Annotated in this window: 41 protein-coding genes, 2 tRNA genes and 1 other annotated feature; of the genes, 28 read left to right on the forward strand and 15 right to left on the reverse strand. The window is 36.4% G+C overall.

The genetic code is table 11. The features are described from left to right. Positions 1–177 precede the first annotated feature (177 nt). Positions 178–250 (reverse strand) — tRNA-Arg (locus AAIB49_RS13705). A gap of 176 nt (positions 251–426) precedes the next feature. Between AAIB49_RS13705 and AAIB49_RS13710 the strand changes: the two genes are divergently transcribed. From AAIB49_RS13710 to AAIB49_RS13720, 3 genes are all read left to right on the forward strand, one after another. Next, positions 427–1,071: a deoxynucleoside kinase gene (locus AAIB49_RS13710; protein WP_343458344.1), complete on the forward strand. Its 645-nt coding sequence runs from the start codon at positions 427–429 to the stop codon at positions 1,069–1,071. A 33-nt stretch (positions 1,072–1,104) separates the two neighbouring features. Next, on the forward strand, positions 1,105–1,788 hold the full coding sequence (locus AAIB49_RS13715; RefSeq protein ID WP_186871076.1) for a deoxynucleoside kinase: 684 nt from the start codon (positions 1,105–1,107) through the stop codon (positions 1,786–1,788). 190 nt (positions 1,789–1,978) lie between these two features. Beyond that, positions 1,979–2,656, forward strand: coding sequence for a GTP pyrophosphokinase (locus AAIB49_RS13720; protein WP_343458364.1), 678 nt, complete (start codon positions 1,979–1,981; stop codon positions 2,654–2,656). A 72-nt stretch (positions 2,657–2,728) separates the two neighbouring features. On the opposite strand, the gene AAIB49_RS13725 is transcribed toward AAIB49_RS13720, so the two are convergent. The 4 genes from AAIB49_RS13725 to guaB form a co-directional block, all read right to left on the reverse strand. After that, positions 2,729–2,821: transfer RNA gene (locus tag AAIB49_RS13725), tRNA-Ser, on the reverse strand. Positions 2,822–3,078: 257 nt separating this feature from the next. After that, positions 3,079–4,353, reverse strand: coding sequence for a serine--tRNA ligase (gene serS / locus AAIB49_RS13730; protein ID WP_343458345.1), 1,275 nt, complete (start codon positions 4,351–4,353; stop codon positions 3,079–3,081). A gap of 46 nt (positions 4,354–4,399) precedes the next feature. Then, positions 4,400–4,616: a binding site (T-box leader), on the reverse strand. 153 nt (positions 4,617–4,769) lie between these two features. Then, positions 4,770–6,104, reverse strand: coding sequence for a D-alanyl-D-alanine carboxypeptidase family protein (locus AAIB49_RS13735; RefSeq protein ID WP_339217625.1), 1,335 nt, complete (start codon positions 6,102–6,104; stop codon positions 4,770–4,772). Between the two features lie 342 nt (positions 6,105–6,446). After that, positions 6,447–7,922, reverse strand: a complete 1,476-nt coding sequence (gene guaB, locus AAIB49_RS13740) for an IMP dehydrogenase (protein ID WP_343458346.1) — start codon at positions 7,920–7,922, stop codon at positions 6,447–6,449. A 189-nt stretch (positions 7,923–8,111) separates the two neighbouring features. Between guaB and AAIB49_RS13745 the strand changes: the two genes are divergently transcribed. Beyond that, on the forward strand, positions 8,112–9,068 hold the full coding sequence (locus tag AAIB49_RS13745; protein WP_343458347.1) for a YaaC family protein: 957 nt from the start codon (positions 8,112–8,114) through the stop codon (positions 9,066–9,068). Positions 9,069–9,078: 10 nt separating this feature from the next. On the opposite strand, the gene AAIB49_RS13750 is transcribed toward AAIB49_RS13745, so the two are convergent. From AAIB49_RS13750 to dnaA, 8 genes are all read right to left on the reverse strand, one after another. Next, entirely contained in the window at positions 9,079–10,167 is a 1,089-nt protein-coding gene (locus AAIB49_RS13750) for an HD-GYP domain-containing protein (protein ID WP_343458348.1), read from the reverse strand. Between the two features lie 70 nt (positions 10,168–10,237). Then, positions 10,238–12,739 carry a DNA gyrase subunit A gene (gyrA, locus tag AAIB49_RS13755; RefSeq protein WP_343458349.1) on the reverse strand — a complete coding sequence of 834 codons (2,502 nt, stop codon included), beginning with the start codon at positions 12,737–12,739 and terminating at the stop codon, positions 10,238–10,240. 106 nt (positions 12,740–12,845) lie between these two features. Further along, positions 12,846–14,765 (reverse strand): DNA topoisomerase (ATP-hydrolyzing) subunit B, encoded by a 1,920-nt coding sequence (gyrB, locus tag AAIB49_RS13760; protein ID WP_343458350.1) that lies wholly within the window; start codon positions 14,763–14,765, stop codon positions 12,846–12,848. A 23-nt stretch (positions 14,766–14,788) separates the two neighbouring features. Then, on the reverse strand, positions 14,789–15,067 hold the full coding sequence (gene remB / locus AAIB49_RS13765; RefSeq protein ID WP_343458351.1) for an extracellular matrix regulator RemB: 279 nt from the start codon (positions 15,065–15,067) through the stop codon (positions 14,789–14,791). A gap of 32 nt (positions 15,068–15,099) precedes the next feature. Next, positions 15,100–16,212, reverse strand: coding sequence for a DNA replication/repair protein RecF (gene recF / locus AAIB49_RS13770; RefSeq protein WP_339217639.1), 1,113 nt, complete (start codon positions 16,210–16,212; stop codon positions 15,100–15,102). Between the two features lie 20 nt (positions 16,213–16,232). Then, a complete protein-coding gene (gene yaaA / locus AAIB49_RS13775) occupies positions 16,233–16,454 on the reverse strand; it encodes a S4 domain-containing protein YaaA (RefSeq protein WP_339217641.1) in 222 nt (73 codons plus the stop codon). 441 nt (positions 16,455–16,895) lie between these two features. After that, a complete protein-coding gene (dnaN, locus tag AAIB49_RS13780; RefSeq protein ID WP_339217643.1) occupies positions 16,896–18,032 on the reverse strand; it encodes a DNA polymerase III subunit beta in 1,137 nt (378 codons plus the stop codon). A 190-nt stretch (positions 18,033–18,222) separates the two neighbouring features. After that, the gene (gene dnaA / locus AAIB49_RS13785) at positions 18,223–19,563 is read right to left on the reverse strand and encodes a chromosomal replication initiator protein DnaA (protein ID WP_339217644.1); all 1,341 of its coding nucleotides are present in this window, start codon (positions 19,561–19,563) and stop codon (positions 18,223–18,225) included. A gap of 785 nt (positions 19,564–20,348) precedes the next feature. On the opposite strand from dnaA, the gene rpmH reads away from it, so the two are divergent. The 7 genes from rpmH to AAIB49_RS13820 all read left to right on the forward strand — a co-directional run bounded on the left by rpmH (position 20,349) and on the right by AAIB49_RS13820 (position 24,207). Next, positions 20,349–20,483, forward strand: coding sequence for a 50S ribosomal protein L34 (gene rpmH, locus AAIB49_RS13790; RefSeq protein WP_010094630.1), 135 nt, complete (start codon positions 20,349–20,351; stop codon positions 20,481–20,483). Between the two features lie 178 nt (positions 20,484–20,661). After that, positions 20,662–21,006, forward strand: coding sequence for a ribonuclease P protein component (gene rnpA, locus AAIB49_RS13795; RefSeq protein ID WP_339217649.1), 345 nt, complete (start codon positions 20,662–20,664; stop codon positions 21,004–21,006). Between the two features lie 111 nt (positions 21,007–21,117). Then, positions 21,118–21,882, forward strand: coding sequence for a YidC family membrane integrase SpoIIIJ (gene spoIIIJ, locus AAIB49_RS13800; protein ID WP_343458352.1), 765 nt, complete (start codon positions 21,118–21,120; stop codon positions 21,880–21,882). After that, positions 21,879–22,493, forward strand: coding sequence for an RNA-binding cell elongation regulator Jag/EloR (jag, locus tag AAIB49_RS13805; RefSeq protein WP_339217653.1), 615 nt, complete (start codon positions 21,879–21,881; stop codon positions 22,491–22,493). Before spoIIIJ ends, jag begins: the two co-directional genes overlap by 4 nt. An 874-nt stretch (positions 22,494–23,367) precedes the next feature. Next, entirely contained in the window at positions 23,368–23,523 is a 156-nt protein-coding gene (locus AAIB49_RS13810) for a hypothetical protein (protein WP_343458353.1), read from the forward strand. A 183-nt stretch (positions 23,524–23,706) separates the two neighbouring features. Continuing rightward, a complete protein-coding gene (locus tag AAIB49_RS13815; protein ID WP_343458354.1) occupies positions 23,707–23,958 on the forward strand; it encodes a hypothetical protein in 252 nt (83 codons plus the stop codon). Positions 23,959–23,976: 18 nt separating this feature from the next. Beyond that, the gene (locus AAIB49_RS13820; RefSeq protein ID WP_339217657.1) at positions 23,977–24,207 is read left to right on the forward strand and encodes a YozQ family protein; all 231 of its coding nucleotides are present in this window, start codon (positions 23,977–23,979) and stop codon (positions 24,205–24,207) included. A gap of 52 nt (positions 24,208–24,259) precedes the next feature. Here the strand turns inward: AAIB49_RS13820 and AAIB49_RS13825 are convergent, their stop codons facing one another. Next, on the reverse strand, positions 24,260–24,559 hold the full coding sequence (locus AAIB49_RS13825) for a YfzA family protein (RefSeq protein WP_343458355.1): 300 nt from the start codon (positions 24,557–24,559) through the stop codon (positions 24,260–24,262). A 533-nt stretch (positions 24,560–25,092) separates the two neighbouring features. Here AAIB49_RS13825 and mnmE point away from each other — a divergent pair. The 7 genes from mnmE (at position 25,093) to AAIB49_RS13860 (ending at position 33,058) form a co-directional block, all read left to right on the forward strand. Continuing rightward, positions 25,093–26,472 (forward strand): tRNA uridine-5-carboxymethylaminomethyl(34) synthesis GTPase MnmE, encoded by a 1,380-nt coding sequence (gene mnmE, locus AAIB49_RS13830; RefSeq protein ID WP_343458356.1) that lies wholly within the window; start codon positions 25,093–25,095, stop codon positions 26,470–26,472. A 41-nt stretch (positions 26,473–26,513) separates the two neighbouring features. Next, entirely contained in the window at positions 26,514–28,400 is a 1,887-nt protein-coding gene (mnmG, locus tag AAIB49_RS13835; protein WP_343458357.1) for a tRNA uridine-5-carboxymethylaminomethyl(34) synthesis enzyme MnmG, read from the forward strand. A 136-nt stretch (positions 28,401–28,536) separates the two neighbouring features. Further along, positions 28,537–29,253, forward strand: a complete 717-nt coding sequence (gene rsmG, locus AAIB49_RS13840; RefSeq protein WP_343458358.1) for a 16S rRNA (guanine(527)-N(7))-methyltransferase RsmG — start codon at positions 28,537–28,539, stop codon at positions 29,251–29,253. Positions 29,254–29,519: 266 nt separating this feature from the next. Then, complete coding sequence (gene noc, locus AAIB49_RS13845) at positions 29,520–30,377, forward strand: nucleoid occlusion protein (RefSeq protein WP_211741189.1); 858 nt, start codon at positions 29,520–29,522, stop codon at positions 30,375–30,377. A 229-nt stretch (positions 30,378–30,606) separates the two neighbouring features. Beyond that, positions 30,607–31,380 (forward strand): ParA family protein, encoded by a 774-nt coding sequence (locus AAIB49_RS13850; RefSeq protein WP_186871220.1) that lies wholly within the window; start codon positions 30,607–30,609, stop codon positions 31,378–31,380. Further along, entirely contained in the window at positions 31,361–32,197 is an 837-nt protein-coding gene (locus AAIB49_RS13855; protein WP_343458359.1) for a ParB/RepB/Spo0J family partition protein, read from the forward strand. The genes AAIB49_RS13850 and AAIB49_RS13855 overlap by 20 nt, the downstream gene beginning before the upstream one ends. A 156-nt stretch (positions 32,198–32,353) precedes the next feature. Then, positions 32,354–33,058: a DUF554 domain-containing protein gene (locus tag AAIB49_RS13860; protein ID WP_343458360.1), complete on the forward strand. Its 705-nt coding sequence runs from the start codon at positions 32,354–32,356 to the stop codon at positions 33,056–33,058. Between the two features lie 93 nt (positions 33,059–33,151). Here AAIB49_RS13860 and yyaC read toward each other — a convergent pair whose 3' ends face one another. Continuing rightward, positions 33,152–33,769, reverse strand: coding sequence for a spore protease YyaC (yyaC, locus tag AAIB49_RS13865; protein ID WP_211740802.1), 618 nt, complete (start codon positions 33,767–33,769; stop codon positions 33,152–33,154). A 149-nt stretch (positions 33,770–33,918) separates the two neighbouring features. Between yyaC and AAIB49_RS13870 the strand changes: the two genes are divergently transcribed. The 10 genes from AAIB49_RS13870 (at position 33,919) to rpsR (ending at position 43,358) form a co-directional block, all read left to right on the forward strand. After that, positions 33,919–34,935 carry a YkvI family membrane protein gene (locus AAIB49_RS13870; RefSeq protein ID WP_211740803.1) on the forward strand — a complete coding sequence of 339 codons (1,017 nt, stop codon included), beginning with the start codon at positions 33,919–33,921 and terminating at the stop codon, positions 34,933–34,935. A gap of 40 nt (positions 34,936–34,975) precedes the next feature. Then, positions 34,976–35,173: a DUF951 domain-containing protein gene (locus AAIB49_RS13875; protein WP_211740804.1), complete on the forward strand. Its 198-nt coding sequence runs from the start codon at positions 34,976–34,978 to the stop codon at positions 35,171–35,173. Between the two features lie 211 nt (positions 35,174–35,384). Next, positions 35,385–36,485: a redox-regulated ATPase YchF gene (gene ychF / locus AAIB49_RS13880; protein WP_186871214.1), complete on the forward strand. Its 1,101-nt coding sequence runs from the start codon at positions 35,385–35,387 to the stop codon at positions 36,483–36,485. Positions 36,486–36,680: 195 nt separating this feature from the next. Continuing rightward, positions 36,681–36,968 carry a 30S ribosomal protein S6 gene (gene rpsF / locus AAIB49_RS13885; protein WP_211740805.1) on the forward strand — a complete coding sequence of 96 codons (288 nt, stop codon included), beginning with the start codon at positions 36,681–36,683 and terminating at the stop codon, positions 36,966–36,968. Between the two features lie 18 nt (positions 36,969–36,986). Then, positions 36,987–37,475: a single-stranded DNA-binding protein gene (ssb, locus tag AAIB49_RS13890; RefSeq protein ID WP_186871212.1), complete on the forward strand. Its 489-nt coding sequence runs from the start codon at positions 36,987–36,989 to the stop codon at positions 37,473–37,475. A 305-nt stretch (positions 37,476–37,780) separates the two neighbouring features. Continuing rightward, positions 37,781–38,797 carry a tyrosine-type recombinase/integrase gene (locus AAIB49_RS13895; protein ID WP_343458361.1) on the forward strand — a complete coding sequence of 339 codons (1,017 nt, stop codon included), beginning with the start codon at positions 37,781–37,783 and terminating at the stop codon, positions 38,795–38,797. A gap of 147 nt (positions 38,798–38,944) precedes the next feature. Further along, the gene (locus AAIB49_RS13900) at positions 38,945–39,616 is read left to right on the forward strand and encodes an ABC transporter ATP-binding protein (RefSeq protein ID WP_211740807.1); all 672 of its coding nucleotides are present in this window, start codon (positions 38,945–38,947) and stop codon (positions 39,614–39,616) included. After that, entirely contained in the window at positions 39,609–42,059 is a 2,451-nt protein-coding gene (locus AAIB49_RS13905; protein WP_343458362.1) for an FtsX-like permease family protein, read from the forward strand. Before AAIB49_RS13900 ends, AAIB49_RS13905 begins: the two co-directional genes overlap by 8 nt. A gap of 81 nt (positions 42,060–42,140) precedes the next feature. Continuing rightward, positions 42,141–42,605, forward strand: a complete 465-nt coding sequence (locus AAIB49_RS13910) for a VanZ family protein (protein ID WP_211740809.1) — start codon at positions 42,141–42,143, stop codon at positions 42,603–42,605. Between the two features lie 519 nt (positions 42,606–43,124). Next, the gene (gene rpsR, locus AAIB49_RS13915; protein ID WP_047980138.1) at positions 43,125–43,358 is read left to right on the forward strand and encodes a 30S ribosomal protein S18; all 234 of its coding nucleotides are present in this window, start codon (positions 43,125–43,127) and stop codon (positions 43,356–43,358) included. The last annotated feature ends 435 nt before the right edge of the window (positions 43,359–43,793 follow it).

The following is a 43,793-nucleotide window of genomic DNA, read 5'->3' on the forward strand; positions in this document are numbered from 1 at the left end:
TAAGAAGTACTCCTCCAGTCTTTTTATGGTTTGTGGTCAACTACCATTATACAAGATTTGGGGAGGTACTTCTTTTTTTATCTCTTAAACCCCTTGATACACAAGGGCTAAGAATTATGAAATTCATTCAATTATAGAAATAACAAAAAAAACCTTGCCACAGCAAGGTTTTCATGACGCCCCCGGCAGGATTCGAACCTGCGACACACGGTTTAGGAAACCGATGCTCTATCCCCTGAGCTACGAAGGCATATGGATAGGAACATTCCTTATTATACAAAACTCCGTAATAAATTCAAAGTGCCAAAACTTAACCATATACCAAATATTACTTTCTAATCCTTCAAATCGAGTATAGATAGCGCTTTTGTAGTATGATAAAATTAAAAGATATCTGTCTGATTTCATTTGATTGGGGGAACTAGAATGACAGAGGTCCCATTTATTGCAATAGAAGGACCAATTGGTATTGGTAAAACATCGTTAGCAAAACGACTATCAGATCATTTTAACTTCTATTTATTAAAAGAGATTGTAGAAGAGAATCCATTTCTAGGTAAATTTTACGACGACATCGATGAGTGGAGCTTTCAAACAGAAATGTTCTTTCTTTGCAATCGATTTAAACAACTAGAAGATATTGAAACAAAGTATTTGTCACAACGAAAATCAGTTGTTGCAGATTACCATATATCGAAGAATATGATTTTTGCTAAACGCACCTTACAAGCGGATAAATTTGAGAAGTACGAAAAAATTTATCATATCCTCACCGCAGACATGCCTGTTCCAAATATGATGATTTATTTACATGCAAGCTTGGATACCATCTTAAATAGAATCCAAATGCGCGGTAGAGAAATTGAGCAAAATATTAAGGCATCCTATTTAGCTCAGCTTGCAGAGGATTATGAAGCCTATATGAACGAATTTGAAGTGATGCATCCTGATATTCCAGTCATCCGTATCAATGGTGATGAAATGGATTTTGTTCAATACGAGGATGATTTAACGAAGATTATCGAGCAAGTACAAAAGCAATTGAAGTCTTTTGAAATAGTATCTAAATAATAACTTTTAACCTTTAATAAGAGGAGATTAACGATGAACTTACGCGAAAAATATCATATCCCAAATGATAGTATCATTACAATCGCTGGTACGGTTGGAGTAGGGAAGTCTACGATGACAAAAGCATTAGCCAATGCATTAAACTTTAAAACATCCTTTGAAAAAGTGGATACTAATCCATACTTGGAAAAGTTCTATGCAGACTTCGAACGATGGAGCTTCCATCTACAAATTTATTTCTTAGCAGAACGTTTTAAGGAACAGAAGAAGATATTTGAATATGGTGGGGGCTTCATCCAGGACCGTTCGATTTATGAAGATACTGGAATCTTCGCCAAAATGCATTATGAAAATGGCACGATGTCAAAAACAGACTATGAAACATACACTAGCCTATTTGAATCTATGGTGATGACACCATACTTTCCACACCCAGATTTACTCATTTATTTAGAAGGTTCTTTTGAAGAGGTTCTGAAACGAATTCAAGAGCGTGGGCGTGAAATGGAAAAAAGTACACCGATTTCTTACTGGGAAGAAATGTACAATCGCTATGAAAACTGGATCAATAACTTCAATGCTTGTCCTATCCTAAGAATTAACATATCGGACTATGATTTAATGGAAGATGATACTTCAATCGAACCAATTTTAGAGAAGATTGGCCATTTCATTCAGCAGTCAAGACGTTGGGAAACAAGAGAACTTATTAAATAAGCAAGACAAATGGTACATCCTAAGCGATGTATCATTTTTTTTGAAAAAATTCTTATCTACTTTAAAACGGTATTAACCTATGCTTTGCAGTATAATAAAACTATCATGTGGGAAAGGAAGAAATACCTTGCATACAGGAGAAAGTAATATTCAAAGCCTAAAAGAGATCCGTAAAGAATTAACTCGTTTCATGATGTCTTATAAATTTGGTCTTGATGAAATGGATACAAAAATACAAATTTTAAAAGAGGAATTTCAACATATACATGACTATAATCCAATTGAACATACGAAAACAAGATTAAAATCTCCAGAAAGTATTTTTAAGAAAATTACGAGGAAAAATATTGATTTTAATCTCGAATCTATTGAGAATACTATACGGGATATTGCGGGAATTCGGATTGTTTGTTCCTTTATTTCCGATATATATAAAATTAGTGATTTATTGCAGAATCAAAAGGACGTTACAGTTGTAGAATGTAAGGATTATATCAAAAATCCAAAGCCTAATGGGTATCAAAGTCTTCATTTAATCGTTAAGATACCGGTTTACCTATCTGATCAAATGAAAGAGGTTTATGTTGAAATACAAATTAGAACGGTTGCGATGGATTTCTGGGCTAGTCTAGAACATAAGATTTTTTATAAATACAGTAAGAATGTTCCAGAGGATTTAACGAAGGAATTAAAGTTTACCGCAACTGTAGCCTCTGAATTAGATTATCGGATGGAGAAGCTTCATAAAGAAATTAATAAGCTGAAGGAAAGCGAAGCGGATGAATTTGATTTACTACATTCGGAGCTTAATAACGAGAAATATCATATCCCAATTGCCTTATTAGAATCATTTCTGAAAAAAGAATAGTGCAAAAACGAAAAAAACCGCTACAATATAGCGGTTTTTAATATCTCCAATATTTATGCGCTTTGTTTAAAATGGAGGAGGTAGAGGGATTCGAACCCCCGCGCGGTTTGACCCGCCTGTCGGTTTTCAAGACCGATCCCTTCAGCCAGACTTGGGTATACCTCCGTTGCGACAAATATTAATATACAGGATTTGATTTTTAATGTCAACATGATTATTACGTTTTTTTAACGAAACCAAAATAAAAGACTTTTCCAACTTGAGCAACAATTATCAAACGCATTGTAAAGGAGTTATGGAGCTGTTTAGGCCGTTTATTCTAGGCATTTCCTCTCTAATAGAGGAAGGATATCTACTAACCAGTAGATATCGAAATCATCCTCCATTACTAGATTTTCCCAACCTAGACAGCTCCAATCCCTTTATTTAATAAATTCTACTCCACCCATATAAGGAACCAGTACTTCTGGCACTTTGACAGAACCGTCTTCTTGTTGGTAATTTTCTAAGATTGCTGCTATCGTACGGCCAATTGCAAGACCTGAACCGTTTAAGGTATGAACGAATTCTGGCTTACCATTTGCTTCTCTTCTGAAACGAATGCCAGCGCGTCTTGCTTGGAAATCTTCAAAATTAGAGCAAGAAGAAATTTCACGGTAGGTATCTTGGCTAGGAATCCAAACCTCAAGATCATATTTCTTCGCAGCGGTAAAGCCTAAGTCACCAGTACACATGCTCATGACACGATATGGTAATTGCAGAAGCTTGAGTACTTTTTCTGCATGTCCGGTTAGTTCCTCTAATGCTTCATAAGAGTCCTCTGGTTTAACAAATTGAACCAACTCTACTTTATTAAATTGGTGCTGACGGATTAAACCACGTGTATCACGACCAGCAGAACCCGCTTCAGAACGGAAGCTTCCACTAAACGCAACATATTTAGTCGGTAGGTCTTCTACACGAAGGATTTCTTCGCGATGATAGTTTGTCACCGGTACTTCAGCAGTTGGTACCATGAAATAATCCCAGCCTTCTAATTTAAACGCATCCTCTTCAAATTTAGGCAGCTGACCAGTTCCTGTCATGCTACTACGATTGACGATGGTTGGAGGGAGCATTTCGACATAACCATGCTCATCGGCATGTAAATCCATCATAAAGCTCCATAATGCACGCTCTAGTCTAGCTCCAAGACCTTTATAGAATACAAAGCGGCTTCCAGTTACTTTTCCAGCTCGTTCAAAATCAAGAATATCTAAATTTGTTGCAATATCCCAGTGTGGTTGTGCTTCAAATTGAAATGCTGGTACTTCTCCCCATTTACGAGCTTCTATATTATCATCTTCACTTTCACCAACTGGCACACTTTCATGTGGAATATTAGGAATAGATAGCATGATTGTTTGTAATGTTTCTTCAATCTCTCTTAATTCATCATCGTATTCTTTTATTTGGTCACCAACTTGACGCATTTCTTTAATTGCTTCATCAGCATCCTTTTTTTCCTTTTTCAGCTGTGAGATTTGCTTCGTTACTTCATTTCGTTGTGCCTTAAGTGCCTCAGTCTTGGTAATTAATTCACGACGACGTTCGTCTAGTTCACCAAAGCGGTCTAGCTCAGATAGGTCTTCACCGCGATGCTGCAGCTTTCCTTTTACTTCTTCAAAATTATTGCGTAAATACTTCATGTCTAACATGTGCATTTCCTCCTTTTATTAAATACAAAAAAACCCTCATCCCAAAAATAGGGACGAGAGTTTATATTCCCGCGTTGCCACCCTTGTTGAAGAGTAATCTCTTCCGGCTCTAGTCGTGTTAACGGTACGTAACCGGGTTTACTTACTATTATTTCGGTAAACCAGTTCAAGGATGGATTCACAGCAGATTTTCATCGATTCGCACCAACCATCGACTCTCTTTGGAAAATATTACTGTTACTATTTCCTATCATAACTTTTCTAAGTTCATTTTTTAGTTAATCATTATATTAGCTAATTTTTGTAAAAAGTGCAAGTTTTATTCTTAGACTGTTTTAGTTAACCATAATTCATTAAAAAAATTCACTCGCCATAGTTGATTATGACGAGTGAACATAATTACACATTATTCTTTCTTAAGAAAACCAGCCTTTAACCATATCGACAACAGAGGAGAAGATTCCGCTGAAGAAGTCGCCGACTGCACCTAGTGCTAGCATGAACCAGTTAGATTTCTCAACTGACTCGTCTGCGATTAAATCTACTGATAGATTAGTAGTATTCGTGATATAGCCATAATCATTATCACCAGTAAATACTAGTTGTGCTGTACCGATTTTATCGCCTTTTTCAACTGGTGCTACTAATTCGCCAGCTTCATTTAGCTTGCCTTCATCGATGTTGTATTCTAATTTATACAGCTCTTCGTCTCCTTTTTTAATTGGAAGGGAGATTCCTTCACCAATAGAGACTGCGACTTGATCTTCTTTCCCTTTTGCTACAGGAATTGTTTCTTTATCCTTCAGCTGATAGCCAGCAGCAAATAGTTCTTTATTTTCAAATTGGCCGAAACCATAATCCATTAATCTAGCAGTCTGCTCAAATCGAGCTTCCTTACTATCTGTACGCATGACAACAGTAATCAATCTTCTTCCGTCACGTTCTGCAGTACCAGTGAACGTATAACCTGCTAGGCCAGTGTAACCTGTCTTTAATCCATCGATTCCTTCATAGTGGAACTGCTTCAGGTATGTTGCTTCATGTGGCAGCATCCAGTTCAAGTTCTCTACTTTATATCCCTCAAATTCTGTCTCGATACGACTAGAAATCTCTAGTGCGTGTGGATAATCATTAATCAAGTTATAAGCTAACAATGCTAGAGAACGAGCGGAAAGCATGTCTGTTCCGTTTGGATCCGTACCTTCTGGATAGTTATCTCCAAGCGAGCTATTATCTAATCCAGTAGAGTTAACAAATTGGAAATCAGGAAGGCCCATTTCTTCTGCCTTTTGATTCATTCGTTTTACAAATTCACCTTCAGAACCAGATACTAGTTCAGCAAGGGCAATGGTTGTCCCATTATCAGAGAAGATGGCCATTGCTTCATATAATTCCTTTACGGTATACGGTTTATCTTGTGTTAGACCAATACCAGAAAACTCAGGGTTAGCTGAGATGCTATATGCGTAATCACTAATTTGTGTTGTTGTTTCCCATGTGATTTCCCCATTTTCAATCGCTTCCAAAACAAGATATTCCGTCATAATCTTTGTCATACTTGCTGGTGGAAGGGCAATATCAGGGTCTTTGGCATAAAGAACTTTCCCTGTATCCGCATCAACTAAAATAGCTGATTCAGCATCTAATTCTAATTCTTGAGCTTGTATATTCGTAGGTTGTGCTATAAATGATGTCATGGCTACTAGAATTGCTAGAGACACCATTAATAATTTTGAATAGATCTGTTTCAATGTTGTGACCTCCACCCTATATTTCAATGCTTTTATTTTTATAGAACACCTTTCCTATTTTATCATAAATTTAGCTATTATATAAACCCTCATCTCGCTTATTCTGTCGTAAATAGGTAGTTTTACTTATGCGTAATTTTTACCAATTACTAGAGTTGCTAGCTCATGCTTCTAGGAACTAATGAGGAATGCATAGCGTACCCAAAGCTAAACCGCTTTGATTGCTACATTCCTATCCCCAAAAGAAAAAACCGAACTTAATTGAATTCTAAGAGAGAATTACAATATCAGTTTGGTTTTTTCATAGGTAAGATTATTTTTTCAGCCTATTCCCTTCCAAAATTACCCTTTCAAGGAATAATTCGGTGCTTCTTTTGTAATTTGAACATCATGTGGATGACTTTCTGTTAGGCCAGCATTGGTAATGCGGATGAATTGTCCTTCATTGCGTAGTTGGTCTATTGTCGGTGTTCCACAATAACCCATACCGGAACGTAATCCGCCTAGTAATTGATGAATGGTATCTGCAAGTGGTCCTTTATAGGCCACTCTTCCTTCAATGCCCTCTGGTACTAGTTTTTTCGCATCGGCAGATTCTTGGAAGTAACGATCCTTTGAGCCTGCTTTCATCGCGCCTACAGATCCCATACCACGGTATACTTTATATCTTCTACCTTGATAGATTTCCGTTTCACCAGGGCTTTCAGATACCCCTGCAAACATACTTCCAAGCATTACCGCATGTGCTCCTGCTGCAATAGCCTTTGTAATATCACCAGAATATTTAATTCCACCATCTGCAATGACTGGAACACCATATTCTGCTGCTGCTTCTGCACAATCATAAACTGCTGTAATCTGAGGAACGCCGACACCTGCAACAACTCTTGTCGTACAAATCGAGCCAGGACCAATTCCAACTTTTACAATAGTTGCACCTGCTTCAATTAATGCTTTCGTTCCTTCTGCTGTTGCAACATTCCCCGCAATAATATCCAGTTCTGGATAAGCATTTCGGATTTTTCTCAATTGGTCTAATACACCTTGAGAATGACCATGTGCTGTATCGATAACTACGACATCCACACCAGCCTGAACTAGTGCTTCGATTCGTTTCACGGAATCTCCTGTAACCCCTACAGCTGCACCAACTAATAAACGACCTTGTGCATCCTTGGCAGCGTTTGGAAACTCAATTACTTTTTCAATATCTTTAATGGTAATTAATCCTTTTAAAATACCATGTTCATCTACTAGAGGTAATTTTTCAATTTTATATTGCTGAAGGATTTTTCCTGCTTCATCTAATGTCGTTCCAACGGAAGCAGTTACGAGGTTTTCACTAGTCATGACCTCAGAAATTTTAATAGAGTAGTCTTGGATAAAACGTAAATCACGGTTCGTAATGATACCAACAAGCTTCTGTTCTGTTTCACTATTGACTACCGGTACACCGGAAATGCGATATTTCCCCATTAAATGTTCTGCGTCGAATACTTGATGATCTGGTGTTAGGAAGAATGGATTGGTTATAACACCACTTTCAGAGCGTTTTACACGATCAACTTGTTCTGCTTGCTCTTCAATCGACATGTTCTTATGAATGATTCCTAAGCCGCCCTGTCTAGCCATTGCAATTGCCATTGTTGCTTCGGTCACGGTATCCATTCCAGCACTAATTAAAGGCGCATTTAGCTTGATATTCTTGGTTAAAACCGTACTGACATCTACCTCACGTGGTAGAACCTCTGACTTAGCAGGAAGTAATAGAACATCATCAAATGTTAATCCTTCTTTCTGAAACTTATCCTTTCTCATATAAAATCCTCCTTCAATTTAGTAGTGAAAACAAAGGTAAAAGAATATTATATCTAACTCTGGGAAAGCTAATACGTATATCTATTGTTATATACAATACGCCAACCGAATCATAATTTCAATAAGAGATTGCTGTTAATTTAATGTTCATATTTTCAAATTTTTCTATCAAAAAAGAGGAAGTATTTTATGCGTTTTTCGGAAGATATTCAGTCGTTTTACACGTATTTACAATCACAGCAAACCGCCCAGAAATATTTATATCTTTGCTACCTGCCTTTAGAAGATGTCGATGCTGAGCGGAAAAGCTACGAAAATTGTAATGTCTTTATGTATTGCTTAAACCATGGAAAAGAATACTATCGTGCAGGTGAACAGCTTGATTTAGTATTAAAACCTGTCATGTTCTTTTATGGGATGGCCCATTTATTAAAAGCATGCTTGCTAACGAAAAGACCGGAGTATCCTGAATCTACCTCTGTGCTAGCACACGGTGTATCAGCTAGAAAGCGGAAAAAGAAGGACTATAGCTTTTTAGAGGATGAGGTTAAGGTACAGCATAAAGGATTATTTCCATACTTTTCACAGCATCTCTTCGGAATCAAACAGCTGCCGTTTGAAAAAATGACGATGAGAAGCTTATTTAGCCTTATTCCAGAGCTAATCAACTACTTTGCGTTAGAACAGGATCAAAGCTTGATTCCAATCGGGAAAAGGGGAGATAGATTAATCCGTATCCCAAAAGAAGTTTGCGATCATTATCATATGACAGAAAATGCGTTAATCAAGCGGTTGAAGGATTATCTGTCTTTTCAGGAAAGCCAGATAGATTCCGAATCGATTACGCTCCACTTAACAGACACCCTTATCCCAACCGTAAGCCCTTTTCAAATGGACCTGGATGGCATGATCTATCTCCCTACTGATCGACAGCTCTTTTTTCCACTATCGGAAATAATGGTACACTATTTGCTTTTATACAATCTTAGTATGCTATCCCGTTATGAAGCAGAATGGTGGGGAGAATTATTAGCAACGAAGCCGGATGTGGATTATCCATTCATCTCAAGCTTTTTAACGATTACCCAGAAGAAGATTCCACTCTTAATTGGGGAATATCTTCATAAGAAAATAGAGGGGCAATAAGCTGCTCCCTCTATACTATTTCCTTAATATGCAAATTATGATGATTGCTTAACGTAATGATTTCTCCATTGTCTAATCGAATAATCGGTCTAGTAGGTTGTTTTTGATCAATAAAGACAATCTCCCCAACCTGTTCATTCGATAGGACAATTCTCGTTCCAATAGAAAAATTAGCAATAGCATCGACGAAGACTTGAACGACGCGAGGATCTAGCTTGCTAAATTGATCCTGTTGTAATGCTTCAATCACTTTAAATGGTGATTGCTTCTTTCGATATACCCGTTCACTTGTCATCGCATGGTACATATCACATACGGCAATAATTCTAGCAAAGCCGTGAATTTTTTCTTGCGATAAGCCTAAAGGGTATCCGCTTCCATCTATTCGCTCATGGTGCTGAAGAACTGCTAATTTCACGGTATAAGGGAATGTCGAAATCTGTTCCAACATACGATAAGAGTAGGTTGGGTGTTTTCGCATCTCTTTGATTTCCTCTTTTGTCAATTCGCCTTCTTTATAGATGGAATAGGTATCTAATTTTGCCATGCCCGCATCGCATAATAATCCAGCCATTCCAATTTGATACCATTCTCCTTTTTGATACCCCATCTTCTTGCCTAAATAAGCACTAAGAATGGACACAGCGACACTGTGGTGGAAAAAATAATCCTTTTTATTCGCATACTGATGGAGAGTATATATTTCGGAACCAATATCGTCCATTCGGTCAATTAACGGTAAAATTAGATTCCGAACTGCCAAGCTATCAATAGGGATACTATTACACCAAGAATGATACAGCTTCTTGTATTCTGCTACGACATGCAGGTAATGTTCTTTAAAAGATAACAGTGGTGCAAGGTGGTTTGATGTTGGACTAGGTGATTCCACTTGTTCATCCGTGGTCTTGGGCTTAAATGGTGTACCATCCTTCAGCCGTTCCGAAACATCAACCTGTTTAATTAAAAATTTATGTAATATCTTAATATGCTTTTCATCTAATACGGTATTTTGGGGGATAATTGGACGGTTTGTTTTCCCTCTAACCTCACGTAAGAGAATACAACCAGGAACTATTTGAGTTGGTGTAACACGCATGTTATTCCCTCCCTTTGATGAATATTGGTGACGAAGGAGAGTTATTTCTTCGTCACCTCATTTTTATCTATTATTCATCTTCTGAACTAGCTTCTCCTGAAACATTTGCTTCTTCTTCATTAGGAGCCTCTAACTCTTCTTCATCCTTATCAATCTTCGCTACCGTTGCTACTTCTTCGCCTTCTTGTAAACGGATTAGACGAACACCGCGTGTGTTTCTTCCTGTTTGTGATATTCCTTCTACTGGAATACGGATTAACACACCAGCTGCTGTAATTAACATAATATCTTCATCACCGGTAACTGCTTGTACAGAGACAATATGACCAGTTTCTTCGGATATTTTCGCTGTGAAGATCCCTTTACCACCACGATTGGTAATACGGTATTGGTCTTCTGGTGTACGTTTTCCGATACCTTTATTCGTAACATGTAGAATTTGTAAGCCTTCTTCTAGTATTTCCATCGAAACTACTTCATCATCGTCACGTAAGGAGATACCACGAACACCCGTAGCAGTTCTACCCATAAGTCTTACCTGATCTTCAGGGAAGCGAATTAAATAGCCTTCCTTCGTAGCAATCATAATATCCTTCGTTCCATCTGTTAAACGGACAGAGATTAGTTCGTCATCATCACGTAAACCAAGTGCGATTAGACCGCCTTTACGAATATTAGCAAATTGCGATAGGCTAGTCCGTTTTGAAATCCCTTGCTTCGTCGTGAAGAAGAAGTTTAGGTCCTCACTAAATTCGCTAACAGAGATGACCGCATTAATCCATTCTTCTTTTTCAATTTGAAGGAGGTTAATAATTGGTAATCCTTTTGCAGTTCGGCTATATTCCGGAATTTCGTATCCTTTTACCTTGTATACCTTCCCTTTATTCGTAAAGAATAAAATCGTATCATGGGTGGATGTTGATACAAGATGCTCCACAAAGTCATCCTCATTCGTACCCATTCCCTGGATTCCACGGCCACCACGCTTTTGAACACGGTAGGTGGAAGAAGGTAGGCGTTTAATATAGCCTTTATGGGTTAGGGTAATCACGATATTTTCTTCCGGAATTAAATCTTCATCCTCAAAGAAATCAGAGCCACCAACGGTAATTTCAGTTCGGCGATCATCACCATATTTCTCTTTGATTTCGGTTAATTCTTCACGGATAATTTCTAATACTTTTTCTTCATCCGCTAGAACAGCCCTTAATTCTTGAATGAGCTTTTGTAACTCATTGTATTCATTTTCTATCTTTTCACGCTCTAAACCAGTTAAGCGTTGTAATCTCATGTCTAGGATTGCTTGTGCTTGTTTTTCAGTTAAGCTAAAGCGTGTCATTAAGCCTTCACGAGCAACATCTGCCGTTTTGGAATTACGGATTAAAGCAATCACTTCATCCAAGTGATCTAAGGCAATACGTAGACCTTCTAAAATATGAGCTCTTGCTTCTGCTTTTCGTAATTCAAATTCCGTACGGCGTCGAATGATTACTTTTTGATGGTCTAAATAATGAATCAGACATTCTTTAATATTTAATACCTTTGGAATACCGTTTACAAGTGCTAATGTATTGACCCCAAAAGTAGTTTGTAATGACGTATATTTGTACAGGTTGTTTAGTAATACATTCGCATTAACATCACGACGTAACTCCATCACAATACGCATACCATTACGATCGGATTCATCACGTAGGTCGGTAATTCCTTCAATCCGCTTATCACGAACTAACTCAGCAATTTTTTCAATTAGCTTCGCTTTGTTTACTTGGTATGGTAGCTCTGTTACGAGAATAGTCGATTTACCATTTGCTTGTTCTTCTATTTCCACTTTAGCGCGAACCGTAACCGAGCCTTTACCAGTTTCATAGGCTCTACGAATACCACTTCGTCCTAAAATAATCCCAGCAGTAGGGAAGTCCGGTCCTGGTAAGTAATTTTCCATAATCTCATCAATGGTGATTTCTGGATCCTTACTCACGGCTAAAACGGCATCAATCGTTTCGCCTAGATTATGTGGCGGAATATTAGTAGCCATCCCAACGGCAATCCCTGATGCTCCATTCACTAATAGGTTTGGAAAACGAGAAGGGAAGACTGCTGGCTCTCGTTCGGAACCATCATAGTTATCTTGATAATCAATGGTGTCTTTATTAATATCACGCAGTAGCTCCATCGATATCTTTGACATTCTCGCTTCGGTATAACGCATTGCAGCAGCTGAGTCACCATCGACAGAACCGAAGTTACCATGCCCATCCACTAATGGGTAACGATAACTAAATGGCTGTGCCATACGTACCATCGCTTCGTAAACAGCAGAGTCACCATGCGGGTGATACTTACCAATTACTTCTCCAACAATACGTGCAGATTTTTTATATGCTTTATCGGAATGCATTCCTAAATCATTCATCGCATATAATATTCTTCGGTGTACAGGCTTCATTCCATCACGTACATCAGGCAATGCACGTGCAACAATTACACTCATCGCATAATCTAAAAAGGATGTCCGCACTTCTTGGCTTATATTTATTTCTTTTACGCTTTGACGTTCCTGATCCGCCATCGATTAAAAACCTCCTGATAATGTCTAGACCATCTATATCGTTTTAGACATTTATGGAAACCGAATGAATCGGTTTCCGAATTCTATTACATTTTATTTAGCTAGCTTAAATATCCAAGTTTTTCACGTATTGAGCATTCTCTTCAATGAACTGACGTCTAGGTTCTACTTTATCACCCATCAACATATCAAATACCTGATCCGCTTCAATCGCGTCTTTTAACTCCACCTGTAGCAAGGTACGGTTGTTTGGATCCATCGTTGTTTCCCAAAGCTGTTCGGCATTCATCTCACCAAGACCTTTGTAACGTTGGATACCAGGTTTTGGCACCTCTGGTAATTCTCTTAAAATCCTATCCATCTCAGCATCATTATACGCATAATGTACAGCCTTACCTTGTTGGACCTTGTAAAGAGGTGGTTGGGCGATATAAATATAGCCATGTTCAATTAATGGACGCATAAAACGGTAGAAAAATGTTAATAGTAATGTTCGTATATGTGCACCATCAACATCGGCATCGGTCATAATGACGATTTTTTGATATCTTGCTTTTGTGATATCAAAGTCATCGCCAATACCGGTTCCCATCGCCGTAATCATAGAACGTACTTCCAGATTAGATAAAATACGGTCTAAACGCGCTTTTTCCACGTTTAAGATTTTACCTCGTAACGGTAAAATTGCTTGGAAATGTCTATCTCTACCTTGTTTTGCCGATCCACCCGCAGAGTCACCCTCTACGATATATAGTTCACTAATGGAAGCATCCTTCGATGAACAGTCAGCAAGCTTACCTGGTAAATTCGAAATTTCAAGGGCACTTTTTCTTCTCGTTAAATCTCGTGCTTTTTTCGCAGCAGCACGTGCACGGGAAGCCATTAATCCTTTTTCTACAATGGTTTTACCAACAGATGGATTTTCAAGTAAAAACGTAGAAAATAACTCACTAAAGATCGAGTCTGTAATCGCACGAACCTCGCTATTTCCTAGCTTCGTTTTCGTTTGCCCTTCAAACTGTGGATCTGGGTGTTTAACGGAAACGATTGCGGTAATTCCTTCGCGTACATCATCCCCAGTTAAATTAGGCTCATTTTCCTTCATAAGACCATTTTTTCGAGCATAATCATTAATGACACGGGTTAGGCCTGTCTTAAAGCCAGACTCATGTGTACCGCCTTCATACGTATGAATATTATTCGCAAAAGAGTAAATGCTGCTATTAAAGCCTTCGTTGTATTGAACCGATACTTCAACACTTATCCCTTGATCTTCACCTTCTGCATAGAAAGGCTCATGTAGTACCTCTTTATTACGGTTGATATATTCCACATACTCACTAATACCACCCTCATAATGGAAGGACTGTGGCTCTTCTCCCGTACGTTTGTCCTCAATGGTGATACGAATACCTTTATTCAAGAAAGCAAGCTCACGTACACGTTGTACGAGCGTGTCTAAATCATACGTAGTCGTTTCTGTAAAGATTTCTGGGTCTGGTTTAAAGTGTGTGGTCGTACCAGTGTGATCGGTCTCCCCAACTATCTGAAGTTCATTAGTCGGTACACCACGTTCAAATCCGATATAGTGAATTTTCCCATCACGATGGACATATACTTCTAAATTAGTTGATAGTGCATTTACTACGGAAGCACCTACACCATGTAGTCCACCAGACACTTTATATCCGCCACCGCCGAATTTACCACCGGCATGGAGTACTGTCATGATGACTTCAACTGCTGGTTTACCTGTCTTTTTTTGAATATCGACTGGAATTCCACGGCCATTATCTTTTACTGTAATACTGTTATCCTCTTCGATAATGACTTGGATATGATCACAATAGCCTGCTAATGCTTCATCAATACTGTTATCAACGATTTCCCAAACTAAGTGATGTAGTCCCTTTACACTTGTAGAACCAATATACATCCCTGGTCTTTTTCGTACTGCTTCTAAACCTTCTAATACTTGTATCTGGTCGGCATTATACGACTGATCTGCTTTTACGTTTTCTTCCATTGCTTTTTCCACCTACATTCTAATTATTCAAGCTCTAGATCCTCTGAATAATCATCAAGTTTACTGATAGTTGATTTTATACTTGCCCGTTTCTTTAATGTTGCAACAGACAATGCACTAAAATACAACTGATTATTCGTGATAACGACTGACTTTGCACCTTCCTTAGGTCCAATAATATGTGTTTGGTTAGCTGTTATCATCTCGTCCATGATTGTTGATGACGAAATAATATTATGGTCAACAATGGAAATAATATCGTTTGACCGGATAACATTGCCATTTCCAATATGAATAAACAATTTCTATTCCCCCAACAAGTCACCTATTGTCATTACCTAGTGACTGTTCCATTATGGACCCTGAATATATCTGCTTTCTCCAAGGTTTCGTGATGAATGCCATCAACACTAGTTGTCGAAACAAAGGTTTGAACCTTACCTTGAATCGTATTTAGAAGATGTGATTGCCTAAAATCATCTAATTCACTTAGGACATCATCCAGTAATAGGATCGGATATTCTCCTACCTCGCTATATATAAGATCGATTTCAGCAAGCTTTAAAGACAATGCGGTTGTCCGCTGCTGACCTTGTGACCCATAGGTTTGAACATTTTTTCCGTTCACATAAAAAAGGATGTCATCCCGATGTGGTCCTAAAAGCGTTGTTCCACGTTCAATCTCTTTTTCTATAATTTGATTGAATTTCTCCTGATAACTATTTTCTATTTTCTCCCTAGATGCGCCTTCTAATACTTCAATTGAAGGTGAATAAACAATCTCTAACGCTTCTAGTTCATGACTAATTCCATGATGAATTGGCTTTGCCCATTTTCTTAATAGCTCAATAAAGGCAAAGCGTCTTTCTAAAATCGTACTGGCATGCTCTATTAGTTGCTCGGTTAGAATACCAAGCATCACCCGATCCATACTTCGATCTCGCTGCATTTGCTTCAACAAATGATTCCGCTGCTTGAGTACTTTTTGAAATTGTCCAAGGTGATAAATATATCGTGGCTGGATTTGACCTAGTTCCATATCGATAAATCTTCTACGAATTTGTGGAGGTCCTTTTACGAGTGTCAAGTCTTCAGGGGCGAACATGACGACGTTTAAGTTACCAATATAATCACTTAATCTTCTTTGCTCTAAGTGATTCAACTTAGCCTTTTTGCCTTTGGCAGAGATGACGATTTCCAGTGGAATCGACTGATTTCGCTTTTTTACTCTACCTTCTATTTTAGCATACTCTGTATCCCAACGGATTAATTCTTTTTCTTTTGGTGTCCGGTGGGATTTCGTAAAGGCGAGAAGGTAGATAGATTCCATTAGGTTCGTTTTCCCTTGTGCATTCTCACCTATAATGACATTTACTTTATTGGCAAAGCTAAGCTCTAATTTTTGGTAATTTCTATAATTGGTTAGTATTATTTCTTCAATATGCATGTAGATTCCTCATTTAGGAACTAATCTTTCTTAACCACAATAAAAGATCCAGCACCCTCAATTTCTACAACATCATTCGGGTATAGCTTTCTTCCTCGACGTTGTTCTCTTTCTCCATTAACAATTGCACCTTGATCTTGTAAAAATGCTTTTACCATACCACCGGATTCTAATACATTGGTAAGTTTTACAAATTGGCCAAGGGTGATATATTCCGTATTAATTTCAATTTCTGTATGCAAGTTGATCACCAGTTTCTTATTGTTTATTTGAAATCATCGCTTATTATCATTTTACTAAAGTTTTTGCTTTAAGGAAAGGTATGCCCCTTAAATTATAGTTAAAACGGTTATATAGGCTTATAAATGCATTTATGTGCATAAAAAAATGGCTTTTATCATTCATTTTGGTGATAAAAGCCATTTTTTTATTCTAGCCAGAACCACTGCCGGTATACACTGCACTTTCTAACAGGTTGCCTATCAGCCCTTTGTGCTACTTCTTAAGGGGGCATGGAGGTTCATTAATCCAGCAGGAGTCTCCGTGCATACCGACCGTTCCGTATAGTTATGATTATTTTCAAGAGCATTTTATCTCTTTAGCAATGGAAATACTTGTTTCCTCAGTGCTTCGATTGGAGATTGACCAATACTACTCTTTATGGAAATATACTTATCCACATGTTAATAAGTTCGTACTGGCAAGATTAATTGAATCATGGCTGGATCGTTGATAGGGCGGATGATGAATGGTCTCATTGCTCCAGTGAAATCTACCATCACTTCATCAACATCCATAACTTTTAATGCATCTAACATATATTTAGAGCTAAACGAAATCTTCAGTTCTTCTCCTTCGATGGATTGTACGGTCAGTTCTTCCGATACATGTCCAACCTCAGGGGAATTACTTGTGATTTCTACAATATTTTGATCTAACGTAGATAATTTTACGACATTATTCCGTTCCTCACGTGCTAGTAAAGAAGCACGATCAATACTAGAAATTAAGTCTTTTGTTTTGACTTGTAGAACGGTTTTACTCTGTTCAGGAATTAATCGAGATGTTTCTGGATAGTTACCGTCAAGAATTCTCGATAGGAAGTTTAAGTGTTTCGTTCTGAATAAGATTTGGTTATTTGTTACACTAATTTCTACCATTTCTTCCGAGTCATCAAGAATTTTATTTAATTCATTTAAGCTTTTTCCTGGTACAACGATGCTTTGGAATTGAACCTTTGTTGAATTAACAGGAACTTCTCTAGATGCTAATCGGTGACTATCTGTTGCGGTAAAGGATAATTTATTATCGACAAGTGATAAATTGACACCAGTTAGAATTGGTCTCGTTTCCATAGATGAAACGGCAAATACAGTTTGCTTAATTAAGCTTTTTAATAAATCAGTAGGTAGTTCAAAGCTATCATCTGTTTGTAATTTTGGTAGTTGAGGGTACTCTTCTGCATCTTGACCATTTAAATGGAATTCTGCTTTACCAGAACGAATTGTGACGCTAAGATTTTCATCCGCTTCAATTTCTACATGTTGTTCAGGTAATTTCCGTACAATATCGGGGAAGTATTTCGCATGTAATACAATACTTCCTTCTTCGATATTTTCTACATTGACCATTCCTTCTTCTTCAGCTGGAATATAAGATTCAATCGAAATATCAGAATCACTACCAGTTAACGTAATGCCATGAGATTTCGCCTCAATTTTCATTCCAGTTAAAATTGGAATCGCTGTTCTTGAAGATATAGCTTTCATTACATCTTGAACACTATCGATTAATTGATCACGTTGAATCGTAAATTTCATGAAAAAATCCTCCAATGGATGGTTCTATATATATTTATTTTTTATTATAAAAAGATAGTAATAATAGTAATAAGGGCTGTGATTATGTGGATAACCCGTTTGAACCTAGATAGAATATAGTTATCCACATGTGAATAAACTGTTTGTAACTGTGTATGTGTTATCCACGCTATAAACAGGGGATAGCATCTTAAAGAGCGTGTAATTGTTGTTTAATTTCTTCAATTTCTTTCGCAAAAAGAGAATCCTTATCTAACATGCCTGCTATTTTTTCATGGGCATGGATGACAGTTGTATGATCACGACCGCCAAATTCTTCCCCAATTTTAGGTAAGGAATAATCGGTTAGTTCTCTAGATAAATACATCGCAATTTGTCGTGGAAAGGCAATGGACTTTGTACGTTTCTTAGCTAAAAAGTCTTCTTTTTTGACATTATATTTCTCGCCAACCACTTCCATAATCGTAGCAATTGTAATCACTCGAGGTTTATTGTTAGGAATAATATCTTTTAATGCATCTGCTGCTAATGCCGCATCAACATCTTGATTAACAAGTGATGAGTAAGCCACAACGCGAATTAATGCACCTTCAAGCTCGCGAATATTCGTATCGATTTGATTAGCAATATAGAGCATGACTTCATTTGGAATATCAAGTCCTTCAGCTTTAGCCTTTTTCGTTAAAATGGCGATCCTGGTTTCCAAGTCAGGAGGGGTGATATCCGTTATAAGTCCCCATTCAAATCGAGAACGAAGGCGATCTTCCAGTGTTGGTATTTCCTTTGGTGGCCGGTCACTAGAAATAATAATTTGTTTATTTGCTTCATGAAGCGCATTAAAGGTATGGAAGAATTCCTCCTGGGTTGACTCTTTTCCAGCAATAAATTGGATGTCGTCTATTAGCAACACATCAACATTACGGTATTTATTACGGAAGTTAGTCGTTTTGTTTTCCATAATGGCGTCGATAAATTCATTCGTGAACTTCTCAGACGAAATATATACCACCTTGGCATCTTTATTATGTTCTAGTACATAGTGGCCAATCGCATGCATTAAGTGGGTTTTCCCCAAGCCAACGCCCCCATATATAAATAATGGGTTGTAAGCTTTCGCAGGTGCTTCAGCAACAGCTAAGGATGCGGCATGAGCAAAACGGTTTCCGGATCCAATTACAAATGTATCAAATGTATATTTAGGATTTAGCATCGTTTTTCCGTCATGGGTGTCATGAACATTTGCTTTTGGCTTTGGCTTCTGCTTAAATTCCTCTTCAATGACAGTATCTAGAATAATAATTTTTATATTAAGCTTTGACCCTGTTACTTCTAGTAAAACCTTTTGAATTAGCTGGGAGTATTGTTCTTCTAACCAATCTCTAGCAAATTCGGTTGGAGCAGATATCGTTAGCGTATTTCCTTCTAAATTCTCTGCTTTCGTCTCCTTTAACCATGTATCAAAGCTAGGTTTACTGATTTTTTCCTCTATCTTTTCAAGCGTAGCATTCCATAAATCATGGATATTTTCCAATTCGTTCCCCCCTTTCAAGTAACGATAATAGATTAGCCTAAATTAAGAATAAAAAACCTCTCTCAATCTTTTCCGCATATTTTAAAAAGATGCTTCATAAGATGGAAAGGTATATAATCTATTATTTCTTTCACAGATAGAACAAGGTTAAACTATTTCCAGCTTGCAATAGAAAATCATCCCATTTGCTATTAAAATGTGATGTTTTCTAACGATAACTACAAAAAATAGTTACATGTGGTTGTGGATAATTTACATTATACAGTACAAGTATGGAAAAGAGTTATTCGCAGATTATAAAAATTTGTGGATAGGTTAAAAACAGACTGTGAATAATTGTCCACAGGATATCCACAAATTGTGCATAAGTTTTACTAGAGAAATACTTATTAACATATTAAAACACAACTATAATATCAAAAAAAAGCAAGCTCTGCAATGGTTTTTCGACAGTTATCCACAATATCTAGTGGTTGTAGACATTTTTTATTCACACCACTATATTTTGTGATTATCTTGTCGACAAATGTTGTGGATAGAAAATTGGGCGTAAAAATTCATGAACAAGGTGTGTGGATAAGTGTTTTTGTGTTGTAAAAGGGGGAATAATTATCGTACTTGTTTGTGAATGAAATAAAATCGGGATTGTTAAAAGAGGAATAAATGTAAGTTTTTCTGAAAATGCAAGTTGACGTTGGTGGATTTTTTCAGTATAATTGCATGGATGTCTATTGGATTAGATTTTGTCTTGGAGAAATAAGATCCCTCGGGGAGGTGCAACATAAATGAAAAGAACGTTTCAACCAAATAACCGTAAGCGTAAAAAGGTACATGGCTTTCGCGCACGTATGAGCACTAAAAACGGTCGTAAAGTTTTAGCTCGTCGTCGTCGTAAAGGAAGAAAAGTATTATCTGCATAGGCCACTGAAGCGTCAGTGGTCTTTTTTACGCTAGAGAGAGAATGAACGGTGTAAAAACGGAATTCTAAATTGGATAGAATAAACTTTAAAGCAGTGGTTCACAATGGATATAGACCCACCTGCTTTTTTTACATAAAGAACAGGGGAACTTGGCTTTTTTAGTGTTAGGTGATGAGTGATGAAGAAAGAATATCGGGTGAAGGACAATAAAGATTTTCAAGCTATTTTTAAAAAGGGGAAATCTTTTGCGAATCGACAGTTGGTTATCTATTATATGAAGAAAAAGGATCAGGAACATTTTCGAATTGGCTTATCTGTAGGCAAAAAGATTGGGAATGCGGTCGTACGGAACCGGATTAAACGTTATTTACGGCAAGCATTTCATGAGCTAGAAAATGATATTGAAGCTTCCTATGATATGATTATTATTGCGAGGCAGCCAACTAAGTCGATGGATTTTTTTGAGGTAAAGAAAAGCTTAACGCACTTATTGTCGAAAGAAAGACTATTAAAGCGTAGGTAATGTGTTAGATTAAGATAGAATCTAATGCTCGTTTATTGTAAAATATGTGTTATAAAAGTTAATGATAGATGAAAGCGATTTTTTTGTTGGACTAGTTAGGAGGAGCAGAAGTTGCGTAAGAAGATATTTTTTATAGCAATACTAATTGGATTGCTAGTAGTATTATCTGGTTGTACAGAAATAGATCAGCCAATTACAGCGGAAAGTGAAGGAATATGGAATAGTTATTTTGTTTATCCGTTATCATGGTTAATAATGTATTTTGCTGATTTATTTAACGAGGACTATGGATTAGGAATTATTATAGTGACAGTAATTATTCGTACGTTATTACTTCCACTAAATATTAAGCAATTAAAAAGTTCTAAAGCGATGCAAGATATTCAACCGGCTTTAAAAGAATTACAAGCGAAATATAGCTCAAAAGATGCGAACACACAGCAGAAATTGCAGCAGGAAACGATGGCACTATTTCAAAAGCATGGCGTTAACCCACTAGCTGGTTGTTTACCAATCTTTATTCAAATGCCAATCTTACTTGGTATTTATCATGCGATTATGCGTACTGAGGCAATTGGTGGGCATACATTCCTTTGGTTCCCATTGGATCAAGTGGATTATGTATTACCGATTATTGCTGGTTTAACAACATTCTTACAGCAAAAACTAATGATGGCAGGAAGCCCTGCAGCAGCAAACCCACAAATGACGGTTATGCTTTATATGATGCCGATTATGATTACGGTATTTGCATTCTTCTTCCCAGCTGCATTAGCACTTTACTGGGTAATTGGTAACTTATTCATGATTGCACAAACCATTTTCATTCGTAAGCCAATGATGAAGGATACGAATTCTGGGGGAGACAAAAAGTGAGAGAAGTAACTGCTACTGGACAAACAGTTGACGAAGCGGTCCAATCAGCATTAGAGCAGTTAAACACATCTAGGGACCAAGTAGAAGTGGATATTATTGATGAGGGAAAAAAAGGAATTCTAGGTGTATTCGGTGCTAAGCGTGCCATTGTAAAGGTAAGGCTAGCTAAGAACCCAATCCAAGAAGCTGAAAAATTCATCCTTAATGTTGTGAAAAATATGAATGTAGAAGTGGATATTACCACTACTGTGGATGGGAACCATGTTAATTTTGATTTAAGTGGAGAGAAAATTGCGCTCTTAATCGGAAAACGTGGACAAACCTTAAATGCATTACAATATTTAACACATTTAGTCATCAATAAAGAAGGCAATCAGTACTATACGGTTACATTAGATGCGGAAGGCTACCGCGGGCGCCGTAAGGAAACTCTTGAAACTTTAGCGTTACGTATGGCAGACAAGGCAAAGCGCTTTAATAAAAAGGTTGCACTTGAACCAATGCCAGCCTATGAAAGAAAAATCATTCATAGTGTATTACAAAATAATCAAGATATATCGACATATTCCGATGGAGTCGAACCACATCGACATGTCGTTATTAAACCATAGTAAGTAAAAGACCTCTGGCGAACCAGGGGTCTTTTTTTTGAAAGATAAGAAAGCATAAAGATACCGCAGTGTTATAACTGTGGTATTTTTTTTGCGGATTGGACGGAGATGGGCAGTTGGAGTGCCCTTTTTGCGGTTGGGTGAGAGTAGAGAGGGCAGGGTGAACGGAGGATGTCTGTCGATGCCCTTATTAGGTTGAGTGAGCTTTAAAAGGTAATAGAGAGATGATGTCAGTGCCCTTTTTTCGGTCGGGTGAGGTGAGAAAGGTAACAGAGGGAGAGTATCAATGCCCTTTTTCGGATGAGCGAGCTGAAAAAGGTAACAGAGAGAGAGTATCAGTGCCCTTTTTCCGTTGAGAGAGTCGAAAAAGGTAACAGAGAGAGTGTGTCAGAGCCCTTTTTCCGTTGGTCGAGCCGAAAAAGGTAACAGAGGGATAGTGTCAGAGCCCTTTTTAGGTTGAGTTAGGAGAAAAAGGTAACAGAGGGATAGTGTCAGAGCCCTTTTTTGGTCGGGGGAGCCGAAAAAGGTAACAGAGAGAGTGTGTCAGAGCCCTTTTTTGGTCGGTCGAGCCGAAAAAGGTAACAGAGAGAGAGTATCAGTGCCCTTTTTTGGTCGGGAGAGCCGAAAAAGGTAACAGAGAGAGTGTGTCAGAGCCCTTTTTCCGTTGAGAGAGTCGAAAAAGGTAACAGAGAGAGAGTATCAGAGCCCTTTTTTGGTCGGGGGAGCCGAAAAAGGTAACAGAGGGATAGTATCAGAGTCCTTTATTAGTTGAGCAAGGATTAAGTCCATATAATTGTATAAAAAGAAAGGATCATTATCATATCCATGTTACAGTGTTTTCGACCAAGAAAATCAGTAAATGGAGGTAATGATAATGATCCAACTCAATATTACACTAGATTTCGAAAAAATAAAAGAGGGTATCATGGATTCTAACTTAGATGATGTTCTGAAATCCATGGTTGTTTTAGTGTTAAACAAAGACATGGAAAGAGATGACTATATGCTAAAACTCCTCTCAGAATCGTAATGGATACGATGAAAGAGGTTATGTCTTGAATAGGGAAGCAGTAAACGATAGAGGATCGCAAATAGTGAATAAAATCAAAGGTTAAGTTTGAGAGCAGTAAGTAAGCAAATATCCTCGTGTATGTTTTAAGGAAAGTGTTCCATACTAATGAATAATGTTTGGATGTAAAAGGAGAAGGTACTAGTGGAAAAATTTAATGGAACTGTATTTCATGGAGAACTTGAACAAAATAGCTTCTACTTAACACAAGTAAAGAATATTTCCACTGCATCAACCTTGTCTTTGGAACAGTTAGTTAAAATGGCTTCCTATTTAGATAGACAGAACGATTCTTGTTATATTACCGTAAATGACCAAGTTCCCATTTTGTTAAATGATGTTGATATGAAAAATCTGCAAAGGGATTTAGAAGTAATCTTGCAGCAAATACATTAACATAGGAAGGAAGATTTGATGGGTAAAGATAAGAAAGCGTTAAATAAATCTAAAGATGTGGCAGAAAAGTATTTTGATGTATCAGGATACGAAAGTAATAATCAAGCCGAAAAGGGTATGGCTATTACACATGAGCAAGCAACCGATGCGTATACGGAAGGTACCATTGATGGCAGCATTGATCAGCTAGATGAGCAAGGAGAGCTAAAGAGTTATCATGGGGAGGAACTAGACAAGGATAAATTCTAGTACAGATAATGCATAGTATATGAAAAAAGGCTAAGTACCCTAATATAGGAACTTAGTCTTTTTGCTTACGGATCACGTACCTTATAGCACCTATTAATCCAGGTATGAGAAATGCGATACCGAAGAATAAGGTAAGTAAATTGAGATGTGGTGTTTCATAATAGGTAAACCATTCTTTGAAAAAAGAAGATTCCACTATGTTTCCCAAAAGTTTCCCATCCATATCACGATAATTAGGCATCCATCCAGTAGATTCAAACGTGATAAAAATTAGTTGGGATAGGATAAATACACCAATGGAAGACACCCAACTCTCCCTCCAAAACGGCCGAGACTTTTGCTTCGTAACCAATTGCGTTCTCCCCCTTTCTTCTCATAGTAGCAATACGACAGAATAAGATAAAAAGTTTCAAAATTCGTCTCCTATTGGTTAGGAACGATTGAATGCTGCTGTATGTAGTAGCGTCAAAAGGATTATCAGAGGCTGGGACATAACTAAAACAAAGGTAATAAAATACTAACAATCACTATATTTCCGGGGTGGATTTGATGCGCTAACTTTCATGTTCGGTTTATCCTATGTTAGAAATAGCTATGTCCCAGCCCCAGTAAATTCTCTCCAGCTTGTGCATAAATTTTATACACAAGCTATTTTTACTATAAAACAATGTTGTGCATAACTAATTTTTTATCTCTAACCAACTTATCCACATGTTAGTAAGTAGTGAAAGGATAAAATGAAAAAAATATTATTGTGGATAAGTTTATTTTTGCTGGAAGTTGTGTTATTCTATTAAGTTAGTGACGGTAAAAATCCGTTGCTATAAAATTGTGGATAAAAAATAGCGTTTATATAGATAGAAAATGTTAGTGGAGGTGAAAAGAATGTTGGAGACAGATACGATTACGGCGATTTCAACCCCGATAGGTGAGGGAGCAATTTCGATTGTTCGTTTAAGTGGGCCAGATGCATTAGAAATAACGGGGAAGATTTATCAAGGGAAAGATATAACGAAGGTAGATTCGCATACGATTCATTATGGTAAAATAATCGATCCAGAAACGAATGAAGTTGCGGAAGAGGTAATGGTAACCATAATGCGTGGACCGAAAACCTTTACCCGTGAAGATGTAGTAGAGATTAATTGTCATGGAGGATTAGTTTCTGTTAATCGTGTGCTTGAAATTGTATTATCGCAGGGTGCGCGTTTAGCAGATCCTGGTGAGTTTACCAAACGTGCCTTTTTGAATGGACGTATTGATTTATCACAGGCTGAAGCGGTAATGGACTTGATTCGTGCTAAGACAGATAAAGCGATGAATGTAGCATTAAAGCAAATGGATGGCCGTTTATCTGCTTTAATTAAGAAATATCGCCAGTCTCTATTGGAAACCGTCGCACATGTAGAGGTTAATATCGATTATCCAGAATATGATGATGTAGAAGAAATGTCTCATGAGATGATGCGACAAAAAACGAAAGAAGTGCATGGAGAGATAGAAGAGCTATTAAGTGTAGCTAAACAAGGAAAAATCCTTCGGGAAGGAATTGCTACTGCGATTATTGGTCGTCCAAACGTAGGTAAATCCTCCTTACTCAATGCATTAGTACAAGAAAACAAAGCGATTGTTACCGATATTCCAGGTACGACACGAGATATTATTGAGGAATATGTAAATGTACGAGGTATTCCTTTGCGTTTAGTCGATACCGCTGGAATTAGGGAGACAGAAGATATTGTAGAGCGAATCGGTGTGGAGCGTTCTCGCCAGGCCTTAAAAGAAGCGGATTTAATTCTATTTGTTTTAAATAATAATGAAGAATTGACCGAGGAAGATTTACGATTATTTGAGGCGGTTAAAGGACTCGAATATATTGTGATTGTGAATAAAACAGACTTAGAGCAAAAGCTAAATATGGATGAAGTGCATGCATTAGTTGGTGATAAGAAAATTGTTACGACTTCTTTATTGAAGGAAGAGGGAATTGAACAATTAGAATCAGCTATTGCAACGTCTTTCTTTGCGGGAGATATTGATTCTGGTGACTTAACCTATGTCTCTAATGCAAGACATATTCAGCTTTTAAGACAGGCGAAACAAGCGTTAGAGGATGCGATGAACTCTCTGGAAATGGGAATGCCACTTGATATTGTGCAAATTGATGTGACCAGAACATGGGAGTTTTTAGGTGAAATTATTGGAGATACAGCAAGTGATAGTCTCATCGACCAACTCTTCTCGCAGTTTTGTTTAGGAAAATAGAGCTTAATGGAATAATAAAAATAACGAAAGGATGAACAGTTATGGTATATGATGCAGGGCAATATGATACGATTGTTGTCGGTGCAGGTCATGCAGGTGTTGAAGCTGGTCTTGCTGCTGCGAGAATGGGTGTAAAAACGCTAATGCTGACGTTAAACCTTGATATGATTGCCTTTATGCCATGTAATCCATCAGTTGGTGGCCCAGCGAAAGGTATCGTCGTACGTGAAATCGATGCTTTAGGTGGGGAAATGGCTAAAACAATTGATAAAAGCTATATTCAAATGCGTATGCTAAACACAGGTAAAGGCCCTGCAGTTCAAGCATTACGCGCACAAGCAGATAAACCTATTTATATTAAAGAAATGAAACAAACACTTGAAAATCAAGAGAATCTTACCATTCGTCAAGGAATGGTTGACTCTCTTATTGTTGAGGACGGCATATGTAAAGGGGTTATCACTGAAACCGGTGCTGCTTACCGTGCAGAAACCGTTATTATTACAACTGGTACATTTATGCGTGGAAAAGTACTAATGGGAGATTTAGAGTATGAAAGTGGACCAAATAACCAACGTCCATCTATTAAGCTTTCAGAGAATCTTGAAAAACTAGGAATCGAATTAACTCGATTCAAAACAGGTACACCACCACGAGTAAATAGCCATACGATTGATTATTCTAAAACAGAAATTCAACCAGGGGATGAGAAGCCTCAAGGTTTCTCCTATGAAACGACGAAGTTTATTACGGATCAAATTCCTTGCTGGTTAACGTATACGAATGAATTTACGCATAAAATTATTAATGAAAACCTAGGACTTTCTGCTATGTACTCCGGTGCTAAGCGTGGTACTGGACCTCGTTATTGTCCATCCATTGAGGACAAAATCGTGCGTTTCAATGATAAACCACGTCACCAAATTTTCCTTGAGCCAGAGGGTAGGGATACAGAAGAGGTATATGTGCAAGGACTATCTACGTCATTACCTGAATCCGTACAGCATGACATTCTTCGCTCTATTCCAGGTTTAGAAAAAGCAGAAATGATGCGTCCTGGTTATGCGATTGAGTATGATGCTGTTGTACCAACTCAGCTATGGCCGACATTAGAGCTTAAAAAAATTCCTGGTCTTTATACAGCTGGGCAAATTAACGGTACTTCTGGTTATGAAGAAGCTGCTGCACAAGGTATTATGGCTGGTATTAATGCTGCAGCCAAAGTTCTAGGCAAAGACCCTGTTATCTTAGATCGCTCCCAAGCGTATATCGGTGTTTTAATTGATGATTTAGTGACAAAAGGTACGAGAGAGCCTTACCGTCTATTAACATCTCGTGCAGAATATCGTCTATTATTACGTCATGATAATGCGGACTTACGTTTAACCGATATTGGCTATGAATTAGGCTTAATTTCGGAAGAGCGCTATAAGCAATTTGAATTAAAGAAACAACAAGTAGAAGCAGAAAAGAAACGTCTAAGCAAAATTACCATTAAACCAACTCCTGAAGTGCAAGCAATGCTAGAAGGAGCAAATGCTACACCATTAAAAGAGCCAATGAAGGCCTATGATTTAATGAAGCGACCAGAGTTAAACTACGATTTAATCGATTCTGTGATTGAATCCGATGACTCACTTCCTGCTGATGTAAAAGAGCAAGTAGAAATACAAATTAAGTATGAAGGGTATATTAAGAAGGCGAATGAACAAGTGGAACGTATGAAGAAAATGGAAGATAAGAAAATTCCAGATGATCTTGATTACGATGCAATTAGTGGTCTTGCAACAGAAGCAAGACAAAAACTGAAAATGGTTCGTCCACTATCCGTTGGCCAAGCATCTCGTATTTCTGGTGTAAACCCTGCAGATATTTCTATTTTACTGGTTTACATTGAGCAAGGGAAAATAGCTAAAGTAGCCAATTAAATTTCATTCAAGGTCAGACCTTTTGCGAGAGAAGGATACCTTCCTTGCTGTATTTAGATAAACTCGCATAGGAGTGTGTTTATCTAAAGGGTCTGACCTTATGTATACATAATGATGAATAAAGGAGTTTGTAAAAATGAATCCAACGCAATTCGCAGCTGAACTGGAGAAGCAGGGGATTGTTTTAACCGATCGGCAGTTAGAGCAGTTTCGAATTTATTTTGAAACGTTAGTCGAGTGGAACGAAAAAATTAATTTAACCGCACTGACGGCAGAAGAGGATGTCTATTTGAAGCATTTTTATGATTCCATATCAGCTGCCTTCTATCATGATTTCACTACAGCGCAAGAGATTTGTGATGTCGGTGCAGGTGCTGGATTTCCAAGTATTCCATTGAAAATTTGTTTCCCACATTTGAAGGTAACGATTGTAGACTCCTTACAAAAGAGGATTGGCTTCCTTAATCATCTAGCTGCTCAATTGGAGTTAACCGATGTAGCATTTTACCATGATCGTGCAGAAACCTTTGGCAAGAATAGCAAGTTCCGGGAGTCATTTGATACGGTAATGGCAAGGGCGGTAGCGAGAATGTCCGTTTTAAGTGAGTTATGTATTCCATTAGCGAAGAAAAATGGCGTGTTTATCGCGATGAAGGGTGCACAAGCTAATGAGGAGCTGCAAAGTGGAAAAACTGCTATTAAGGTTTTAGGGGGAGAGATAGAATCAACCCACACCTTTACATTACCAGAAGAGAATAGTGAGCGGTCTATTGTGATTATTTCAAAGAAAAGACAGACACCAAAGAAATATCCACGTAAACCGGGGACACCTAATAAAGAACCAATCGAATAGGTTATAAAACAGGAAAATATCACTTTTCCTGTTTTTTTGTCGAAGGAGTATATCATTCATGTCCAAGCTTAATAGATTGTGATAAAATAGGCTTAGCGTTAATTCTATGGTAAACTAGAATAGATTTCGTGTAGGGCATAGGCGAGAACATACATAGTTTCAGGCTACAATGTTTCACGTGAAACATTTCATATAGAGGAGAGATTTATAGATTATAGGTACAGAACTATTAATCTATCTTATAAAGATAAAGGTGGTGTCTGATGATGGTAAGTCCATTTAACCGCATATTTGGTATTGGTGAAAAGGAAAATGAAGTAGTTGAGGAAGAGAACTATCATCCAGATGAAGTCATACAGCTTCCAGTTAAACAGATTCAACCAAATAGGTATCAACCAAGATCCGTATTTAATGAAGAGAAGATAGAAGAACTAGCAAAGACAATTAATACGCACGGAATCATCCAACCTATTGTTGTTCGAAAAATAGATACGGATAGCTATGAGATTATTGCCGGAGAACGTCGTTGGAGAGCCGTTCAATTACTAGGCTGGGACAGTGTGTCTGCTATTATTCGCGATATGAATGATACGCAAACTGCGTCGGTAGCACTGATTGAAAACTTACAACGTGAGGAACTAACTGTAATTGAGGAAGCAATGGCCTATGCGAAGCTATTAGAGCTTCAAGAGCTGACACAAGAGGCATTAGCACAGCGACTAGGGAAAAACCAATCAACCATTGCGAACAAGCTTCGCCTGCTTAAGCTACCAGAGCCAATACAAGAAGCGTTATTACAAAAACTTATTACAGAGCGACACGCAAGAGCACTGATAAAATTAAAAGACGAAACACTTCAGTTGAAATTATTACAAGATATTATCGAACATGACTTAAATGTAAAGCAAACAGAAGAACGAATTGATACGATTAATAACGCAAAAGAAAAACCAAAGAAAAGAAAACCAAAATTAAAGGGTGTCAACAAAGATATCCGAATCGCCATGAACACGATTAGACAATCATTAAATATGGTGTCTGATACCGGAATCGACATAGAATCTGACGAGCAAGACTTAGATGATTATTATCAAATTACAATTAAAATACCAAAAAAGAAATAATCCCTTCCCCCATCTACTAAGATGGGGATTTTTATGGTTTGCTGGGAGGATTAGGAGGAAATGAGCAGATGTCATTCCTTATACTGGAAGAAACTAGCCTATTCTTCTAGTAAAAACACTAGTAGAATAGGCTTAAATCACTCATTTCTACAAAAAATATAAATTTAATAGTTTTTAACTCCAAAAAAGTGATAAAATAAAAAGTATATTGTTTTAGGTAGGTGGAAAAATGGGGAAGATTATGTCTGTCGCTAACCAAAAGGGTGGCGTTGGAAAAACAACTTCATCAGTTAATCTAAGTGCCTGCTTAGCTCACTTAGGAAACAAAGTGTTGTTAGTAGACATAGATCCACAAGGTAATGCAACCAGTGGGGTTGGAGTTAATAAAGCCGATATGGATAAATGTGTATATAACGTGCTAGTAGAAGACCTACCAGCCCGTGAAGTTTGTGTACCAACTAATGTTGAAAATCTCGATATAATTCCTGCGACAATTCAGCTTGCAGGAGCAGAAATAGAATTAGTACCAACGATTTCGCGTGAAATAAGATTAAAAAAAGCGTTAGAAGAGGTAAAGGATGAATACGATTATATTATTATCGATTGTCCTCCATCACTTGGGCTATTAACATTGAACGCGTTAACGTCATCGGATTCCGTACTAATTCCAGTTCAATGCGAATATTACGCATTAGAAGGATTAAGCCAATTGTTAAATACAATTCGTTTAGTGCAAAAGCATTTAAATAAAGAGCTAATGATAGAAGGAGTACTTCTTACTATGCTTGATGCGAGAACTAATTTAGGTATTCAAGTAATTGAAGAAGTGAAAAAATACTTCCAAGACAAAGTCTATAATTCTATCATTCCAAGAAATGTACGGTTAGGCGAGGCACCAAGTCATGGCCAACCGATTATTACGTACGATCCAAAATCGAAAGGTGCAGAAGTTTATCTTGAATTAGCGAAGGAAGTGGTGGCTAATGGCACGAGGGTTGGGTAAAGGATTAGATGCATTTTTCCCAGAAATAGAGGAAAAATCGGATGATGTTGTTCAGCAATTGCCGATAAAGGACTGTAGACCAAATCCTTATCAGCCAAGAAAGACTTTTCATTCGGATTCTATTGAAGAATTAAAGGAATCAATCTTAGAATATGGCATTATTCAACCTTTAATTGTTCGCAAAAGCATTAAAGGCTACGAAATCGTTGTAGGGGAGAGACGTTTCCGAGCTGCTAAAGAAGCTGGATTAACCGAAATCCCTGCAGTTGTTAAAGAATTAACCGATGAAAAGATGATGGAATTAGCATTACTCGAAAACCTTCAGCGTGAAGATTTATCGCCAATCGAGGAAGGACAAGCGTATGCTAATTTAATGAAAGAGTTAAACATTACACAAGAAGAGCTAGCAAAACGACTCGGTAAAAGTCGCTCCCATATTGCGAATATGGTAAGACTACTAGGGTTGCCTGATCAAGTAATTGCATATATAAATAATGGTGAATTATCAATGGGCCATGGGCGTGCATTACTTGGGTTAAAGGATAAAGATAGGCTAATCCCAATCGTTAATAAAATCCGTAGTGAAAAACTAAACGTTAGACAAGTTGAAAAACTGATCATTGCTTTAAATGAAAAGCCAGTTAAGAAAAAAGTAAAACCGAAAAAAGATATCTTTATTCAAGAAAGAGAATCTGTCCTTCGTGATAGGCTTGGAACGGCAGTGAGTATCCAACGTGGAAAACGTAAAGGAAAGATTGAAATTGAATTTTATACGGATGATGATCTAGATAGAATCATCGAAGTGTTAGAAGGGTAGGATATACCTTTCAAAGGACTAGGAGGTCATGCATCTCCAGTCCTTTTTCTATATTAGACAAACGAATAAATGACATAGTATGATAATTGTTTCACGTGAAACAATTTTAGAAAGGATTAGTTTAGAAGAGTTCTAGCAGGAGAGAGGGTACATAGAATGGCGTTATTTGGTACATTAGTAAATGGAGCATTAATTGTTGTTGGTAGTTTATTAGGGTTAGTATTCACCAAAATTCCAGAGCGCTTTAAGGAAACCGTGATGCATGGGATTGGTTTGGCAGTCATATTAATTGGACTGCAAATGGCGTTTTCAACTGAGGTTATTATTGTCGTGCTATTGAGCCTGCTGTCTGGTGCTATTATTGGTGAGCTTCTTAGGGTAGAGGATAAACTGAATCAGTTTGGGAATTGGATAGGAAGTAAATTTAGAAACAAGTCAGATAAGACTTCTGTGTCTCAAGGATTTGTGACGGCTTCCTTAATCTTTATCGTTGGTGCGATGGCGATTATAGGTGCCTTGGATAGTGGGATTCGAGGCGATCATGAAGTGTTAATAACCAAAGGCATCCTCGATGGCTTTGTAGCCCTTGTATTAACGAGTACACTCGGTATAGGTGTTGTACTATCCGTCGTTCCAGTCGTGGTATATCAGGGGGCTATTGCATTATTGGCTACCCAGATTGAACGATGGGTTCCAGACTACTTTTTAAACGGACTAATTGTGGAGTTAACAGCAGTTGGTGGTTTGCTAATTGTCGCAATAGGATTAAATATGTTAAAGGTTGTTCAAATTAGAGTAGGGAATCTATTACCTTCTATTATAACAGTAGGGGTAATCTATTATATCTATCAATTGTTTTAATATATTCTAGATTACGTGTAAGTAGAAAATATATGGTCAAGGATAAAAAATCCTATCACAAGTGGCGTGGTAGGATTTTTTTTTATCGAATAATTAAATTGGTTTCTTTTTTTGCTGTTGCATTAATACTGCTGGTGTAACATAGCTGGAGGTTAGTTGTTGATCTATGGTATCTATGACGTTTGCGATTTTTTTAGCCATCTCGACGACAATGGATAGTCTTGTGTTCTGTAACACAGAGTATTCCATAAAACCACTAATATTAACTACTCCAGTAATATGCACATCACCAATCGGCGGAAGAGGTTTGTTTAATGCTGCTCCTGGCTTTAATGCGCCTTCACAGGCAATGATTTGTCCGACAGAACTTGTCTTTCCTAAACAAGCATCCACAGCAATAATAAATGGGTGCTTATGCTGATTATGAATTAAGGTTATATAATCCTCTAAATTTGTCGCGTGGACTGGGTCATGCAATGTTCCATATACAGTCATATGCTTCAGCTTTTTATCCATCAAATAGGTACCGGTTAAAGGGCCTAGCGCATCACCTGTAGAACGATCGGTACCGACACAAACAACAATATATTCCTTTGGTATTTTAGGAAACCAGGATACGATTCGCTCAGGTATGGCGTCCATTAGGGTTGGGTCAGTATGTAACATCCTTATTGCTTCGTTTTTTTGTGATAAACGACTCTTTAGATTCATAGGTTCTCCTCCGCATACATATTGTTATTAGTATACGGATTAGATTTTTATTTTATACATGTGTAATCGTATAAAATTCTGTGTGTTACGGGACGGTTATATGTTAGAACATGTAGTTAATTCATAGGAATGTAATTGGGGGAGAAGCAATGTGGAAATCAGGATTTAAATGGATGTTTCTTATTATAGGGACAACCATTGGAGCAGGGTATGCATCAGGAAGGGAGCTATGGGAGTTTTTTGGCCATGGAAGTGGACTAGCTATTATGTTGTTTGTTATCTTTTTCTCCGTTTCGTGTTATGTTATCATGTCGATTAGCTATCATAAGCAGTCTACAGAGTATCGACCGGTATTACAAGTGATAGTGGGGGATAAGATATCACCTATTTATGACGTGATGATATTTCTGTATCTCTATACAACAACGGTTGTGATGATGTCTGGAAGTGGTGCAGCTGGACAGGCATTTAATCTTCCTTATTGGGTTGGGATCGTATTTATTGTGGTCATGCTTGTTTTACTTTTCTTTAGGGATATAAGTGGATTGCTATCTTTTAATCAAGTCATATTACCAATATTAATTATTGGACTACTATATGTACTATTTACATTCACCTTTGATCAGAGATTACATTTGTTCTCTCATTGGCATGAGCAATTTAACTGGACAGCAGCATTTCCGTTTACGGCTTTAAATGTCTTACCATTGATTGCGGTGCTTGGGGCGGTAGGGAATAAGATGACCTCCAAAAAGGAGATATGGATAGCAAGCCTTGGAAGTGGCGTAATTCTTGGGGTTGTTACTTATGTCTATAACAATAGTCTCATTCAAATCTCCGAACAAATTCTGTTATATGAAATTCCACTTTTTGCGATATTAAGTAATTATCCATTTTATATGGTCATATTTATGACTATCCTATTATGGTTTGCCATATTTACGACAGCAGCATCGGGTGTGTTAGGGTTAACGACTAGGCTCACAGGCTATTTTAAATTGCCATTTTGGTTGCTTGTTTTAGTAATATTAGCTACAATGATACCATTAACAACACTAGGATTTTCTACGTTAATCAGCATTTTATACCCATTGTACGGATTGCTTAACTTATATGTCTTAACTAGGTTATTGCTGTATCCGTTATGGGTAAAAAGAGACAAATAATCGATATTTCAAATAATATTTAATATAAGGGGCAGTACAAATGGTGGATAAGGATTTTCAATTACATGATGTTGTACAAATGAAAAAACCCCACCCATGCGGGGAGAATCGTTGGAAAATAATTCGAATGGGTATGGATATTCGAATTAAGTGTATGGGTTGTGAACATAGTGTTATGATTCCACGAAAAGAGTTTGCCAAGAAGCTAAAAAAAGTATTGGAAAGGGCTGCAAATTAAAGGTTTTTTATAGACGAAATTCCAAGAAAATGGTAAATTATTTCATAGATAGATAGAGAAAAGCATTAATAATAGGGTAAAAACGCAAAAATAGGCTTCAGCACGAAGCCTATTTTTGCGTTTTACTGGCTTGTCTTTTTTCATACGTAAATCTATAATTGAACTATTGAACGCGTTCTATATGAATGGAATCCTTAAGGAGTGGAATGAAATGGCTTTAACAGCAGGAATCGTCGGACTTCCAAACGTAGGAAAGTCTACATTATTTAATGCAATTACCCAAGCAGGAGCAGAAGCTGCAAACTATCCGTTTGCGACCATCGATCCTAATGTAGGCATGGTGGAAGTACCTGATGAGCGCTTAAATAAATTAACGGAATTAGTAAATCCGAAGAAAACCGTCCCAACAACATTTGAATTTACCGATATTGCCGGAATCGTTAAAGGTGCAAGTAAGGGGGAGGGACTAGGAAACCAATTCCTTTCACACATCCGCCAAGTAGATGCAATATGCCAGGTTGTTCGTTGCTTCGTGGACGAGAATATTACCCATGTATCGGGGAAAGTGGATCCGATTGATGATATCGAAATCATTAATTTGGAGCTTATTCTAGCAGACTTAGAGACAGTGAATAAACGGTATCAACGTGTCGAAAAGCTAGCAAAACAAAAGGATAAGGATGCACTAGTAGAATTTGAAGTGCTATCTAAGTTAAAAACAGGTCTGGAAGAAGAAAAGCCAGCTCGCGCAATTGAGTTTACAGAAGAGCAGCTAAAAATCGTAAAAGGGCTTCATTTACTAACTAGTAAGCCAATGCTCTATGTAGCCAATGTTGGGGAAGATGAAGTGGCAGATCCAGAATCGAATCCTAACGTACAAAAAGTGAAGGAATATGCTAGCAATGAAGGGGCAGAAGTAATTGTTATTTGTGCTCGAATTGAAGAGGAAATTTCGGAACTAGATCAAGAAGAGAAAGAAATGTTCCTAGATGAATTAGGTATTACAGAATCAGGGCTAGATAAGCTAATTAAAGCCTCTTACAGCTTATTAGGACTTGCGACATACTTTACAGCTGGAGAGCAAGAAGTGCGTGCTTGGACGTTCCGTAAAGGAATGAAAGCACCACAAGCTGCAGGGATTATTCATTCGGACTTTGAGCGTGGATTTATCCGAGCAGAAACGGTATCCTACGATGATTTAGTTGAAGCAGGATCTATGACTGTTGCACGTGAAAAAGGAAAAGTACGCCTAGAAGGAAAAGAATACATCGTAAAGGATGGCGATGTTATCCACTTCCGATTTAATGTGTAAAAAGTTTTTTAACATGGACTAGGTCAGATAGGAAATATAACGTAAAAAGGATTCTATCGAAGACTTGTTATTTCATATGAGGTTTGGTATAATACACTATTGTGAGTAATGAATTTTAAGATTACTCCTTGCTCTTATTGCGAAAGTTTACTTTCAAGAAATAAGGGCCGCTAAGACCAAAAGGAGGTGTAACGGATGAGAAAATATGAAATCATGTACATCATCCGCCCAGACATGGAAGAGGAAGCGCAAAAAGCTTTAATTGAGCGTTTCAATGGTATCTTAACTGATAATGGCGCGGAGATTGAAAAAGTTGAAGAAAAAGGCAAAAAACGCCTTGCATATGAAATCAACGATTACCGTGATGGATACTATGTTTTAATTAACTTCTCTGGCGATGAAAAATCAGTTAATGAATTTGATCGTTTAGCTAAGTTTTCTGAAGACATTATTCGTCACATTGCAGTTCGTATAGATGAATAATAATAAGGAGTGGTTCTGATGTTAAATCGTGTCGTACTTGTCGGCAGGTTAACGAAGGATCCTGATTTACGTTATACACCAAATGGAGTTGCGGTTGCCAATTTTACAGTAGCTGTAAATCGTCCTTTTTCTAACCAACAAGGAAATAGAGAAGCCGATTTCATTAACTGTGTTATTTGGAGAAGACCTGCAGAAACATTAGCTAACTATATGAAAAAGGGTAGCTTAATTGGTGTGGATGGAAGAATCCAAACGCGTTCTTTTGAAGGTCAGGATGGAAAAATGGTATATATCACAGAGGTTGTGGCTGATAGTGTACAGTTCTTAGAATCCAAAGGTTCTTCCCAAGGGCAAGGACGTGGAGGACAAGACTCTTATTCACCAGGATTCCAACAAAATCAGAACCAAAATAGAAACCAAAATCAGAATCAAAATCAATTTGAGGATGATCCATTTAAAGATAATGGAGAGCCAATTGATATTTCTGATGATGATTTACCATTCTGACCCCTGTTCACATGTGTAAGTAGCAAATTATGGTTACTTCCATCTGTATCAAGGGTTTTAGTGAAAACAAACTGTGTAAATATTATGTGTGTATAAGCGTATGACAATTAGATTATACGTAGTGTGTAAATTGTGTAAAAAAGTGTGTATATAAGAAGGATTTTTGTCAAACACCATCGAATCTTAATGTATAAGTGAAATGTCCGAAATAGTGTGTGGAGGACCTGTATAGATTATCTATGCATTCACTTAGTATTATGATAGGTGGTGTTTTTTTTATGCGCTCATATACAATAGGGAGAACAATGAAGGATAATGGACAACAATCGGTTGTTTTAGTGGATGAAGAGTTAAACATAGTAGAGGAGGTTGCTCTATTCTTGCAGTACCTTGAAGGTAAGGGGCTGGCATTTAATACCATAGAAAGTTATTGTAGAAGCTTAAAGGAATACTTTAAGTGGCTTTCCAAAAAAGATTTGAAGTTTTATGAAGTGAATAAGCGAAGTATTATCTCGTTTATTGAATTCATTAAATCAGAAGAAGTCGGAAAGAAAGAAGAAAAGTCAGCAAAGACAATAAATAAATACCTTGCAGCAGTTGCATCATTTTATAAATATTATGAAGCTGTTGGGGGATTTATAGATGATAACCCTATAACAGTGAAAAATAAGCTACAAAAGAATAAATATTATGTGCATACAGTAAAAAAAGATAATTTGAATATGAATCTGTTTAGGCAAAAAGAAGAGAAATCAAAGAATACCAAGAGATTATTTCTAAATCAAATTGAAATACTTTATGAAGGTATTGATGGTTTATCTAAAGATAATGAAATAGTTGCTAGAAACAAGCTTTTATTTAAATTTCTTTATGAAACTGGTTGTCGAATAGGAGAAGCTTTAGGATTACGTCTTATGGATTATAGTGAACTAAATCCAACAGAGCAGATAGGAACAATATATGTTAGAAGGCATCTGCCATCCTATCATAAGGATCACACTATTAAAACAAATGAAAGGGATATCCCTGTTTCGATGGATTTAATTTATTCGATTGATGATTATGTTTGTTCACACAGACCACAAAAGGATGAAATAGATACCATCTTTGTAAATCATGGTTTAACGAATGCTGGAATGTATATGACAAGAAATACAGCTGAAAAGGCTTTTAAAGCTTTATCAGATAATGTAGGAATAAAATGTACACCGCATATGTTAAGGCATACGCACGGTACTGAACTAAAAGAATGCGGTTACAGTGAAGTTTATATTATGGATTACATCTCTATATTAACAAATACAGGTTACTATTTCAAATAAATACACTTTTCAGAAAACAATATAAAAATACCTATTATAGTAAAGTTAAGAGCGTTATATAGAATTTTATTTATATTTAACATTTCAATTTATTAGCAAATTAAGTTATTATATTAAAGAGACAATTTACTAAGGGGGTTTTTTTTTTTGTCTATTGTTTTAAGTGCAAGTAGAATAAGCAAAACATTTTCAAATGAACTGGAAGTTATAAAGCCAACTTCTTTCGAAATAGAAAAAGGAAAAATATATGTAATAGAAGGAAAGAGCGGTTCAGGTAAATCTACATTCTTAAGTATGTTAGCAGGTATTGAAGAGCCTACTTTAGGAAAGGTTTTTTATCGAGATCGCTCTTTGTATGACTTAAATGATAATGAACAGGCCAGGATACGGGGAGAATCGTTTGGATTTGTTTTTCAATCATTTCACTTAATCCCAGAATTATCAGTTAAAGAAAATATTGAATTACCCTTAATGTTTAATCAAAAAGATAATATATTTAAAACTCAATATCTCGCAGAGAGATTAGAGATTGAATATTTACTAGAAAAGAAGCCGCACCAACTATCTGGTGGGGAACAGCAACGAGTTGCAATAGCAAGAGCACTTATTACTTTACCTGAAATTATTTTTGCTGATGAACCGACAGGAAATCTTGATTATGCAACAACAAGAAAAGTTGTAGATTTACTTTGTCAATTATGTAGCGATTATAGATTAAGCTTAGTTATAGTCACACATGAAAAGAATTTAATTGAAAATCCTCATCATTTATATACAATGCAGAATGGAGAGTTAAAGGTGGAACGCACTAATGTTTAAATTAGGGTACAGACTTTTAATTTCACGAAAAAGTTGGTTCATTTTATTGGTAACAACCATAGCTATTGTGCTGGCCAGTATAATAGCTGTTTCTACAGCATCCGAGTCCATTAAAATCGGATTGAAAGAACAGGCCTATTCCGATTATGGGGAGCATACACTTGTCTTATTAGATTCTATTGAATCAAAAGAAACTCTTAACGCAAATGGAGATATAAAGAAAATTGGCGGAATAGGGATTATGGGTAATATCGAGCTAAGGGATGAGTTTATCGCAACAGTTGGAACCTTGGATAAGCAGGCTTTGGAGATGGGAAGAATTGAACTATTAAATGGCTCATTTCCTAATAGGGAAAATGAAGTCGCAATTGAATCTTCTTACTTATCATTAGTTGACAAAAACTGGAAGATAGGAGAAAAGAAGATATTAAAGATAAATAATAAGGAGTTAGAGTTGATATTATCGGGGATTGTTAAGGATTATTCAGCGAAGTGGACTGTTTCCAATAATGTTCAAAAAGGAGTTAATGATTTTCCAAATATTATTCTTTCAAATAAAAACAAATTAGAGATTGAATCTCAGAATTTCTTAGTTCGATTAAATGGGAATAATGGAAATATTGATTCTATGCAAGAAAAGTCTTCTGATTTTTTAGTAGATCATACTGGTTTTATTAATGAACGTCTATTTTATAACGGATTAACAAACTATCAGGAAATCGCAATAATATCGTTTGTTTTTCAAATAATAATTCTTTTAGGCTCTTTTGTTAGTATGTATTGTTTATTTTATTTTTTTAATATTAATCAGCAAAGAAAATTAGCTGTATTAAAAACTGTGGGATCGACCAATCTAAACTTGCTTAAATTGAACTTATATCAAATTTTTATTTTATTATTAATCGGTCTTTTTTTATCTTTACCATTGCTTTATTTCTTATATGTATGGATTATTAATAACACTTTCAATATTAGTAATCTAAATCTATCAAACATTTTATATATCATAGTGATAGTAGTTATTTGTATTGTTGGAGTATTTTACATTACTTTACATAGCTCTTATTTATCGATTAATTTTATTAAAGATAGCTCAATTAATACATTACTAAAAGAGCCTCATTCTAACAACATAAAAACTAATAAAATACCAATTAAAGTTAATGATTTCACCATGAGAAAAGTTCTGAATCAGCTGCAGACTAAGCCTAAGCATTCTCTATTAGTGATACTCACTCTAACTTTATCAATTTTAATCATTAACTTCTCTTTTTTTGTCGAAAAAGAGTCAGCTGGTATCTGGAATACGAAAATTGATTATTATTTAAATTCACAAGAGATTTATAGTTATGATGTAGTTAACAACCTAACTGTCTTACATCAAGAGGGATTAACTTTTTCTCCGGAAGTAGTCTATCAACTTGAAGAAGATCCGAGTATAAAGTATTTAGAAAAAACGCCCTTTATGGTAGATGTACATCCTTTATTAAAAAAGGATTTATTAAACAATGCCATTAAAAATTGGTTAATCGAAAATAATTTTAGCGATGTAACTTATTATGATGACTATATTACTCCTAACGTTAGATATGTTTTAGTTGATGAATCTGAGTTTTCAAAGTTATATCCAAATCTAGTATACGAAGACTTACTTGGAAAAGTTATTTTATATAACCCAGCTTATACACAAGAATTAGACTTAAATGAACTCAATGGAGAAGAATTAACCTTTATACAAAAAAAGAAAGAGGATTCAAGTTATAAGACGAAGAACTGGGACTTTGAAATATTAAATATGTATAATGGACCGTTTACCTTGGAAATCAGCGAATCAATTGATATACAGTATACGGATTTCGTTGTTGTTATGGCAGAAGAAACCGCTATTGATGAGGGGTTGTTTTCGGGATATAATGAAATATCCATTTATCTAGAAGACCAAATAGGTAGAAAAGATATTGAACAGCTCGAATCTGAATTGTCCGAAATTATCGCTCTTACACCAGGGAGCTTATACCAAAAGATTTCAACTCTTATAGAGGATGACAAACGTATATCGCTATTCGTTGGATATTTGGGAAAACTAGCTTATCTCATTTCAGTCATCTTATCGATTGTAAGTACAACTGTTATTATCTTTAGTAAGTATAGAATGACAAAAAAAGAATGGGGAATTTATCTAACACTAGGGATGAAGAAAAAGGAAATATATTATCTATTATTATTGGAAATGCTCTTTTATATAATTATAGCAACTATTTTATCTTTAATAGTATTTTCACTGACTCAACTTTTGGATAATTTATACCCTTATTTCTTCTACCTTCAATATTTTTGCTTGTCAGTCCTATTTATTTTATTTTTAATTATGATTGGATGGTATGTAATTGTAATAATAATCAAACATCAATCTATTTATTCTTTAATTCGGGAAGAAGAGTAAAACTAGGGTTTAAACAATTTTACATGTCTCATGTTAGAATGCCAATCATATTTTAAACTCAGAATGGGAATGGGAGATTAGATGAAAAAAATATTCAGAATTGCTTTTAGTATAAGTTTCTTGTTTTATATAATTGCTTTGGTGTTTTTATTATTCTTAGATTCAAGAATTTATATTCGGCAAGACATATCGTTATTAAATTATATAAGGGAATCATCAAATTTAGTTCCATTTAAAACGATAACAACATATATTAAAGCTTTATTTGACCAAAGTATGAATATAGATATACCGATTAAAAATCTTGGGGGAAATTTAGTAATGTTTCTTCCACTGGGTATTTATCTTCCGCAATTCATAAATAAGTTAAGAGGAATAGGCCTGTTTTCAATTTTAATGGTAATGTTGTTCTTTATTATTGAAGTATTACAACTAATAACAAGAACAGGAAGTTTTGATATTGATGATTTCTTATTAAATATGTTTGGAGCTTTAATAGGATTTGGAATATGGAAATCAAAAGTTGTTCAGAGAATATTGAAATAGTGTTTATATAAACATTTCCCGAGATACCTAGATTATAATAACAAGGTGATGTGATTTATCATTGCCTTGTTATTTAAATAGTAAGATATAAAACAGGGTTATTGTTATCTGATGATTCTTAGCATACTAAAACTCATCGGGTCTTTCTAAGCCAAAGGATCAACTCTTCTGTATTAAGTTGAACCATTTGAATAGATAAAAGAAACTCCTTTTGTCTCGTTAATAATTGCATAGATAATTTTTAAAAGTTTTGACTCAAAAGGATTAAGTTAAAATAAAAAGCAATCAAATAATCTATTTATTAGGAATGAAGAAAGATTTCTTTTTTCCGAGTTCAAATAATATTTGACTTTACTCCTCTTTTTATATATCATAAATATTGCACATTACACACAAACACACAAAAGATATACACATAAATAAATAATCTTAATGAAGTGTCTCCACACAAGGCAAATCATTAACTTATGTCAATTCAAAGGTATTATAAATAAATTTAAGAACGAAGGAGGTATTTAGATGGCAGCTCGTCGTGGACGCGGTGGTAAGCGCCGTAAAGTGTGTTTCTTTACAGCGAACGGTATTACACACATCGATTACAAAGACGTTGATCTTCTAAAACGTTTCATTTCTGAACGTGGAAAAATTCTTCCTCGTCGTGTAACTGGAACTTCTGCAAAATATCAACGTAAACTTACAATTGCAATTAAACGCGCTCGTCAAATGGCTTTATTACCATATGTGGCAGAGTAACTTTTGGATTTTTGATTAAGAAGACATCCCAAAATGGGTGTCTTCTTTTTTTAGTGTGCCAGGCATGCACACATTCTCTAGGGTTGAAGTCCCGAATCACGAAGGCAGTAGTAGTGATTAGCTTAAGACAAGGGTGTCTAGGGTGACCTAGAATATGAATAAGGAATTTGAGAAAAGTATAGATGACCTGCGTGGAAAGGTTATAAACAAATTAAAATTAAACGAAACTATGGACAATATTATAATTTCAATCTATTTATATGAAACAGACTTAGATAAATTTGCTGATGTCTACAATTCGTTTTTAAGTGTTTATTGCGGATGAATTGAGCCGCTTATGCGTAGTTTTGAGCCACCGAATGCGGAACATTGAGCCACCATTTGCGGTGCGAGAGCCACTAATAGTACAACTAATCTTAAATTATAGAGTCAGAG

The sequence above is a fragment of the Ornithinibacillus proteolyticus genome (assembly GCF_039581225.1).
Taxonomy (GTDB): domain Bacteria; phylum Bacillota; class Bacilli; order Bacillales; family Amphibacillaceae; genus Ornithinibacillus; species Ornithinibacillus massiliensis.

Bases quoted from the DNA above. Each gene is read 5' to 3' on its own strand.
- AAIB49_RS13715 (WP_186871076.1), top strand. From the start codon at position 1,105: ATGAACTTACGCGAAAAATATCATATCCCAAATGATAGTATCATTACA.
- guaB (WP_343458346.1), bottom strand. From the start codon at position 7,922: ATGAGAAAGGATAAGTTTCAGAAAGAAGGATTAACATTTGATGATGTT.
- serS (WP_343458345.1), bottom strand. From the start codon at position 4,353: ATGTTAGACATGAAGTATTTACGCAATAATTTTGAAGAAGTAAAAGGA.
- mnmE (WP_343458356.1), top strand. From the start codon at position 25,093: ATGTTGGAGACAGATACGATTACGGCGATTTCAACCCCGATAGGTGAG.
- AAIB49_RS13810 (WP_343458353.1), top strand. From the start codon at position 23,368: ATGATCCAACTCAATATTACACTAGATTTCGAAAAAATAAAAGAGGGT.
- yyaC (WP_211740802.1), bottom strand. From the start codon at position 33,769: ATGAATCTAAAGAGTCGTTTATCACAAAAAAACGAAGCAATAAGGATG.
- AAIB49_RS13870 (WP_211740803.1), top strand. From the start codon at position 33,919: ATGTGGAAATCAGGATTTAAATGGATGTTTCTTATTATAGGGACAACC.
- AAIB49_RS13745 (WP_343458347.1), top strand. From the start codon at position 8,112: ATGCGTTTTTCGGAAGATATTCAGTCGTTTTACACGTATTTACAATCA.
- ssb (WP_186871212.1), top strand. From the start codon at position 36,987: ATGTTAAATCGTGTCGTACTTGTCGGCAGGTTAACGAAGGATCCTGAT.
- rpmH (WP_010094630.1), top strand. From the start codon at position 20,349: ATGAAAAGAACGTTTCAACCAAATAACCGTAAGCGTAAAAAGGTACAT.
- gyrA (WP_343458349.1), bottom strand. From the start codon at position 12,739: ATGGCGGATCAGGAACGTCAAAGCGTAAAAGAAATAAATATAAGCCAA.
- AAIB49_RS13850 (WP_186871220.1), top strand. From the start codon at position 30,607: ATGGGGAAGATTATGTCTGTCGCTAACCAAAAGGGTGGCGTTGGAAAA.
- AAIB49_RS13855 (WP_343458359.1), top strand. From the start codon at position 31,361: ATGGCACGAGGGTTGGGTAAAGGATTAGATGCATTTTTCCCAGAAATA.
- AAIB49_RS13860 (WP_343458360.1), top strand. From the start codon at position 32,354: ATGGCGTTATTTGGTACATTAGTAAATGGAGCATTAATTGTTGTTGGT.
- AAIB49_RS13710 (WP_343458344.1), top strand. From the start codon at position 427: ATGACAGAGGTCCCATTTATTGCAATAGAAGGACCAATTGGTATTGGT.
- rpsR (WP_047980138.1), top strand. From the start codon at position 43,125: ATGGCAGCTCGTCGTGGACGCGGTGGTAAGCGCCGTAAAGTGTGTTTC.
- rnpA (WP_339217649.1), top strand. From the start codon at position 20,662: ATGAAGAAAGAATATCGGGTGAAGGACAATAAAGATTTTCAAGCTATT.
- AAIB49_RS13750 (WP_343458348.1), bottom strand. From the start codon at position 10,167: ATGCGTGTTACACCAACTCAAATAGTTCCTGGTTGTATTCTCTTACGT.
- rsmG (WP_343458358.1), top strand. From the start codon at position 28,537: ATGAATCCAACGCAATTCGCAGCTGAACTGGAGAAGCAGGGGATTGTT.
- AAIB49_RS13905 (WP_343458362.1), top strand. From the start codon at position 39,609: ATGTTTAAATTAGGGTACAGACTTTTAATTTCACGAAAAAGTTGGTTC.
- mnmG (WP_343458357.1), top strand. From the start codon at position 26,514: ATGGTATATGATGCAGGGCAATATGATACGATTGTTGTCGGTGCAGGT.
- AAIB49_RS13910 (WP_211740809.1), top strand. From the start codon at position 42,141: ATGAAAAAAATATTCAGAATTGCTTTTAGTATAAGTTTCTTGTTTTAT.
- rpsF (WP_211740805.1), top strand. From the start codon at position 36,681: ATGAGAAAATATGAAATCATGTACATCATCCGCCCAGACATGGAAGAG.
- recF (WP_339217639.1), bottom strand. From the start codon at position 16,212: ATGCATATTGAAGAAATAATACTAACCAATTATAGAAATTACCAAAAA.
- noc (WP_211741189.1), top strand. From the start codon at position 29,520: ATGGTAAGTCCATTTAACCGCATATTTGGTATTGGTGAAAAGGAAAAT.
- AAIB49_RS13875 (WP_211740804.1), top strand. From the start codon at position 34,976: ATGGTGGATAAGGATTTTCAATTACATGATGTTGTACAAATGAAAAAA.
- ychF (WP_186871214.1), top strand. From the start codon at position 35,385: ATGGCTTTAACAGCAGGAATCGTCGGACTTCCAAACGTAGGAAAGTCT.
- AAIB49_RS13820 (WP_339217657.1), top strand. From the start codon at position 23,977: ATGGGTAAAGATAAGAAAGCGTTAAATAAATCTAAAGATGTGGCAGAA.
- AAIB49_RS13720 (WP_343458364.1), top strand. From the start codon at position 1,979: ATGATGTCTTATAAATTTGGTCTTGATGAAATGGATACAAAAATACAA.
- AAIB49_RS13895 (WP_343458361.1), top strand. From the start codon at position 37,781: ATGAAGGATAATGGACAACAATCGGTTGTTTTAGTGGATGAAGAGTTA.
- dnaN (WP_339217643.1), bottom strand. From the start codon at position 18,032: ATGAAATTTACGATTCAACGTGATCAATTAATCGATAGTGTTCAAGAT.
- gyrB (WP_343458350.1), bottom strand. From the start codon at position 14,765: ATGGAAGAAAACGTAAAAGCAGATCAGTCGTATAATGCCGACCAGATA.